The sequence below is a fragment of the Paraburkholderia fynbosensis genome (genome assembly GCF_902859935.1).
Taxonomy (GTDB): Bacteria; Pseudomonadota; Gammaproteobacteria; order Burkholderiales; family Burkholderiaceae; genus Paraburkholderia; species Paraburkholderia fynbosensis.
In genome coordinates, this window is sequence record NZ_CADIKI010000019.1 from 1 (window position 1) to 55,436 (window position 55,436).

General features: G+C 60.5%; 60 protein-coding genes and 4 tRNA genes (1 of these 64 running past the window's edge). 59 read left to right on the forward strand and 5 right to left on the reverse strand.

The annotated features are described in order from the left end of the window. Window positions 1-211: 211 nt before the first annotated feature. The 49 genes from HV770_RS26995 (at window position 212) to dsbD (ending at window position 38,126) form a co-directional block, all read left to right on the forward strand. Window positions 212-297 (forward strand) — tRNA-Tyr (locus HV770_RS26995). Between the two features lie 41 nt (window positions 298-338). Beyond that, a tRNA-Gly gene (locus HV770_RS27000) sits at window positions 339-412 on the forward strand. A 16-nt stretch (window positions 413-428) separates the two neighbouring features. Further along, window positions 429-503 (forward strand) — tRNA-Thr (locus HV770_RS27005). A 63-nt stretch (window positions 504-566) separates the two neighbouring features. Further along, a complete protein-coding gene (gene tuf / locus HV770_RS27010) occupies window positions 567-1,757 on the forward strand; it encodes an elongation factor Tu (protein ID WP_121315898.1) in 1,191 nt (396 codons plus the stop codon). Window positions 1,758-1,821: 64 nt separating this feature from the next. Then, window positions 1,822-1,897 (forward strand) — tRNA-Trp (locus HV770_RS27015). A gap of 36 nt (window positions 1,898-1,933) precedes the next feature. Further along, entirely contained in the window at window positions 1,934-2,314 is a 381-nt protein-coding gene (gene secE, locus HV770_RS27020) for a preprotein translocase subunit SecE (protein ID WP_175164666.1), read from the forward strand. 1 nt (window position 2,315) lies between these two features. Further along, the gene (gene nusG / locus HV770_RS27025) at window positions 2,316-2,873 is read left to right on the forward strand and encodes a transcription termination/antitermination protein NusG (RefSeq protein ID WP_007180147.1); all 558 of its coding nucleotides are present in this window, start codon (window positions 2,316-2,318) and stop codon (window positions 2,871-2,873) included. Between the two features lie 164 nt (window positions 2,874-3,037). Continuing rightward, complete coding sequence (gene rplK / locus HV770_RS27030) at window positions 3,038-3,469, forward strand: 50S ribosomal protein L11 (protein WP_042329781.1); 432 nt, start codon at window positions 3,038-3,040, stop codon at window positions 3,467-3,469. Further along, window positions 3,470-4,168, forward strand: coding sequence for a 50S ribosomal protein L1 (rplA, locus tag HV770_RS27035; protein WP_175164667.1), 699 nt, complete (start codon window positions 3,470-3,472; stop codon window positions 4,166-4,168). A 302-nt stretch (window positions 4,169-4,470) separates the two neighbouring features. Continuing rightward, a complete protein-coding gene (gene rplJ / locus HV770_RS27040; protein ID WP_042329779.1) occupies window positions 4,471-4,974 on the forward strand; it encodes a 50S ribosomal protein L10 in 504 nt (167 codons plus the stop codon). 63 nt (window positions 4,975-5,037) lie between these two features. Then, window positions 5,038-5,412, forward strand: a complete 375-nt coding sequence (rplL, locus tag HV770_RS27045) for a 50S ribosomal protein L7/L12 (protein WP_121315903.1) — start codon at window positions 5,038-5,040, stop codon at window positions 5,410-5,412. Between the two features lie 369 nt (window positions 5,413-5,781). Then, complete coding sequence (rpoB, locus tag HV770_RS27050) at window positions 5,782-9,888, forward strand: DNA-directed RNA polymerase subunit beta (protein ID WP_175164668.1); 4,107 nt, start codon at window positions 5,782-5,784, stop codon at window positions 9,886-9,888. A gap of 21 nt (window positions 9,889-9,909) precedes the next feature. Next, window positions 9,910-14,148 (forward strand): DNA-directed RNA polymerase subunit beta', encoded by a 4,239-nt coding sequence (gene rpoC / locus HV770_RS27055; protein WP_121315901.1) that lies wholly within the window; start codon window positions 9,910-9,912, stop codon window positions 14,146-14,148. Between the two features lie 201 nt (window positions 14,149-14,349). Then, complete coding sequence (recQ, locus tag HV770_RS27060; RefSeq protein WP_175164669.1) at window positions 14,350-16,197, forward strand: DNA helicase RecQ; 1,848 nt, start codon at window positions 14,350-14,352, stop codon at window positions 16,195-16,197. 221 nt (window positions 16,198-16,418) lie between these two features. Next, the gene (rpsL, locus tag HV770_RS27065) at window positions 16,419-16,799 is read left to right on the forward strand and encodes a 30S ribosomal protein S12 (RefSeq protein WP_006998493.1); all 381 of its coding nucleotides are present in this window, start codon (window positions 16,419-16,421) and stop codon (window positions 16,797-16,799) included. A gap of 178 nt (window positions 16,800-16,977) precedes the next feature. Next, window positions 16,978-17,448 carry a 30S ribosomal protein S7 gene (gene rpsG, locus HV770_RS27070; RefSeq protein WP_006053291.1) on the forward strand — a complete coding sequence of 157 codons (471 nt, stop codon included), beginning with the start codon at window positions 16,978-16,980 and terminating at the stop codon, window positions 17,446-17,448. Window positions 17,449-17,581: 133 nt separating this feature from the next. Next, window positions 17,582-19,684 carry an elongation factor G gene (gene fusA / locus HV770_RS27075; RefSeq protein WP_175164670.1) on the forward strand — a complete coding sequence of 701 codons (2,103 nt, stop codon included), beginning with the start codon at window positions 17,582-17,584 and terminating at the stop codon, window positions 19,682-19,684. Window positions 19,685-19,731: 47 nt separating this feature from the next. Beyond that, window positions 19,732-20,922 (forward strand): elongation factor Tu, encoded by a 1,191-nt coding sequence (gene tuf / locus HV770_RS27080; protein WP_121315898.1) that lies wholly within the window; start codon window positions 19,732-19,734, stop codon window positions 20,920-20,922. 138 nt (window positions 20,923-21,060) lie between these two features. Continuing rightward, the gene (gene rpsJ, locus HV770_RS27085) at window positions 21,061-21,372 is read left to right on the forward strand and encodes a 30S ribosomal protein S10 (RefSeq protein WP_006998489.1); all 312 of its coding nucleotides are present in this window, start codon (window positions 21,061-21,063) and stop codon (window positions 21,370-21,372) included. A 201-nt stretch (window positions 21,373-21,573) separates the two neighbouring features. Then, window positions 21,574-22,233, forward strand: a complete 660-nt coding sequence (gene rplC, locus HV770_RS27090; RefSeq protein ID WP_007180137.1) for a 50S ribosomal protein L3 — start codon at window positions 21,574-21,576, stop codon at window positions 22,231-22,233. Then, window positions 22,233-22,853, forward strand: coding sequence for a 50S ribosomal protein L4 (rplD, locus tag HV770_RS27095; protein ID WP_007180136.1), 621 nt, complete (start codon window positions 22,233-22,235; stop codon window positions 22,851-22,853). Before rplC ends, rplD begins: the two co-directional genes overlap by 1 nt. Beyond that, window positions 22,850-23,164, forward strand: coding sequence for a 50S ribosomal protein L23 (gene rplW / locus HV770_RS27100; protein WP_007180135.1), 315 nt, complete (start codon window positions 22,850-22,852; stop codon window positions 23,162-23,164). The genes rplD and rplW overlap by 4 nt, the downstream gene beginning before the upstream one ends. A 2-nt stretch (window positions 23,165-23,166) precedes the next feature. Next, window positions 23,167-23,994 carry a 50S ribosomal protein L2 gene (gene rplB / locus HV770_RS27105; protein WP_121315897.1) on the forward strand — a complete coding sequence of 276 codons (828 nt, stop codon included), beginning with the start codon at window positions 23,167-23,169 and terminating at the stop codon, window positions 23,992-23,994. Between the two features lie 10 nt (window positions 23,995-24,004). Next, complete coding sequence (gene rpsS / locus HV770_RS27110) at window positions 24,005-24,280, forward strand: 30S ribosomal protein S19 (RefSeq protein ID WP_004199273.1); 276 nt, start codon at window positions 24,005-24,007, stop codon at window positions 24,278-24,280. A gap of 7 nt (window positions 24,281-24,287) precedes the next feature. Further along, window positions 24,288-24,620, forward strand: a complete 333-nt coding sequence (rplV, locus tag HV770_RS27115) for a 50S ribosomal protein L22 (protein WP_007180133.1) — start codon at window positions 24,288-24,290, stop codon at window positions 24,618-24,620. 11 nt (window positions 24,621-24,631) lie between these two features. Beyond that, the gene (gene rpsC / locus HV770_RS27120) at window positions 24,632-25,438 is read left to right on the forward strand and encodes a 30S ribosomal protein S3 (protein WP_012434570.1); all 807 of its coding nucleotides are present in this window, start codon (window positions 24,632-24,634) and stop codon (window positions 25,436-25,438) included. Between the two features lie 2 nt (window positions 25,439-25,440). Beyond that, the gene (rplP, locus tag HV770_RS27125; RefSeq protein ID WP_042329259.1) at window positions 25,441-25,857 is read left to right on the forward strand and encodes a 50S ribosomal protein L16; all 417 of its coding nucleotides are present in this window, start codon (window positions 25,441-25,443) and stop codon (window positions 25,855-25,857) included. Between the two features lie 10 nt (window positions 25,858-25,867). After that, window positions 25,868-26,062, forward strand: a complete 195-nt coding sequence (gene rpmC / locus HV770_RS27130; protein ID WP_007180130.1) for a 50S ribosomal protein L29 — start codon at window positions 25,868-25,870, stop codon at window positions 26,060-26,062. Then, complete coding sequence (gene rpsQ / locus HV770_RS27135) at window positions 26,059-26,331, forward strand: 30S ribosomal protein S17 (protein WP_007180129.1); 273 nt, start codon at window positions 26,059-26,061, stop codon at window positions 26,329-26,331. Before rpmC ends, rpsQ begins: the two co-directional genes overlap by 4 nt. Window positions 26,332-26,621: 290 nt before the next feature. After that, on the forward strand, window positions 26,622-26,990 hold the full coding sequence (gene rplN, locus HV770_RS27140) for a 50S ribosomal protein L14 (RefSeq protein WP_006052212.1): 369 nt from the start codon (window positions 26,622-26,624) through the stop codon (window positions 26,988-26,990). A gap of 9 nt (window positions 26,991-26,999) precedes the next feature. After that, the gene (gene rplX, locus HV770_RS27145; protein ID WP_006052213.1) at window positions 27,000-27,308 is read left to right on the forward strand and encodes a 50S ribosomal protein L24; all 309 of its coding nucleotides are present in this window, start codon (window positions 27,000-27,002) and stop codon (window positions 27,306-27,308) included. A 17-nt stretch (window positions 27,309-27,325) separates the two neighbouring features. Then, complete coding sequence (gene rplE, locus HV770_RS27150; RefSeq protein WP_006052214.1) at window positions 27,326-27,865, forward strand: 50S ribosomal protein L5; 540 nt, start codon at window positions 27,326-27,328, stop codon at window positions 27,863-27,865. A 7-nt stretch (window positions 27,866-27,872) separates the two neighbouring features. Beyond that, window positions 27,873-28,178 carry a 30S ribosomal protein S14 gene (gene rpsN, locus HV770_RS27155; RefSeq protein ID WP_013340737.1) on the forward strand — a complete coding sequence of 102 codons (306 nt, stop codon included), beginning with the start codon at window positions 27,873-27,875 and terminating at the stop codon, window positions 28,176-28,178. 14 nt (window positions 28,179-28,192) lie between these two features. Further along, a complete protein-coding gene (gene rpsH, locus HV770_RS27160; protein WP_006052216.1) occupies window positions 28,193-28,588 on the forward strand; it encodes a 30S ribosomal protein S8 in 396 nt (131 codons plus the stop codon). A gap of 18 nt (window positions 28,589-28,606) precedes the next feature. After that, a complete protein-coding gene (rplF, locus tag HV770_RS27165; protein ID WP_121315895.1) occupies window positions 28,607-29,137 on the forward strand; it encodes a 50S ribosomal protein L6 in 531 nt (176 codons plus the stop codon). A gap of 12 nt (window positions 29,138-29,149) precedes the next feature. Further along, the gene (gene rplR / locus HV770_RS27170; RefSeq protein ID WP_006052218.1) at window positions 29,150-29,515 is read left to right on the forward strand and encodes a 50S ribosomal protein L18; all 366 of its coding nucleotides are present in this window, start codon (window positions 29,150-29,152) and stop codon (window positions 29,513-29,515) included. 14 nt (window positions 29,516-29,529) lie between these two features. After that, window positions 29,530-30,048 carry a 30S ribosomal protein S5 gene (rpsE, locus tag HV770_RS27175; protein ID WP_006052219.1) on the forward strand — a complete coding sequence of 173 codons (519 nt, stop codon included), beginning with the start codon at window positions 29,530-29,532 and terminating at the stop codon, window positions 30,046-30,048. 10 nt (window positions 30,049-30,058) lie between these two features. Further along, window positions 30,059-30,241, forward strand: a complete 183-nt coding sequence (gene rpmD, locus HV770_RS27180) for a 50S ribosomal protein L30 (protein WP_007180126.1) — start codon at window positions 30,059-30,061, stop codon at window positions 30,239-30,241. Window positions 30,242-30,270: 29 nt separating this feature from the next. Next, window positions 30,271-30,705, forward strand: coding sequence for a 50S ribosomal protein L15 (gene rplO / locus HV770_RS27185; protein WP_075303261.1), 435 nt, complete (start codon window positions 30,271-30,273; stop codon window positions 30,703-30,705). 46 nt (window positions 30,706-30,751) lie between these two features. Then, window positions 30,752-32,098, forward strand: a complete 1,347-nt coding sequence (gene secY / locus HV770_RS27190) for a preprotein translocase subunit SecY (protein ID WP_042329256.1) — start codon at window positions 30,752-30,754, stop codon at window positions 32,096-32,098. A gap of 8 nt (window positions 32,099-32,106) precedes the next feature. Continuing rightward, on the forward strand, window positions 32,107-32,325 hold the full coding sequence (gene infA, locus HV770_RS27195) for a translation initiation factor IF-1 (RefSeq protein ID WP_004521905.1): 219 nt from the start codon (window positions 32,107-32,109) through the stop codon (window positions 32,323-32,325). A 20-nt stretch (window positions 32,326-32,345) separates the two neighbouring features. Beyond that, window positions 32,346-32,462, forward strand: a complete 117-nt coding sequence (rpmJ, locus tag HV770_RS27200) for a 50S ribosomal protein L36 (RefSeq protein WP_004199844.1) — start codon at window positions 32,346-32,348, stop codon at window positions 32,460-32,462. Window positions 32,463-32,503: 41 nt separating this feature from the next. Next, window positions 32,504-32,869 carry a 30S ribosomal protein S13 gene (gene rpsM, locus HV770_RS27205; protein ID WP_006052223.1) on the forward strand — a complete coding sequence of 122 codons (366 nt, stop codon included), beginning with the start codon at window positions 32,504-32,506 and terminating at the stop codon, window positions 32,867-32,869. Between the two features lie 28 nt (window positions 32,870-32,897). Continuing rightward, window positions 32,898-33,302, forward strand: coding sequence for a 30S ribosomal protein S11 (gene rpsK / locus HV770_RS27210; protein WP_006052224.1), 405 nt, complete (start codon window positions 32,898-32,900; stop codon window positions 33,300-33,302). A gap of 147 nt (window positions 33,303-33,449) precedes the next feature. After that, window positions 33,450-34,073 (forward strand): 30S ribosomal protein S4, encoded by a 624-nt coding sequence (gene rpsD / locus HV770_RS27215; RefSeq protein ID WP_175164671.1) that lies wholly within the window; start codon window positions 33,450-33,452, stop codon window positions 34,071-34,073. A gap of 124 nt (window positions 34,074-34,197) precedes the next feature. Further along, window positions 34,198-35,175 carry a DNA-directed RNA polymerase subunit alpha gene (locus HV770_RS27220; protein ID WP_042329254.1) on the forward strand — a complete coding sequence of 326 codons (978 nt, stop codon included), beginning with the start codon at window positions 34,198-34,200 and terminating at the stop codon, window positions 35,173-35,175. Between the two features lie 172 nt (window positions 35,176-35,347). Then, window positions 35,348-35,740 (forward strand): 50S ribosomal protein L17, encoded by a 393-nt coding sequence (gene rplQ, locus HV770_RS27225; protein ID WP_006052227.1) that lies wholly within the window; start codon window positions 35,348-35,350, stop codon window positions 35,738-35,740. 186 nt (window positions 35,741-35,926) lie between these two features. Further along, complete coding sequence (gene cutA, locus HV770_RS27230) at window positions 35,927-36,259, forward strand: divalent-cation tolerance protein CutA (protein ID WP_425497484.1); 333 nt, start codon at window positions 35,927-35,929, stop codon at window positions 36,257-36,259. Further along, the gene (gene dsbD, locus HV770_RS27235) at window positions 36,252-38,126 is read left to right on the forward strand and encodes a protein-disulfide reductase DsbD (protein WP_175164672.1); all 1,875 of its coding nucleotides are present in this window, start codon (window positions 36,252-36,254) and stop codon (window positions 38,124-38,126) included. The genes cutA and dsbD overlap by 8 nt, the downstream gene beginning before the upstream one ends. A 167-nt stretch (window positions 38,127-38,293) precedes the next feature. On the opposite strand, the gene hemB is transcribed toward dsbD, so the two are convergent. Beyond that, window positions 38,294-39,292: a porphobilinogen synthase gene (gene hemB, locus HV770_RS27240; protein WP_175164673.1), complete on the reverse strand. Its 999-nt coding sequence runs from the start codon at window positions 39,290-39,292 to the stop codon at window positions 38,294-38,296. 249 nt (window positions 39,293-39,541) lie between these two features. Beyond that, window positions 39,542-40,195, reverse strand: a complete 654-nt coding sequence (yihA, locus tag HV770_RS27245) for a ribosome biogenesis GTP-binding protein YihA/YsxC (RefSeq protein WP_175164674.1) — start codon at window positions 40,193-40,195, stop codon at window positions 39,542-39,544. A 216-nt stretch (window positions 40,196-40,411) separates the two neighbouring features. Between yihA and HV770_RS27250 the strand changes: the two genes are divergently transcribed. The 5 genes from HV770_RS27250 (at window position 40,412) to msrQ (ending at window position 46,533) form a co-directional block, all read left to right on the forward strand. Further along, window positions 40,412-41,065: a c-type cytochrome gene (locus HV770_RS27250; RefSeq protein ID WP_175164675.1), complete on the forward strand. Its 654-nt coding sequence runs from the start codon at window positions 40,412-40,414 to the stop codon at window positions 41,063-41,065. 116 nt (window positions 41,066-41,181) lie between these two features. Continuing rightward, window positions 41,182-43,395, forward strand: a complete 2,214-nt coding sequence (locus HV770_RS27255; RefSeq protein WP_175164676.1) for a cytochrome c biogenesis protein ResB — start codon at window positions 41,182-41,184, stop codon at window positions 43,393-43,395. Between the two features lie 4 nt (window positions 43,396-43,399). After that, entirely contained in the window at window positions 43,400-44,611 is a 1,212-nt protein-coding gene (ccsB, locus tag HV770_RS27260) for a c-type cytochrome biogenesis protein CcsB (RefSeq protein ID WP_175164677.1), read from the forward strand. A gap of 194 nt (window positions 44,612-44,805) precedes the next feature. Then, window positions 44,806-45,801: a protein-methionine-sulfoxide reductase catalytic subunit MsrP gene (gene msrP, locus HV770_RS27265; protein WP_175164678.1), complete on the forward strand. Its 996-nt coding sequence runs from the start codon at window positions 44,806-44,808 to the stop codon at window positions 45,799-45,801. A gap of 9 nt (window positions 45,802-45,810) precedes the next feature. Beyond that, entirely contained in the window at window positions 45,811-46,533 is a 723-nt protein-coding gene (msrQ, locus tag HV770_RS27270) for a protein-methionine-sulfoxide reductase heme-binding subunit MsrQ (RefSeq protein ID WP_175164679.1), read from the forward strand. A gap of 95 nt (window positions 46,534-46,628) precedes the next feature. On the opposite strand, the gene lysA is transcribed toward msrQ, so the two are convergent. Beyond that, entirely contained in the window at window positions 46,629-47,891 is a 1,263-nt protein-coding gene (gene lysA / locus HV770_RS27275) for a diaminopimelate decarboxylase (protein ID WP_175164680.1), read from the reverse strand. Window positions 47,892-47,899: 8 nt separating this feature from the next. Then, window positions 47,900-48,256, reverse strand: a complete 357-nt coding sequence (locus HV770_RS38925) for a lipoprotein (protein WP_246291211.1) — start codon at window positions 48,254-48,256, stop codon at window positions 47,900-47,902. Window positions 48,257-48,291: 35 nt separating this feature from the next. On the opposite strand from HV770_RS38925, the gene cyaY reads away from it, so the two are divergent. Then, window positions 48,292-48,609 carry an iron donor protein CyaY gene (cyaY, locus tag HV770_RS27280; RefSeq protein WP_175164681.1) on the forward strand — a complete coding sequence of 106 codons (318 nt, stop codon included), beginning with the start codon at window positions 48,292-48,294 and terminating at the stop codon, window positions 48,607-48,609. A 166-nt stretch (window positions 48,610-48,775) separates the two neighbouring features. On the opposite strand, the gene HV770_RS27285 is transcribed toward cyaY, so the two are convergent. Further along, window positions 48,776-51,172 carry a penicillin-binding protein 1A gene (locus HV770_RS27285; RefSeq protein WP_175164682.1) on the reverse strand — a complete coding sequence of 799 codons (2,397 nt, stop codon included), beginning with the start codon at window positions 51,170-51,172 and terminating at the stop codon, window positions 48,776-48,778. Between the two features lie 254 nt (window positions 51,173-51,426). Between HV770_RS27285 and pilM the strand changes: the two genes are divergently transcribed. The 4 genes in view from pilM to HV770_RS27305 are tightly spaced (each overlapping or abutting the next) and all read left to right on the forward strand, a layout consistent with a single transcriptional unit that may run on beyond the window. Further along, window positions 51,427-52,419 (forward strand): pilus assembly protein PilM, encoded by a 993-nt coding sequence (pilM, locus tag HV770_RS27290; protein WP_175164683.1) that lies wholly within the window; start codon window positions 51,427-51,429, stop codon window positions 52,417-52,419. After that, a complete protein-coding gene (locus HV770_RS27295) occupies window positions 52,416-53,141 on the forward strand; it encodes a fimbrial assembly protein (protein WP_175164684.1) in 726 nt (241 codons plus the stop codon). Before pilM ends, HV770_RS27295 begins: the two co-directional genes overlap by 4 nt. Continuing rightward, window positions 53,138-54,058 (forward strand): hypothetical protein, encoded by a 921-nt coding sequence (locus HV770_RS27300; RefSeq protein ID WP_175164685.1) that lies wholly within the window; start codon window positions 53,138-53,140, stop codon window positions 54,056-54,058. Before HV770_RS27295 ends, HV770_RS27300 begins: the two co-directional genes overlap by 4 nt. Next, a protein-coding gene (locus HV770_RS27305) for a type IV pilus secretin PilQ (RefSeq protein ID WP_175164686.1) crosses the window boundary here: on the forward strand, window positions 54,055-55,436 show its 5' portion. The gene runs 355 nt beyond the window's last position; only the first 1,382 of its 1,737 coding nucleotides appear in the window; its start codon is at window positions 54,055-54,057; its stop codon lies beyond the right edge, outside the window. The genes HV770_RS27300 and HV770_RS27305 overlap by 4 nt, the downstream gene beginning before the upstream one ends.

The window sequence follows — 55,436 nt, forward strand, 5'->3', positions numbered from 1 at the left end:
ACTCCACGCCGATGATAGTGCGGATTGCCCGTGTGAAAGTAGGTAATCGTCAGGCTCCCCAGCAGCAACAGAAACCCCACCCCGAAAAAGGTGGGGTTTCTGCGTTTACGGAAGGACTGGGATCACTATATAAGTGAGAGCCTTGGGTTTGGAACAGTCAAGCAAGTCTTGACAGCAAGCGGTTGTTCCCCCATAATCATCAGTTCTCTGCGGAGGGGTGCCCGAGTGGCTAAAGGGGGCAGACTGTAAATCTGTTGGCTTACGCCTACGTTGGTTCGAATCCAACCTCCTCCACCAGAATGCAAGTTGTAGCAGTTGTTGGGAATCCATGCATCCTTGCGGGTGTAGCTCAATGGTAGAGCAGAAGCCTTCCAAGCTTACGACGAGGGTTCGATTCCCTTCACCCGCTCCAGCAATACAGAAGTAGCGCCCATGTGGCTCAGTGGTAGAGCACTCCCTTGGTAAGGGAGAGGTCGGCAGTTCGATCCTGCCCATGGGCACCAGAAGTACTCGGTGATTGTTTGCGCCCGGCGCAACGTACGGAAAAATCCTCTTAGGAGTCGAAAATGGCCAAGGGTAAGTTTGAGCGGACCAAGCCGCACGTGAACGTCGGCACGATCGGTCACGTTGACCACGGCAAGACCACGCTGACGGCAGCGATCACGACGGTTCTGACGCAGAAGTTTGGCGGCGAAGCGAAGGCATACGACCAGATCGACGCGGCGCCGGAAGAAAAGGCACGTGGTATCACCATCAACACGGCACACGTCGAGTACGAAACGGCTAACCGCCACTACGCCCACGTCGACTGCCCGGGCCACGCTGACTATGTGAAGAACATGATCACGGGCGCAGCGCAGATGGACGGCGCGATCCTGGTGTGCTCGGCTGCAGACGGCCCGATGCCGCAAACGCGTGAGCACATCCTGCTGGCGCGTCAGGTTGGCGTTCCGTACATCATCGTGTTCCTGAACAAGTGCGACATGGTGGACGACGCTGAGCTGCTGGAGCTGGTCGAGATGGAAGTTCGCGAACTTCTGTCGAAGTACGACTTCCCGGGCGACGACACGCCGATCATCAAGGGTTCGGCCAAGCTGGCGCTGGAAGGCGACAAGGGCGAGCTGGGCGAAGTGGCGATCATGAGCCTGGCCGACGCGCTGGACACGTACATCCCGACGCCGGAGCGCGCGGTTGACGGTTCGTTCCTGATGCCGGTGGAAGACGTGTTCTCGATCTCGGGTCGCGGCACGGTGGTGACGGGTCGCGTTGAGCGCGGCATCGTCAAGGTCGGCGAAGAAATCGAAATCGTCGGTATCAAGCCGACGGTGAAGACGACCTGCACGGGCGTGGAAATGTTCCGCAAGCTGCTCGACCAGGGTCAGGCAGGCGACAACGTGGGTATCCTGCTGCGTGGCACGAAGCGTGAAGACGTGGAGCGTGGCCAGGTTCTGGCGAAGCCGGGTTCGATCAACCCGCACACGCACTTCACGGCTGAAGTGTACGTGCTGAGCAAGGACGAAGGTGGCCGTCACACGCCGTTCTTCAACAACTATCGTCCGCAGTTCTACTTCCGTACGACGGACGTGACGGGCTCGATCGAGTTGCCGAAGGACAAGGAAATGGTCATGCCGGGCGACAACGTGTCGATCACGGTGAAGCTGATCAACCCGATCGCGATGGAAGAAGGTCTGCGTTTCGCCATTCGCGAAGGCGGCCGTACGGTCGGCGCGGGTGTGGTTGCCAAGATTCTCGAGTAACGCCAGATCGTTCTCGTTGATCGGTGGTTTCGGGGTTGGCGGTGTCGTCAACCCCAAATGGTTTAGGGGCATAGCTCAACTGGCAGAGCGTCGGTCTCCAAAACCGAAGGTTGGGGGTTCGATTCCCTCTGCCCCTGCCAACTCTTGCGTCGTGTATGGCGCTTCGTTAAGGTGTTATGGCGAATCCTTCCGTCGAAACTGTAAATACATCCGGCGACAAGTTGATGCTCGTTGCAGGCGTATTGTTGGTCTTGGCCGGGTTCGTGGGGTTCTTCTGGCTCAATGGTCAGGAATGGTACATCCGCGGAGCTGCCTTGGCTGTTGGTGCGATCGCGGGTGTTGTGGTCGGTCTTCTCTCCGCGCCTGGCAAGGGTTTTATCGCTTTCGCCAAAGATTCGTACAAGGAAGTCCGTAAGGTTGTTTGGCCTACTCGTAAAGAGGCTACCCAGACAACGCTCGTAGTTTTCGGCTTCGTGTTCGTCATGGCAATTTTTCTTTGGGTTAGTGATAAATCCATCGAATGGGCGATTTTCTCGGTGATTCTGGGTTGGAAATGATATGAGCGATACTCCGGCATCTCCGAGTGGCAAGCGTTGGTATGTGGTGCACGCCTACTCCGGTATGGAGAAGAGCGTGCAACGTGCGCTTCAAGAGCGCATCGAACGTGCTGGCATGCAAGATCAGTTTGGTCAAATCCTCGTTCCGACTGAAGAAGTGGTCGAGGTAAAGGGTGGTCACAAATCGGTGACCGAACGCCGTTTCTTCCCGGGCTACGTGCTTGTGGAAATGGAAATGACAGACGAAACGTGGCACCTAGTGAAGAACACGGCTAAGGTGACCGGTTTCGTTGGCGGTGCGCGAAATCGTCCGAGCCCGATTTCCCCGCGGGAAGTCGAGAAGATCATGTCGCAAATGCAGGAAGGCGTGGAAAAGCCGCGCCCGAAGACCCTGTTCGAAGTTGGCGAAATGGTCCGGGTGAAGGATGGTCCTTTCACGGATTTCAACGGCAGCGTCGAAGAAGTGAACTACGAAAAGTCCCGCGTCCGTGTTTCCGTCACAATCTTCGGCCGCGCAACGCCGGTCGAGCTGGAATTCGGCCAGGTCGAAAAGTTGTAATGCAGAATTCTACGGGGTGCGCCGATCGGTGCACCCCGTATTTCGCGCTTACGGCCCGCGCTAAGGTCGTTGAGGAGCGTCAGTAGTCGATTTTTGGCGAACGCGCGCTACTACTCACTGAACGTTCGCATGTATTCCTGCAACGTTCCAAAGAGGTTTTCAACATGGCAAAGAAGATCATCGGCTTTATCAAGCTGCAGATTCCTGCAGGTAAAGCCAACCCGTCGCCGCCGGTCGGTCCGGCACTGGGCCAACGCGGCCTGAACATCATGGAGTTCTGCAAGGCGTTCAACGCGCAGACTCAAGCCATGGAACCGGGCCTGCCGATTCCGGTCGTGATCACCGCGTTTGCTGACAAGAGCTTCACGTTTGTCCTGAAAACGCCGCCGGCTACGGTGCTGATCAAAAAGGCTGCGAAGATCGACAAGGGCTCGAGCAAGCCGCATACCGACAAGGTCGGCAAGATCACCCGTGCTCAAGCAGAAGACATCGCCAAGACCAAGATGCCCGATCTGACGGCAGCTGATCTGGACGCAGCGGTTCGTACGATCGCTGGTAGCGCCCGCTCGATGGGCATCACCGTGGAGGGCGTGTAAATGGCTAAGCTTTCGAAGCGTCTGCAAGCTTTTGCAGCCAAGGTAGATCGTCAGAAGCTGTACGCGATCGACGAAGCTCTGTCGATCGTCAAGGAATGCGCAAGCGCGAAATTCGACGAGTCGATCGACGTTGCAGTGCAACTTGGCATCGACGCGAAGAAGTCGGATCAAGTGGTTCGTGGTTCGGTCGTGCTGCCGGCTGGTACCGGTAAGTCGGTCCGCGTCGCGGTGTTCGCGCAAGGTGAAAAGGCCGAGCAAGCTCGTGCAGCTGGCGCAGAAGTCGTCGGTATGGAAGACCTGGCGGAACAGGTCAAGGCTGGCAAGCTGGACTTCGACATCGTGATCGCTTCGCCGGACACGATGCGTGTCGTCGGTACGCTGGGTCAGATTCTCGGCCCCCGCGGCCTGATGCCGAACCCGAAGGTCGGTACGGTTACGCCGGACGTCGCGACTGCAGTCAAGAACGCCAAGGCTGGCCAGGTGCAATTCCGTGTCGACAAGGCCGGTATCATCCACGCGACCATCGGCCGTGCTTCGTTTGAGCCGACGGCTCTGCGTAGCAACCTGAGCGCGCTGGTCGAAGCCCTGCAAAAGGCGAAGCCGGCAACGAGCAAGGGTGTCTACCTGCGTAAGGTCGCAGTGTCGAGCACGATGGGTGTTGGCGTTCGCGTCGACCAGACATCGCTCGCGGCACAATAATAAATTTCATCGCCTTGACGTAAGTCGGGGCGGTTTTATGGGCTTTGGGCGGTTGTGAGGTGGCAGTCTGCATCGCACAGCCGGTTGTCAAAGACCGTTGGCGGGCAAGCAGCAGGTAGGCGAGTCCTTAATGTCAAGCCAACGCAGATGGCGAACCCGAAAAGGTTTTGTAGTGATGAAGCCGGCTGATGTCCGCAGCAATGCGAGTGTCGGGCGGTCGAAATACTCCTGACTGGTCGGACGCCGTTATTGAACGCGGTACACAAAGCGCACGCTGTGTGTATCGAATCTGGAGGTTAACCGTGCCACTCAACAAAGAAAGCAAGCAGGCTGTGGTCGCTGAGGTTGCCGCGCAAGTCGCGAAAGCCCAGACCGTGGTTCTGGCTGAGTATCGTGGAATCGCGGTTGGCGATCTGACCAAGCTGCGCGCGAAAGCGCGTGAGCAACAGGTTTACCTTCGCGTGTTGAAAAACACGCTGGCGCGTCGCGCTGTCGAAGGTACCCCGTTTGCTCCGCTGGCAGAGCAGATGACTGGCCCCCTGATCTACGGCATCTCGGAAGATGCAATTGCTGCTGCTAAGGTCGTCAACGACTTCAGCAAGGGCAATGACAAGTTGGTCATCAAGGCTGGTTCCTACGAAGGCAAGGTGATGGACAAAGCTGGCGTGCAAGCGCTGGCAAACATCCCGAGCCGCGAAGAACTGCTCTCCAAGCTGTTGTACGTTATGCAAGCACCTGTTTCCGGCTTTGCGCGCGCTTTGGCCGCGCTGGCAGAAAAGAAACAAGGCGAAGAAACCGCTGCGTAACGGACTTCAGCCGAGCGTGATTGATCGCTGGCTGTATCCGAATTCAATTTAGGAGTATTTCAAATGGCAATCGCAAAAGAAGACATCCTCGAAGCCGTAGGCTCGATGTCGGTTCTGGAACTGAACGAGCTGGTTAAGGCGTTCGAAGAAAAGTTTGGCGTGTCGGCAGCTGCTGTTGCAGTGGCAGGCCCGGCAGGCGGCGGCGCTGCTGCTGCTGCTGAAGAGCAGACCGAATTCACGGTCAACCTGGTTGAAGTCGGCGCCAACAAGGTTTCCGTCATTAAAGCTGTCCGTGAACTGACGGGTCTCGGCCTGAAGGAAGCGAAGGACCTGGTCGACGGTGCTCCGAAGCCTGTTAAGGAATCGGTACCGAAGGCTGCTGCTGAAGAAGCCAAGAAGAAGTTGGAAGAAGCCGGCGCGAAGGCTGAAATCAAGTAAGTTTCAGCGCGCTGTGCGAAGGCTGGCGGTTTTCCACCGCCGGCCTTTTTGTGCTTTGTGGGAGCCGCGTTTTTAAAGACCGTTTCGGTAGAAACGAGACTCCCAGAAGCCAAAGAAAACCGCCCTTCGGTAATATTGACCGGCGTTTTTCTTTGTCTTCTGAAGCGACTGCAGAAGGCAAGTTTGGTCGGGTAGCGGGCAACATAGGCATCCGCTGCCGTCAGCCAGCGGTTGGTAGCGGCCAACCACCAAGCTTCTAGGCTCGTTCAAGCCATCGGACGGCCATCGGGTCTCAGTCGGTGAACACTCGGGTTGTCTCATCAAGGTATCCTGCCTCGACAACAATGCCCGCCGTGATTCGGAGATCGTATGCAATATTCCTTCACCGAGAAGAAGCGTATTCGCAAGAGTTTTGCGAAGCGCCCCATCGTTCACCAAGTACCTTTCCTGCTGGCTACCCAGCTTGAATCATTCAGCACGTTTCTGCAAGCAGACACGTCGTCTACGCAACGCAAGCCGGAAGGCCTGCAGGCTGCGTTTACCTCCGTTTTCCCGATCGTTTCGCATAACGGGTTCGCTCGTCTCGAGTTTGTCAGCTACATGCTGTCGCCGCCAGCATTCAATATCAAGGAATGTCAGCAGCGCGGTTTGACGTACTGCTCGGCCCTGCGCGCGAAAGTACGCCTGGTGCTGCTCGACAAGGAATCGCCGAGCAAGCCGGTCGTCAAGGAAGTGAAGGAACAGGAAGTGTACATGGGCGAAATTCCGCTCATGACGCCGACCGGTTCGTTCGTCATCAACGGCACGGAACGTGTGATTGTTTCGCAGCTGCACCGTTCGCCGGGCGTGTTCTTTGAACACGACAAGGGCAAGACGCACAGCTCGGGCAAGCTCCTGTTCTCCGCTCGTATCATTCCTTACCGCGGTTCGTGGCTCGACTTCGAGTTCGACCCGAAGGACGTGCTGTATTTCCGCGTCGACCGTCGCCGCAAGATGCCGGTCACGATCCTGTTGAAGGCAATCGGCCTCACGCCGGAGCAGATCCTCGCAAACTTCTTCGTGTTCGACAATTTCACGCTGATGCCGGAAGGCGCGCAGATGGAATTCGTGCCGGAGCGTCTGCGTGGCGAAGTCGCGCGCTTCGACATCTCGGACCGCGACGGCAACGTGATCGTTCAGAAGGACAAGCGGATCAACGCGAAGCACATTCGCGACCTCGACAACGCGAAGACCAAGTTCATCTCGGTCCCGGAAGACTATCTGCTCGGCCGCGTGCTGGCGAAGAACGTCGTCGATGGCGACACCGGTGAAGTCATCGCCAACGCGAACGACGAAATCACCGAAACCGTCCTCGAGAAGCTGCGCGAAGCGAAGATCAAAGACATCCAGACGCTCTACACGAACGATCTGGATCAAGGTCCGTACATCTCGTCGACCCTGCGTATCGACGAAACCGCGGACAAGATGGCCGCTCGCATCGCGATCTACCGCATGATGCGTCCGGGCGAACCGCCGACCGAAGAAGCGGTCGAGGCGCTGTTCAACCGTCTGTTCTACAGCGAAGACGCATACGACCTGTCCAAGGTGGGTCGTATGAAGTTCAATCGTCGCGTGGGTCGCGACGAAATCGTCGGTCCGATGACGTTGCAAGACGACGACATCCTCGCCACGATCAAGATCCTGGTCGAACTGCGTAACGGCAAGGGCGAAGTGGACGACATCGACCACTTGGGCAATCGCCGTGTGCGTTGCGTCGGCGAACTGGCGGAAAACCAGTTCCGTGCAGGTCTCGTGCGTGTCGAACGTGCGGTGAAGGAACGCCTCGGCCAGGCCGAAAGCGAAAACCTGATGCCGCACGATCTGATCAACTCGAAGCCGATTTCGTCGGCGATTCGCGAGTTCTTCGGTTCGTCGCAGCTGTCGCAGTTCATGGACCAAACGAATCCGCTGTCGGAAATCACCCACAAGCGCCGTGTTTCGGCACTTGGCCCGGGCGGTTTGACGCGTGAGCGCGCTGGCTTTGAAGTCCGCGACGTGCACCCGACTCACTACGGTCGTGTGTGCCCGATTGAAACACCGGAAGGTCCGAACATCGGCCTGATCAACTCGCTGGCTCTGTACGCGCACCTGAACGAATACGGCTTCCTCGAAACGCCGTACCGCAAGGTCGTGGGCAGCAAGGTCACCGATCAGATCGATTACCTGTCGGCGATCGAAGAAGGCCGTTACGTGATCGCTCAGGCGAACGCGGCGGTGGCTGCCGACGGCTCGCTGACCGACGAACTGGTGTCGTCGCGTGAAGCCGGCGAAACGCTGATGGTCACGCCGGATCGCATCCAGTACATGGACGTGGCGCCGTCGCAGATCGTGTCGGTTGCAGCATCGCTGATTCCGTTCCTCGAGCACGATGACGCGAACCGCGCATTGATGGGTTCGAACATGCAGCGTCAGGCTGTGCCGTGTCTGCGTCCTGAAAAGGCCGTGGTCGGTACGGGTATCGAACGCACCGTGGCTGTCGACTCGGGTACGACGGTTCAGGCATTCCGCGGCGGTGTGGTCGATTACGTCGACGCAGGCCGTATCGTGATTCGCGTGAACGACGACGAAGCGGTTGCGGGCGATGTCGGTGTGGACATCTACAACCTGATCAAGTACACGCGTTCGAACCAGAACACGAACATCAACCAGCGTCCGATCGTGAAGATGGGCGATAAGGTTGCGCGCGGCGACGTGCTAGCTGACGGCGCATCGACTGATCTGGGTGAGCTCGCGCTCGGCCAGAACATGCTGATCGCGTTCATGCCGTGGAACGGCTACAACTTCGAAGACTCGATTTTGATCTCGGAGAAGGTGGTTGCTGACGACCGCTACACGTCGATCCACATCGAAGAACTGAATGTCGTGGCTCGCGACACGAAGCTCGGACCGGAAGAAATCACGCGCGACATTTCGAACCTCGCGGAAGTGCAGCTTGGCCGTCTCGACGAGTCGGGCATCGTGTACATCGGCGCGGAAGTCGAAGCGGGCGACGTGCTGGTCGGTAAGGTCACGCCGAAGGGCGAAACCCAGCTGACGCCAGAAGAAAAGCTGCTGCGCGCGATCTTCGGCGAGAAGGCTTCGGACGTGAAGGACACGTCGCTGCGCGTGCCGTCGGGCATGAGCGGCACGGTGATCGACGTTCAAGTGTTCACGCGTGAAGGCATTCAGCGCGACAAGCGTGCGCAACAGATCATCGACGATGAACTGAAGCGCTATCGCCTCGACCTGAACGACCAGCTGCGCATCGTGGAAGGCGACGCGTTCCAGCGTCTCGCACGCATGCTCGACGGCAAGGTCGCGAACGGCGGTCCGAAGAAGCTCGCGAAGGGCACGAAGATCGAACAGGCTTACCTGGAAGATCTCGACCACTACCACTGGTTCGACATCCGCCTCGCGGACGAAGAAGCAGCGGCGCAGCTCGAAGCGATCAAGAACTCGATCGAAGAAAAGCGTCACCAGTTCGATCTGGCGTTCGAAGAAAAGCGCAAGAAGCTCACGCAGGGCGACGAACTGCCGCCGGGCGTGCTGAAGATGGTCAAGGTGTACCTGGCCGTCAAGCGTCGTCTGCAGCCTGGCGACAAGATGGCCGGCCGTCACGGTAACAAGGGTGTGGTGTCGAAGATCGTTCCGATCGAAGATATGCCGTATATGGCCGACGGCCGTCCGGCTGACGTCGTTCTGAACCCGCTCGGCGTGCCGTCGCGGATGAACGTGGGTCAGGTTCTCGAAGTACATCTGGGTTGGGCCGCGAAGGGTCTGGGCTGGCGTATCGGCGAAATGCTGCAGCGTCAGGCGAAGATTGCTGAACTGCGCGAATTCCTGACCAAGATCTACAACGAGTCGGGCCGTGCTGAAGAGCTGGACAGCTTCACCGACGACGAAATCGTCGAACTGGCAAAGAACCTGCGCGAAGGCGTGCCGTTTGCAACGCCGGTGTTCGACGGTGCGACGGAAGAAGAAATGTCGCGCGCGCTGGATCTGGCATTCCCGGACGACATCGCGAAGAACCTCGGCATGACGCCGTCGAAGAATCAGGTTCGTCTGTACGACGGCCGCACGGGCGAGATGTTCGAACGTACGGTGACGGTCGGCTACATGCACTACCTGAAGCTGCACCACTTGGTCGACGACAAGATGCACGCGCGTTCCACGGGCCCGTACTCGCTCGTGACGCAGCAGCCGTTGGGCGGTAAGGCGCAGTTCGGTGGCCAGCGTTTCGGTGAAATGGAAGTGTGGGCGCTCGAAGCGTACGGCGCATCGTACGTGCTGCAGGAAATGCTGACGGTGAAGTCGGACGACGTGACAGGCCGGACCAAGGTATACGAGAACCTGGTCAAGGGCGATCACGTGATCGATGCAGGCATGCCGGAATCCTTCAACGTGTTGGTGAAGGAAATCCGCTCGCTCGGTATCGACATCGACCTCGACCGCAACTAATCGGACTACTGGAGAGAAGCGATGAAAGCTTTGCTCGATCTATTCAAGCAAGTCCAACAACCTGAAGTTTTTGACGCGATCAAGATCGGTCTGGCCTCGCCGGACAAGATCCGTTCGTGGTCGTTCGGTGAAGTGAAGAAGCCGGAAACCATCAACTACCGGACGTTCAAGCCGGAGCGCGATGGTCTGTTCTGCGCGAAGATTTTTGGTCCGATCAAGGACTACGAATGCCTTTGCGGTAAGTACAAGCGCCTGAAGCACCGTGGCGTGATCTGCGAGAAGTGCGGCGTCGAAGTGACGCTGGCGAAGGTGCGTCGCGAACGGATGGGCCACATCGAACTGGCCTCGCCGGTCGCGCACATCTGGTTCCTGAAGTCGCTGCCGTCGCGTCTGGGCATGGTGCTCGACATGACGCTGCGCGACATTGAACGCGTGCTGTACTTCGAAGCATATGTGGTGATCGATCCGGGCATGACGCCGCTGAAAGCGCGGCAGATCATGACCGAAGAGGATTACTACAACAAGGTCGAAGAATACGGTGACGAATTCCGTGCCGAGATGGGCGCGGAAGGCGTTCGCGAGTTGCTGCGCGCGATCAACATCGACGAACAGGTCGAGATGCTCCGCACCGAACTCAAGAACACGGGTTCGGAAGCGAAGATCAAGAAGTACGCGAAGCGCCTGAAGGTGCTCGAGGCTTTCCAGCGTTCGGGCATCAAGCCTGACTGGATGGTGCTCGAAGTGCTGCCAGTGCTGCCGCCGGAACTTCGTCCGCTGGTGCCGCTGGATGGTGGCCGCTTCGCGACGTCGGACCTGAACGACCTGTATCGCCGCGTGATCAACCGTAACAACCGGTTGAAGCGTCTGCTCGAGCTGAAGGCGCCTGAAATCATCGTCCGCAACGAAAAGCGGATGCTGCAGGAAGCCGTCGATTCGCTGCTCGACAATGGCCGTCGCGGTAAGGCGATGACCGGCGCGAACAAGCGTCCGCTGAAGTCGCTCGCTGACATGATCAAGGGTAAGGGGGGTCGTTTCCGTCAGAACTTGCTCGGTAAGCGCGTGGACTACTCGGGCCGTTCGGTGATCGTGGTCGGCCCGACGCTCAAGCTGCATCAGTGCGGTCTGCCGAAGCTGATGGCGCTCGAACTGTTCAAGCCGTTCATCTTCAACAAGCTCGAAGTGATGGGTGTCGCTACCACCATCAAGGCTGCGAAGAAGGAAGTCGAGAACCAGACGCCGGTGGTGTGGGACATCCTGGAAGAGGTGATCCGCGAGCATCCGGTCATGCTGAACCGTGCGCCGACGCTGCACCGTCTTGGCATTCAGGCTTTCGAGCCGGTGCTGATCGAAGGGAAGGCAATCCAGCTGCACCCGCTCGTTTGCGCGGCGTTCAACGCCGACTTCGACGGTGACCAGATGGCTGTTCACGTGCCGTTGTCGCTGGAAGCGCAGATGGAAGCGCGCACGCTGATGCTGGCGTCGAACAACGTCCTGTTCCCGGCCAACGGCGATCCGTCGATCGTGCCGTCGCAGGATATCGTGCTCGGCCTGTACTACGCGACTCGCGAAGCCGTGAACGGCAAGGGCGAAGGCCTGACGTTCACGGGTGTCTCGGAAGCGCTGCGTGCATACGAGAACAAGGAAGTCGAGCTGGCCTCCCGCGTCAACGTGCGGATCACGGAAATGGTCCACAACGAAGACAAGTCGGAAGGCGCGCCGGCGTTCGTGCCGAAGATCTCGCTGTACGCGACGACCGTCGGCCGTGCAATCCTGTCGGAAATTTTGCCGCCGGGTCTGCCGTTCTCGGTGCTGAACAAGCCGCTGAAGAAGAAGGAAATCTCGCGTCTGATCAACACCGCATTCCGCAAGTGCGGTCTGCGCGAAACGGTGATTTTCGCCGACCAGTTGATGCAGTCGGGTTTCCGTCTGGCAACGCGCGCTGGTATCTCGATCTGCGTCGACGACATGCTTGTGCCGCCGCAGAAGGAAACCATCGTCGGCGACGCCGCGAAGAAGGTGAAGGAATACGACCGTCAGTACATGTCGGGTCTCGTCACGTCGCAAGAGCGCTACAACAACGTGGTCGACATCTGGTCGGCAACGTCGGAAGCGGTCGGCAAGGCGATGATGGAACAGCTGTCGACGGAACCGGTCACGGACCGAGACGGCAACGAAACGCGTCAGGAATCGTTCAACTCCATCTACATGATGGCGGACTCGGGTGCTCGTGGCTCGGCAGTTCAGATTCGTCAGCTGGCCGGTATGCGTGGCCTGATGGCGAAGCCGGACGGCTCGATCATCGAGACGCCGATTACGGCGAACTTCCGTGAAGGCCTGAACGTGTTGCAGTACTTCATCTCGACCCACGGTGCGCGTAAGGGTCTGGCTGATACGGCACTGAAGACGGCGAACTCGGGTTACCTGACGCGACGTCTGGTCGACGTGACGCAGGATCTCGTGGTGGTCGAGGACGATTGCGGTACGTCCAACGGCGTCGCGATGAAGGCGTTGGTCGAAGGCGGTGAAGTCGTCGAAGCGCTGCGTGACCGTATTCTCGGTCGCGTGACGGTGGCTGACGTCGTCAATCCGGAATCGCAGGAAACGCTGTACGAAACGGGCACGCTGCTCGACGAAGACGCGGTCGAAGAAATCGAACGCCTCGGCATCGACGAAGTGCGCGTGCGTACGCCGCTGACTTGCGAAACGCGTTACGGTCTGTGCGCAGCCTGCTACGGCCGCGACCTGGGCCGCGGCTCGTCGGTTAACGTCGGTGAAGCAGTCGGCGTGATCGCGGCGCAGTCGATCGGTGAACCGGGCACGCAGCTCACGATGCGTACGTTCCACATCGGTGGTGCGGCATCGCGTGCGGCAGTGGCTTCGTCGGTCGAAGCGAAGTCGAACGGTACGGTGCGTTTCACGGCGACGATGCGTTACGTTACCAACGCGAAGGGCGAGCAGATCGTCATCTCGCGTTCGGGCGAAGCGATGATCACCGACGACCACGGTCGCGAGCGCGAACGTCACAAGGTGCCGTACGGCGCGACGCTGTTGCAACTGGACGGCGCGCAGATCAAGGCCGGCACGCAACTGGCGACGTGGGATCCGATGACGCGTCCGATCATCACCGAGTACGGTGGCACGGTGAAGTTCGAAAACGTCGAAGAAGGCGTGACCGTTGCGAAGCAGATCGACGATGTGACGGGTCTGTCCACGCTGGTCGTGATCGACGTGAAGCGTCGCGGTTCGCAAGCCTCGAAGACGGTGCGTCCGCAGGTCAAACTGCTCGATGCGAGCGGCGAAGAAGTCAAGATCCCGAACACCGAGCACTCGGTGCAGATCGGCTTCCAGGTCGGCGCTCTGATCACCGTGAAGGATGGTCAGCAAGTGCAGGTGGGCGAAGTGCTCGCACGTATCCCGACCGAATCGCAGAAGACGCGTGACATTACCGGCGGTCTGCCGCGTGTGGCGGAACTGTTCGAAGCACGTTCGCCGAAGGACGCAGGTATCCTGGCGGAAGTCACGGGTACGACGTCGTTCGGTAAGGACACGAAGGGCAAGCAGCGTCTAGTGATCACGGACCTCGAGGGCAACCAGCACGAATTCCTGATCGCGAAGGAAAAGCAGGTTCTGGTGCACGATGGTCAAGTCGTCAACAAGGGCGAAATGATCGTCGACGGGCCGGCGGATCCGCACGACATCCTGCGTTTGCAGGGCGTCGAAGCGCTGTCGCGTTACATCGTGGACGAAGTGCAGGACGTGTACCGTCTGCAAGGCGTGAAGATCAACGACAAGCACATCGAAGTGATTGTTCGTCAGATGCTGCGCCGCGTGCAGATTACGGACAACGGTGATACGCGTTTCATCCCGGGCGAACAGGTCGAGCGGTCGGATATGCTCGACGAAAACGACCGTATGATCGCGGAAGACAAGCGTCCGGCAACGTACGAAAACGTGTTGCTCGGTATCACGAAGGCGTCGCTGTCGACCGATTCGTTCATCTCCGCGGCGTCGTTCCAGGAAACGACTCGCGTGCTGACCGAAGCGGCGATCATGGGCAAGCGCGACGATCTGCGTGGTCTGAAGGAAAACGTGATCGTCGGCCGCCTGATTCCGGCCGGTACGGGTCTCGCGTTCCACAAGGCGCGCAAGAGCAAGGAACTGTCCGACCGCGAGCGTTTCGATCAGATCGCAGCGGAAGAGTCGTTCGAATTCGGTACGCCGGAAACGCCGGCCGCCGAACAGCAGCACTCAGGCGAGTAAGTCCCGGCGGCGCAAGCCGCCCGGGGCCCTAGCCAGCGAAGCCGCTCAGTTTCGACTGAGCGGCTTTTTTTTATGCGCCTCTCTTTTACGCGCTTGTGTCGATTCGTAGGCCGAATGGCTAAGGTTGTCGCAAAGCGCGGGCGCAGCACGAATGCGTTGGTAAAATTCGTGTCACCGGCTTTTGCTGCTTCTCTCAAATTCATGTCCCGTCCGCTCGAAATCCTCAACGAAGTCTTCGGTTATCCCGCGTTCAGAGGGCAGCAGGGCGAAATTGTCGAGCACGTCGCCGGCGGCGGCGACTGCCTCGTGCTGATGCCGACGGGCGGCGGCAAGTCGCTGTGTTATCAGATTCCGTCGCTGGTACGGCGCGAAGGCGGCTTCGGCACGGGGATCGTCGTGTCGCCACTGATCGCGCTGATGCAGGATCAGGTGGCCGCGCTAACCGAAGTCGGTGTGCGCGCCGCGTATCTGAACTCGACGCTGTCGAGCGCCGAGGCGATGGCCACCGAGCGCGCGCTGCGCGACGGCGAGATCGACCTGCTTTACGTCGCGCCGGAACGCCTGATGACGCCGCGCTTTCAGGAGTTACTTGAGCGCACGCGTATCGGTCTGTTCGCAATCGACGAAGCGCATTGCGTATCGCAGTGGGGGCACGATTTCCGCCCCGAATATATTCAGTTGTCGGTGCTGCACGAGCGCTTCCCGAACGTGCCGCGGATCGCGCTCACTGCGACCGCGGACGCGATCACGCGCGACGAAATCATCCACCGTCTGGCGCTCGATGACGCGCGCATCTTCGTGTCGAGCTTCGACCGGCCGAACATCCGCTATCGCATCGTCGAAAAAGACAATGCGCGCACGCAATTGCTGGACTTCATCCGCGCCGAACATTCGAAGCCGGACGGCACCACTGACGCCGGTGTGGTCTATTGCCTGTCGCGCCGGAAGGTTGAAGAAACAGCGGAGTGGCTGAAAGAAAAAGGCATGCGCGCGCTGCCGTATCACGCCGGCATGGAGTTCGAGATTCGCCAGAAGCATCAGGAGATGTTCCAGCGCGAGGAGGGCATCGTGATGTGCGCGACGATCGCGTTCGGCATGGGCATCGACAAACCGGACGTCCGGTTCGTGGCGCACTTGGATTTGCCGAAGAGTGTCGAAGGTTATTACCAGGAAACCGGCCGGGCCGGTCGCGACGGCATGCCGGCGAACGCATGGATGGCCTACGGTCTCGGCGACGTCGTACAGCAACGCAAGATGATCGACGAATCCGATGCCGACGACGCCCACAAGCGCGTTCAAACCGGCAAGCTCGACGCGCTGCTCGGTTTGTGCGAGGCGGCGACCTGCCGGCGTGTCCGGCTGCTCGCTTACTTTGGCGAAACCAGCAAGCCGTGCGGGAACTGCGACAACTGTCTCGAACCGCCCGCAACCTGGGATGCGACGCGCGAGGCGCAGATGGCGCTGTCCTGTGTGTTCCGGGCGCAGCGCGCGAGCGGCTTTCATTTTGGCGCCGGGCATCTGATCGACATCCTGCGCGGCAATCGCAGCGAGAAGATCATGCAGCGCGGCCACGAAAAGCTCACCACGTTCGGCATCGGCGCGGTGCTTGGCGAGCCGGAGTGGCGCGCAGTGTTTCGCCAGCTGGTGGCGTTCGGCTATCTGACGGTCGATCACGAAGGTTTTGGTTCGCTGGTGCTGACCGAAGCAAGCAAGCCGGTGCTCAAGGGCGAGCAGAACGTGACGATGCGCCGCTATGTGAAACCGACCCGTACGCGCCAGTCGTCCGGACGCACCAGCGAGCGTGCCGATCCGACGATCGGCATGGGGCCGCGCGAACGCGCCCGCTGGGAGCGTTTGCGCACGTGGCGCACCGAAACGGCGAAAAGCGACGGCGTGCCGGCTTATGTGATCTTCCACGATGCGACGCTGGCGGAAATTGCCCGTAACGGCCCCGGTTCCATTGAGGATTTGCGCGGTATTCCGGGCATGGGCGCCCGTAAACTCGACCGTTTCGGCGACGAGTTGTTGGAAGTCGTTGCCGCCGATTGAGCGTTCCGTCAATGCGACGGAAGGTCGACAGGGGTGCGAAACATCGCAACCTGTTGACTCCCTTAGTATTTTCGGAATATTATGCTAGGTTCCGGTTCTTGGAGTGCCTGCGCGCGAAGCCAATTCACGCACTGACAGCCCATCCGGAAGTTCGATGCGCAATCGTTTCTGCTTTGCCCGGAAACAGATGCGTCGATTTTGTTCAATTTCAGGAATAAACAATGCCAACCATCAATCAACTGGTTCGCAAAGGCCGCGCGTCGGAAACGACGAAGAGCAAGAGCCCGGCTTTGCAGGACTGCCCCCAGCGTCGCGGTGTGTGCACCCGTGTGTACACCACGACGCCGAAGAAGCCTAACTCGGCACTGCGTAAGGTTGCCAAGGTTCGTCTGACGAACGGCTTCGAAGTTATTTCGTACATCGGTGGTGAAGGCCACAACCTGCAGGAACACTCGGTCGTGCTGATTCGCGGCGGCCGTGTGAAGGACTTGCCGGGTGTGCGTTACCACATGGTTCGCGGCTCGCTGGATACCCAGGGCGTCAAGGATCGTAAGCAGGCTCGCTCGAAGTACGGTGCGAAGCGTGCCAAGGCTGGCAAGTAATCTAGCCGGTTTAGTAGTTTCAGGTCGCCTGCAAAGGCGGTAATAGCGGTGGTGCCGGAATCGCCGGTGCTGTCGAGTAAGTGGTCACCCGACCGGGCTGGTAAGTCTTGAAGATGAATCGGGTTAGTTGGTGGCCGCGGGGCTGAGTAGCTCCAACTGAAAAGTTAAAGGAAGAAACATGCCGCGTCGTCGCGAAGTCCCCAAGCGGGAAGTGTTGCCGGATCCGAAGTTCGGTAACGTTGATGTAGCTAAGTTCATGAACGTGCTGATGTTGTCCGGCAAGAAGTCGGTTGCTGAACGCATCGTGTACGGCGCTTTCGAACAGATCCAGACCAAGGGTGGCAAGGACCCGCTGGAAGTGTTCACGGTAGCGCTCAACAACGTCAAGCCGGTGGTCGAAGTCAAGAGCCGCCGCGTTGGTGGTGCGAACTATCAGGTTCCGGTCGAAGTGCGCCCGTCGCGTCGTATGGCATTGGCGATGCGTTGGCTGCGTGAAGCCGCGAAGAAGCGCAGCGAGAAGTCGATGGCCCTGCGTCTGGCAGGTGAACTCTCCGAAGCGGCCGAAGGCCGTGGCGGCGCAATGAAGAAGCGCGACGAAGTTCACCGGATGGCAGAAGCCAACAAGGCGTTCTCGCACTTCCGTTTCTAAGCTTCCCGAACCCGGGTTTAGCGGAAAAACGGAAAGAAATTCCGGGCGGGTGCGCTTACAAAGCGCCTCGCCCGTTTGTGTTACAGCGCGATGGGTATTTTCTCGCATCGCGTCATCCCAATAGAGGATCAAAGTGGCTCGCAAGACACCTATCGAGCGCTACCGTAACATCGGTATTAGCGCTCACATCGACGCCGGCAAAACGACGACGACCGAGCGCATCCTGTTCTACACCGGCGTGAACCACAAGATTGGTGAAGTTCACGACGGCGCTGCCACCATGGACTGGATGGAGCAGGAGCAGGAACGCGGTATCACGATCACGTCCGCTGCTACCACGGCGTTCTGGAAAGGCATGGCCGGCGACCGCGCTGAGCACCGCATCAACATCATCGACACCCCGGGCCACGTCGACTTCACGATTGAAGTTGAGCGTTCGATGCGCGTGCTCGACGGCGCGTGCATGGTGTACTGCGCTGTGGGCGGCGTGCAGCCCCAATCGGAAACGGTGTGGCGTCAGGCTAACAAGTACAAGGTTCCCCGTCTCGCGTTCATCAACAAGATGGACCGTACCGGCGCGAACTTCTTCAAGGTCTACGACCAGCTCAAGCTGCGTCTGAAGGCGAACCCGGTTCCGGTCGTGGTGCCCATCGGCGCGGAAGAAAACTTCACGGGCGTCGTCGATCTGCTGAAGATGAAGGCGATCATTTGGGACGACGCGTCGCAAGGCACGAAGTTCTCGTACGAAGACATCCCGGCAGAGCTGGCTGACACGTGCAACGAGTGGCGCGAGAAGATGGTCGAAGCGGCTGCTGAGTCGAGTGAAGACCTGATGAACAAATACCTGGAAGAGGGCGAGCTCTCTGAAGCGGAAATCATCAAGGGTCTGCGCGACCGTACGATCGCTTGCGAAATCCAGCCGATGCTGTGCGGCACCGCGTTCAAGAACAAGGGCGTGCAACGCATGCTGGACGCCGTGCTCGACTTCCTGCCGTCGCCGATCGACATCCCGCCGGTTACCGGCGAGCTGGAAAACGGCGAGCAAGGTGAACGCCGCGCTGCTGACGACGAAAAGTTCTCGGCCCTGGCATTCAAGATCATGACCGACCCGTTCGTCGGCCAGTTGATCTTCTTCCGCGTGTACTCGGGCATTGTGAATTCTGGCGACACCGTGCTGAACGCGACCAAGGACAAGAAGGAACGTCTCGGTCGTATTCTGCAGATGCACGCGAACCAGCGCGAAGAAATCAAGGAAGTCCGCGCAGGCGACATCGCTGCTGCAGTCGGCCTGAAGGACGCGACGACCGGCGACACGCTGTGCGATCCGCAAAGCCCGATCGTGCTCGAGCGCATGATTTTCCCGGAGCCGGTGATTTCGCAGGCCGTTGAGCCGAAGACGAAGCCGGACCAGGAAAAGATGGGTCTCGCGCTGAACCGTCTGGCTCAGGAAGATCCGTCGTTCCGCGTTCAAACGGACGAAGAGTCGGGCCAAACCATTATTTCGGGCATGGGCGAGCTCCACCTGGAAATTCTGGTCGACCGTATGCGTCGTGAATTCGGCGTGGAAGCGACCGTCGGCAAGCCGCAGGTCGCTTACCGCGAAACGATTCGCGGCAAGGCGGAAGACGTTGACGGCAAGTTCGTCAAGCAGTCGGGTGGTCGCGGCCAGTACGGTCACGCGGTCATCACGCTCGAGCCGAACGAGCAGGGCAAGGGCTACGAGTTCCTGGATGAGATCAAGGGCGGTGTGATTCCGCGTGAATACATCCCGGCAGTTGACAAGGGTATCCAAGAAACGCTGAAGGCAGGCGTGCTGGCGGGCTTCCCGGTCGTTGACGTGAAGGTTCACCTGACGTTCGGTTCGTACCACGACGTTGACTCGAACGAAAACGCGTTCCGCATGGCCGGTTCGATGGCGTTCAAGGAAGCAATGCGCAAGGCTCAGCCGGTCATCCTCGAACCGATGATGGCCGTCGAAGTCGAAACGCCGGAAGACTACATGGGCAACGTGATGGGCGACCTGTCGGGCCGTCGCGGCATCGTGCAGGGCATGGACGATATGGTCGGCGGCGGCAAGATCGTTCGCGCAGAAGTCCCGCTGTCGGAAATGTTCGGCTACTCGACGTCGCTGCGTTCGCTGACCCAAGGTCGTGCAACGTACACGATGGAGTTCAAGCACTACTCCGAAGCACCGCGCAACGTGTCGGAAGCGATCATCAACGCGAAGTCGAAGTAAGCGCGCGGCAAGTCATTTAACGATTAACTTTTTGAAAGAAGAGAAACATGGCTAAAGGTAAATTCGAACGGACCAAGCCGCACGTGAACGTCGGCACGATCGGTCACGTTGACCACGGCAAGACCACGCTGACGGCAGCGATCACGACGGTTCTGACGCAGAAGTTTGGCGGCGAAGCGAAGGCATACGACCAGATCGACGCGGCGCCGGAAGAAAAGGCACGTGGTATCACCATCAACACGGCACACGTCGAGTACGAAACGGCTAACCGCCACTACGCCCACGTCGACTGCCCGGGCCACGCTGACTATGTGAAGAACATGATCACGGGCGCAGCGCAGATGGACGGCGCGATCCTGGTGTGCTCGGCTGCAGACGGCCCGATGCCGCAAACGCGTGAGCACATCCTGCTGGCGCGTCAGGTTGGCGTTCCGTACATCATCGTGTTCCTGAACAAGTGCGACATGGTGGACGACGCTGAGCTGCTGGAGCTGGTCGAGATGGAAGTTCGCGAACTTCTGTCGAAGTACGACTTCCCGGGCGACGACACGCCGATCATCAAGGGTTCGGCCAAGCTGGCGCTGGAAGGCGACAAGGGCGAGCTGGGCGAAGTGGCGATCATGAGCCTGGCCGACGCGCTGGACACGTACATCCCGACGCCGGAGCGCGCGGTTGACGGTTCGTTCCTGATGCCGGTGGAAGACGTGTTCTCGATCTCGGGTCGCGGCACGGTGGTGACGGGTCGCGTTGAGCGCGGCATCGTCAAGGTCGGCGAAGAAATCGAAATCGTCGGTATCAAGCCGACGGTGAAGACGACCTGCACGGGCGTGGAAATGTTCCGCAAGCTGCTCGACCAGGGTCAGGCAGGCGACAACGTGGGTATCCTGCTGCGTGGCACGAAGCGTGAAGACGTGGAGCGTGGCCAGGTTCTGGCGAAGCCGGGTTCGATCAACCCGCACACGCACTTCACGGCTGAAGTGTACGTGCTGAGCAAGGACGAAGGTGGCCGTCACACGCCGTTCTTCAACAACTATCGTCCGCAGTTCTACTTCCGTACGACGGACGTGACGGGCTCGATCGAGTTGCCGAAGGACAAGGAAATGGTCATGCCGGGCGACAACGTGTCGATCACGGTGAAGCTGATCAACCCGATCGCGATGGAAGAAGGTCTGCGTTTCGCCATTCGCGAAGGCGGCCGTACGGTCGGCGCGGGTGTGGTTGCCAAGATTCTCGAGTAAAATCGCGGATTGTGACCTTGCAGTACATGCAGTAAGTGGTGCCCGGAGCCGGGCGCCGGCCCCCAGCGGGCGCCCGGCTCTACGTTCTTTTACTATCTGGCGGCGCAATACCGCCTCGCTCTTTTCCAAGGAATTGTCATGCAGAACCAGAAAATCCGCATTCGCCTGAAGGCTTTCGACTATCGCCTGATCGATCAATCGGCAGCTGAAATCGTCGACACGGCTAAGCGGACTGGCGCAATCGTTCGTGGTCCGGTGCCCCTGCCGACCCGCATTCAACGCTTCGACATCCTGCGTTCGCCGCACGTCAACAAGACGTCGCGCGATCAGCTTGAAATCCGCACGCACCAACGGCTGATGGACATCGTCGATCCGACGGACAAGACCGTTGACGCATTGATGAAGCTCGATCTGCCGGCTGGCGTGGACGTTGAAATCAAGCTGCAATAAGGCTTCCGAAGCTTGTCCGGCCTGCCGGACAGCGCTAAGTCATTGATTGCTTGCGGAAAACGAAAAGCCTCGCTATAATGCAAGGCTTTTCGCGCATTTGCGCAAAAAAGTCGGTGTGCTGCAGCGTGAATTCACGCCCGAAACGGCACCGGCATTTTGTAAATTAGCCCCGACCAATCGCAGTCGGGAATGGAGAAAACGATGAGCCTTGGACTCGTAGGTCGCAAGGTTGGCATGACCCGTATCTTCACGGCAGAAGGGGATTCGATTCCCGTTACCGTGCTGGACGTGTCCGACAACCGCGTGACGCAGATCAAGACTGTTGAAACCGACGGCTACACGGCCGTGCAGGTTGCATTCGGTACGCGCCGTGCATCGCGCGTGACGAAGCCGTTGGCCGGTCATCTCGCCAAAGCCGGTGTTCAAGCCGGTGAAATCCTCAAAGAATTCCAGATTGATGCCGCCAAGGCTGCCGAGTTGTCGAACGGCACCGTGGTAGGCCCCGACCTGTTCGAAGTAGGCCAGAAGGTCGACGTGCAAGGCGTGTCGATCGGTAAGGGCTACGCCGGTACCATCAAGCGTTACAACTTCGCATCCGGCCGTGCATCGCACGGTAACTCGCGCTCGCACAACGTGCCGGGTTCGATCGGTATGGCGCAGGATCCGGGCCGTGTTTTTCCGGGTAAGCGCATGACCGGTCACATGGGTGACGACACGGTAACGGTGCAAAACCTCGAAATCGCTCGTATCGACGCCGACCGCAAGCTGTTGCTGGTCAAGGGCGCCGTTCCGGGTGCGAAGGGTGGCAAGGTATTCGTTACGCCGGCCGTGAAGACGCGTGCCGTGAAAGGAGCGAAATAATGGAACTTAAGCTCCTGAATGCCAATGGTCAGGAAGGTGCAGGCGTTAGCGCGTCGGACGTCGTGTTCGGCCGCGATTACAACGAAGCCCTGATTCACCAGGTAGTGGTGGCGTACCAAGCGAATGCCCGTAGCGGCAACCGCGCGCAGAAGGACCGTGAGCAAGTCAAGCACACGACCAAGAAGCCGTGGCGCCAGAAGGGTACGGGCCGCGCCCGTGCCGGTATGTCGTCGAGCCCGTTGTGGCGCGGCGGTGGCCGGATCTTCCCGAATTCGCCGGAAGAAAACTTTTCGCACAAGGTCAACAAGAAGATGCATCGCGCAGGTCTCTGCTCGATCTTCTCGCAGCTGGCCCGCGAAGGCCGCATCTCGGTGGTCGACGAGCTGACGCTCGAAGCGCCGAAGACTAAGCTGCTGGCCGAAAAATTCAAGGCGATGGGTCTCGACTCCGTGCTGGTGATTACCGACACGGTTGACGAAAACCTGTACCTCGCGTCGCGCAACCTCGCCCATGTGGCAGTTGTCGAGCCGCGTTACGCCGACCCGCTGTCGCTGATCTACTTCAAGAAGATCCTGATCACGAAGGCTGCGGTCGCCCAGATCGAGGAGTTGCTGTCATGAGCGAGATTCGCAAGAACGATCATCGTTTGATGCAGGTCCTGCTCGCGCCGGTGATCTCCGAAAAGGCGACGCTGGTGGCCGACAAGAACGAGCAAGTTGTGTTCGAAGTCGCGCCCGATGCCACGAAGCAGGAAGTGAAAGCTGCAGTCGAGCTGCTGTTTAAGGTGGAAGTCAATTCCGTCAACGTGCTGGTCTCGAAGGGCAAAGCCAAGCGCTTTGGCCGCTTCATGGGCAAGCGCAAGGACGTGAAGAAGGCGTACGTCTGCCTGAAGCCCGGCCAGGAAATCAACTTTGAAGCGGAGGCCAAGTAATCATGGCAATCGTTAAAGTTAAGCCGACTTCGCCGGGTCGCCGTGCGATGGTCAAGGTGGTCAACAAGGATCTGCATAAGGGCAAGCCGTACGCACCGCTGCTCGACTCGCAATCCTCGACCGCCGGCCGTAACAACAACGGTCACATCACCACGCGTCATAAGGGTGGTGGTCACAAGCATCACTATCGCGTCGTCGATTTCCGTCGCAACAAGGACGGTATCGCAGCGAAGGTGGAACGTCTCGAGTACGACCCGAACCGTAGCGCGAACATCGCGCTGGTTCTGTACGCAGACGGCGAACGCCGCTACATCATTGCTCCGAAGGGTGTCACCGTCGGTCAGCAACTGATGTCGGGTTCGGAAGCGCCGATCCGCGCAGGCAATACGCTGCCGATCCGCAACATTCCGGTCGGTACGACGATCCACTGCATCGAAATGCTGCCGGGCAAGGGCGCGCAAATGGCGCGTTCGGCTGGTACGTCGGCGATGCTGCTGGCTCGTGAAGGCATCTACGCTCAGGTCCGCCTGCGCTCGGGTGAAATCCGCCGCGTCCACGTTGAGTGCCGCGCGACGATTGGTGAAGTTGGCAACGAAGAGCATAGCCTCCGTCAAATCGGTAAGGCTGGCGCAAACCGCTGGCGCGGTATCCGCCCGACGGTGCGTGGCGTTGCAATGAACCCGGTCGATCACCCGCACGGCGGTGGTGAAGGCAAGACGGCTGCAGGTCGCGATCCGGTGAGCCCGTGGGGCACGCCTGCTAAGGGTTATCGCACCCGCAGCAACAAGCGCACGACGAGCATGATCGTCCAGCGCCGTCACAAGCGTTAAGGAGTAGGCAATGGCACGTTCTGTAAAAAAAGGTCCGTTCTGCGACGCCCATTTGCTGAAGAAAGTTGAGGCGGCAGCAGCTTCGCGGGATAAGAAGCCGATCAAAACCTGGTCGCGTCGCTCGACGATCCTCCCGGATTTCATCGGTCTGACGATCGCCGTTCACAACGGCCGTCAACACGTTCCGGTGTACATCTCGGAAAACATGGTCGGCCACAAGCTTGGCGAGTTTGCATTGACCCGTACGTTCAAGGGTCACGCAGCCGACAAGAAGGCTAAGAAATAAGGGGCTCATGATGGAAGTGAAAGCAATTCATCGCGGTGCCCGCATCTCGGCGCAGAAAACGCGCCTTGTGGCTGACCAGATCCGCGGTTTGCCGGTCGACAAGGCGCTGAACGTTCTGACGTTCTCGCCGAAGAAGGCTGCGGGAATCGTGAAAAAGGTCGTGCTGTCGGCGATCGCGAATGCGGAGCATAACGAAGGCGCCGATATCGATGAGCTCAAGATCACGAGCATCTACATCGACAAGGCTGCATCGCTCAAGCGTTTCACCGCGCGCGCTAAAGGCCGTGGTAACCGCATCGAGAAGCAATCCTGTCACATCACTGTGACGGTCGGGAATTAAGGGGTCATACGATGGGACAGAAAATTCATCCGACTGGCTTCCGTTTGGCCGTCAGCCGCAATTGGGCGTCGCGTTGGTACGCGAACAACAACAATTTCGCGGCGATGTTGCAGGAAGACATCGGTGTTCGTGAATACCTGAAGAAGAAGTTGAAGAACGCGTCCGTCGGCCGCGTTGTGATCGAGCGTCCTGCAAAGAACGCACGTATCACGATTTTCAGCTCGCGTCCGGGTGTCGTGATCGGCAAGAAGGGTGAAGACATTGAACTGCTGAAGTCCGAGCTGCAAAAGCGCATGGGCGTTCCGGTTCACGTCAACATCGAAGAAATCCGCAAGCCGGAAACCGATGCGCAACTGATCGCCGATTCAATTACGCAACAGCTCGAGCGCCGGATTATGTTCCGCCGCGCGATGAAGCGTGCGATGCAAAACGCAATGCGTCTGGGTGCTCAAGGCATCAAGATCATGAGCGCGGGCCGTCTGAACGGTATCGAAATCGCTCGTACGGAATGGTATCGCGAAGGTCGCGTACCGCTTCATACGCTGCGTGCTGATATCGACTACGCGACGTCGGAAGCGAAGACGACGTACGGCATCATCGGCGTGAAGGTGTGGGTCTACAAGGGCGACACGCTCGGCCGCAACGACGCTCCGGTGGTTGAGGAAGTCGCCGAAGAAAAGCGTCCGCGCCGCAACGCACGTCCGGGTGGCGATCGCCGTCCGCGTCGCGATGGTGAAGGTGGTGGCCCGGCAGGTGCACGCCGTGGCGCTCCTCGTCGTGCTGGCGGTGCCGGCGGCGACGGGAAGACTGGAGAATAACGATGCTGCAACCGAAACGCAGAAAGTATCGCAAAGAGCAGAAAGGTCGTAACACCGGTATTGCTACCCGCGGCAACGCGGTGTCGTTCGGTGAATTCGGCCTGAAGGCTGTCGGTCGTGGTCGCTTGACCGCGCGCCAGATTGAGGCGGCACGTCGTGCAATGACGCGTCACATCAAGCGTGGCGGCCGGATCTGGATCCGCATCTTCCCGGACAAGCCGATCTCGCACAAGCCGGCTGAAGTACGTATGGGTAACGGTAAAGGTAACCCTGAGTACTATGTCGCAGAGATTCAACCGGGCAAGATGCTGTACGAAATGGACGGCGTAACCGAAGAGCTGGCACGCGAAGCGTTCCGTCTGGCTGCAGCTAAGCTGCCGCTGAAGACGACGTTTATCGTGCGTCAGCTCGGCGCCTAAGGAGCAAATGATGAAGGCTTCCGAACTTCACCAGAAAGATCAGGCCGCGCTCAACAAGGAGCTGTCGGACCTGTTGAAGGCGCAATTCGGCCTGCGCATGCAACTCGCGACCCAGCAGCTCACGAATACGAGCCAGCTGAAGAAGGTCCGTCGCGACATCGCGCGTGTGCGGACCGTCCTGACTGAGAAGGCGAACCAGAAATGAACGATAGCGTAAAAACCTCGCTCAAGCGGACGCTGGTCGGCAAGGTCGTCAGCAACAAGATGGACAAGACGGTCACCGTGCTGGTTGAGCACCGCGTGAAGCACCCGATCTACGGCAAGTACGTTGTGCGTTCGAAGAAATACCACGCGCACGACGATGCGAACACGTACAACGAGGGCGACCTCGTTGAAATCCAGGAAACGCGTCCGATTTCGAAGACGAAAGCTTGGGTCGTGGCTCGCCTGGTCGAGGCTGCTCGCGTCATCTGACGCCGCAAAGTTTTAGAAGTAGTTGAAATCGCAGTAAGTTTCGCTTGCAAGACCGGGATTATTTGTTATAATCTCGGTCTTCCCTCTTTTATGGGAGCCCCGTCGCGGGCGAAGTTGGTGGGGGAAGCGGTTCGGGCGCCAGCCTGTACCGAAGGATTCACCGGATTGCGATGGCGGGTTTCGTTTGCCGTCGCTGCTGTTCATACCCAAGCAGCCGATTGGCTGACGGGACCAAGACTGACCGGGTACGCCATGGTGGTGTGACCGGATTAAGTTGGGAAAGATAAACCATGATCCAGACCGAAACTCGGCTTGAAGTGGCCGACAACACGGGTGCGCGTGAAGTCATGTGCATCAAGGTGCTCGGCGGCTCGAAGCGTCGTTATGCCAGCATTGGCGACATCATTAAGGTGACCGTCAAAGAAGCAACGCCGCGCGGGCGCGTGAAGAAAGGCGAAATTTATAACGCCGTGGTGGTTCGCACCGCCAAGGGCGTGCGCCGTCAGGACGGCTCGCTGATCAAGTTCGATGGCAACGCCGCTGTGTTGTTGAATGCCAAGCTCGAACCTATTGGCACCCGTATTTTCGGGCCTGTCACGCGCGAGTTGCGCAGCGAACGATTCATGAAGATCGTTTCGCTGGCACCTGAAGTGCTGTAAGGAGTCGCGATGAACAAGATTCGCAAGGGTGACGAAGTTATCGTCATCACCGGCAAAGATAAAGGCAAGCGCGGCGTCGTGCTGTCCGTTGGCGAAGGCAAAGTTATTGTCGAGGGTATCAACCTCGTCAAGAAGCATGTCAAGCCGAACCCGATGAAGGGTACGACGGGCGGTGTGGAAGCCAAGACGATGCCGCTGCAAATTTCGAACGTCGCATTGGTCGACGCGAATGGCAAGGCGTCGCGTGTAGGCATTAAGGTCGAAGGAGACAAGAAGGTCCGTTTCCTTAAGACGACCGGTGCCGAGCTGAGCGCCTGACGCTGCGGAGTAAAAAAATGGCTCGTTTGCAAGAGTTTTACAAAGAAAAGGTTGTACCCGGCCTCATCGAGAAGTTCGGTTACAAGTCCGTGATGGAAGTGCCGCGCATCACCAAGATCACCCTGAACATGGGCCTTGGCGAAGCGGTTGCTGACAAGAAGATCATCGAAAACGCCGTTGGCGACCTGACGAAGATCGCAGGCCAGAAGCCGGTGATCACGAAGGCGCGCAAGGCAATCGCTGGCTTCAAGATCCGTCAGGGCTATCCGATCGGTGCAATGGTCACGTTGCGTGGTCAGGCAATGTACGAATTTCTGGACCGTTTCGTGACGGTTGCGCTCCCGCGTGTGCGTGACTTCCGTGGCGTGTCGGGTCGTGCGTTCGATGGTCGCGGCAACTACAACATCGGTGTGAAAGAGCAGATCATTTTCCCCGAAATCGACTACGACAAGATCGACGCACTGCGTGGGCTGAACATCAGCATCACGACGACTGCGAAGACCGACGACGAAGCAAAGGCTCTGCTCGCCAGCTTCAAGTTCCCGTTCAGAAACTGAGGTTACCGTGGCTAAACTGGCACTGATCGAACGTGAAAAGAAGCGTGCTCGCCTCGCTGCTAAGTACGCTCCCAAGCGTGCAGAGTTGAAGGCGATCATTAGCGATATGAGCAAGTCGGACGAAGAGCATTACGCAGCACGTCTGGAACTGCAACAACTGCCGCGCAACTCTAACCCGACCCGTAAGCGCAATCGTTGCGCAATTACCGGTCGTCCGCGCGGTACGTTCCGTAAATTCGGGCTGGCGCGTAACAAGATTCGTGAAATCGCGTTCCGCGGCGAGATCCCTGGCCTGACCAAGGCGAGCTGGTAATAGGAGAAACGTAAATGAGCATGAGTGATCCTATCGCCGATATGCTGACTCGCATCCGCAATGCGCAGATGGTTGAGAAAGTGTCGGTGACTATGCCCTCGTCGAAAGTCAAGGTTGCGATTGCGCAGGTCCTGAAGGACGAAGGCTATATCGATGATTTCGCAGTGAAGTCCGAAGGTGCGAAGTCTGAATTGAACATCGTGTTGAAGTACTACGCTGGCCGTCCGGTGATCGAGCGCATTGAACGCGTCTCGAAGCCTGGTCTGCGTGTGTACCGCGGCCGTAACGACATCCCCGTGGTCATGAATGGCCTCGGCGTGGCAATCGTGTCGACGCCGAAGGGCGTGATGACGGACCGCAAGGCGCGTGCAACGGGCGTTGGCGGCGAAGTCATCTGCTACGTCGCTTAAGGCCGAAAGGAGAGAAACATGTCTCGAGTAGGTAAAAGCCCGATCGCGCTGCAAGGCGCAGAAGTGGCCCTTAGCGACGAACGCATTACCGTCAAGGGCCCGCTGGGTACGATTTCGCAGGCTGCCAACAGCCTCGTGAAAGTGGTGAACGACAACGGCACGTTGAAGATCGAGCCGGTGGGCGAGAGCCGCGAAGCGAATGCGATGTCGGGCACGATGCGCGCACTGGTTGCGAACATGGTGCACGGCGTGACGAAGGGTTTCGAGCGCAAGCTGACGCTGGTTGGCGTCGGTTACCGCGCACAGGCGCAAGGCGACAAGTTGAACCTGTCGCTGGGTTTCTCGCACCCTGTGGTGCACCAGATGCCGGAAGGCGTCAAGGCTGAAACCCCGTCGCAAACCGAAATCGTGATTAAGGGGATCAGCAAACAGCAAGTTGGCCAGGTCGCTGCAGAAGTGCGCGGCTATCGCCCGCCGGAGCCCTACAAGGGCAAGGGTGTGCGTTATGCCAATGAGGTTGTGATCCTCAAAGAAACGAAGAAGAAGTAAGGGTGCGCAATCATGGATAAGACTCAATCTCGCCTGCGCCGCGCTCGTCAGACGCGTATCAAGATCGCTGAGCTGCAGGTCGCGCGTCTCGCCGTGCATCGCACGAACACGCACATCTATGCGCAAGTGTTCTCGCCGTGCGGCACCAAGGTGCTCGCCAGCGCGTCGACGCTCGAAGCCGAAGTGCGTGCGCAATTGGCTGATCAGACGGGCAAGGGCGGCAACGTCGCTGCAGCGACCCTGATCGGTAAGCGCATCGCAGAAAAGGCTAAGGCTGCCGGCATCGAATCCGTCGCCTTCGACCGTTCGGGTTTCCGTTACCACGGCCGCGTGAAAGCGCTGGCTGATGCGGCGCGCGAAGCCGGACTCAAGTTCTAAGGGAAGAATTCGTCATGGCAAAGATGCAAGCGAAAGTTCAGGCTGACGAACGCGACGACGGCCTTCGTGAAAAAATGATTTCGGTCAACCGCGTGACCAAGGTCGTGAAGGGTGGCCGGATTCTCGGTTTCGCCGCACTGACCGTGGTCGGCGATGGTGATGGCCGCGTCGGTATGGGCAAGGGCAAGGCGAAGGAAGTGCCTGTCGCTGTTCAGAAGGCGATGGAACAGGCTCGCCGCAACATGTTCAAGGTGCCGCTGAAGAACGGTACCCTGCAACACGAAGTGCACGGTAAGCACGGCGCATCGATGGTCCTCCTCGCTCCGGCGAAGGACGGTACCGGCGTGATCGCTGGCGGTCCGATGCGCGCAGTGTTCGACGTGATGGGCGTGCAGAACGTTGTGGCCAAGAGCCACGGTTCGACGAACCCGTACAACCTCGTTCGTGCAACCCTCGACGGCCTGCGCAAGCAGTCGACGCCGGGTGACATCGCGGCGAAGCGCGGCAAGTCCGTCGAAGATATTCTGGGCTAAGGTGGACACCATGTCTGATAAAACTGTCAAGGTCCAGCTCGTCAAGAGCCTGATCGGCACCCGTGAAACGCATCGTGCAACGGTGCGTGGCTTGGGCCTGCGCCGACTCAACTCGGTTAGCGAGTTGCAGGATACGCCGGCTGTGCGCGGCATGATCAACAAGGTTTCGTACCTCGTTAAGGTCATCAGCTAAGCGGCTGACCAGGACTCAAGGAGTTGATAATGGAATTGAATAACCTGAAGCCGGCTGAAGGCGCGAAGCACGCAAAGCGTCGCGTTGGTCGCGGTATCGGCTCCGGCCTCGGCAAGACCGCTGGCCGTGGTCACAAGGGTCAGAAGTCGCGTTCGGGCGGCTTTCACAAGGTTGGCTTCGAAGGCGGTCAAATGCCGCTGCAACGTCGCCTGCCGAAGCGTGGCTTCACCTCGCTGACGAAGGAATTCGTCGGTGAAGTGCGTCTCTCGGATCTGGAAAAGCTGCCGGTCGACGAAATCGATCTGCTGGCTCTGAAGCAAGCTGGCCTCGTTGGCGAGCTGATCAGGAGCGCCAAGATCATTGCGACGGGCGAGCTCAAGCGCAAGGTCGTTGTGAAGGGTCTGGGTGCGACGAAGGGTGCGCGCGCTGCTATTGAAGCAGCCGGCGGCTCTTTTGCCGAGTAACGCGCAAGTTATTTGCCGTCACTAGCATTTGCATCGGAGAAGGTACTTGGCTAACAGCCCGAGTCTCGCAAAACCCGGTCGCAGCGCGGCGAAGTTTGGCGATCTGCGTCGGCGTGCAGTGTTCCTGCTGCTGGCGTTGATCGTCTACCGTATCGGCGCGCATATTCCGGTGCCGGGTATTGACCCGGACCAGCTGGCAAAGTTGTTCCAAAGCCAGTCGGGCGGCATCCTTGGCATGTTCAACATGTTTTCGGGTGGCGCACTTTCGCGGTTCACGATTTTTGCGCTGGGGATCATGCCGTACATTTCGGCGTCGATCATCATGCAGTTGCTGGCGATTGTCTCGCCGCAACTCGAAGCGCTGAAAAAGGAAGGGCAGGCGGGTCAACGGAAGATTACGCAGTACACGCGTATCTTTACGGTCCTGCTGGCGACGTTCCAGGCGTTTGGCATTGCCGTCGCACTGGAAAATCAGCCGGGCCTGGTAATCGATCCGGGGATGGTGTTTCGGTTGACGACGGTCGTGACGCTGGTGACCGGCACGATGTTCCTGATGTGGCTCGGTGAGCAGATCACGGAACGTGGGCTTGGCAACGGTATCTCGATCATCATTTTCGGCGGTATTGCGGCGGGTTTCCCGAACGCAATCGGTGGTCTTTTCGAATTGGTGCGAACCGGCTCGATGAGCATCATCTCGGCGATTATCGTGGTCGCGCTGATTGCCGCAGTGACGTATCTGGTGGTGTTCATCGAACGCGGCCAGCGCAAGATTCTTGTGAACTACGCCAAGCGGCAAGTCGGTAACAAGATTTACGGCGGACAGTCTTCGCATCTGCCGCTGAAGCTGAACATGTCGGGTGTGATTCCGCCGATCTTCGCATCGTCGATCATTCTCTTCCCGGCAACTATCCTGAACTGGTTTAGTTCGGGGTCGCGTACCAGCTGGTTCGCAGACACGTTGCACAATGTGGCCGAAGCCCTCAAGCCCGGTCAACCCGTGTACGTGTTGCTGTACGCGTTGGCGATCGTCTTCTTCTGCTTCTTCTACACCGCACTGGTGTTCAACAGCAGGGAAACGGCCGACAACCTGAAAAAGAGTGGCGCTTTCGTCCCAGGCATCCGCCCGGGCGATCAAACGGCGCGATATATCGACCGTATCCTCACGCGTTTGACGCTGGCTGGTGCGATCTACATCGTGTTTGTTTGTCTGCTGCCCGAATTTCTGGTGCTGCGCTGGAACGTGCCGTTTTATTTTGGTGGAACGTCGCTGCTGATCATTGTCGTCGTCACAATGGATTTCATGGCGCAGGTGCAGTCGTACGTTATGTCGCAACAGTATGAATCGCTGCTGAAGAAAGCTAATTTCAAAGGCGGCGGCGTCCCGATGCGTTGAAAGGACTTATGGCCAAAGACGATGTTATCCAGATGCAGGGTGAAGTCATCGAAAACCTGCCTAACGCTACCTTCAGGGTGAAGCTGGAAAACGGCCATGTCGTATTGGGACACATATCCGGGAAGATGCGGATGCACTACATCCGAATCTTGCCGGGCGACAAGGTGACGGTTGAATTGACGCCTTACGATCTGTCGCGTGCGCGGATCGTGTTCCGGGCGAAGTGATTTGAAAAAAGGGTAATATCATGAAAGTGATGGCATCGGTTAAGCGCATTTGCCGCAATTGCAAGATCATCAAGCGCAAAGGCGTTGTGCGCGTGATTTGCAGCTCTGATCCGCGCCACAAACAGCGTCAAGGCTGAACGCCGCGCTTTTGCTTGCGCTTTTTGTTTGAGGAAAAACAATGGCTCGTATCGCAGGGGTTAACATCCCGAATCACCAGCATACTGAAATCGGCCTGACGGCTATTTACGGTATCGGCCGCACGCGCTCGCGCGACATTTGCGTCGCTGCTGGTGTGGCATTTTCGAAGAAGGTCAAAGACCTGAACGACGCAGACCTCGAAAAGCTGCGTGAAGAAGTCGGCAAGTTCATCGTTGAAGGCGATCTGCGCCGTGAAACGACGATGAACATCAAGCGCCTGATGGATCTCGGCTGCTACCGTGGCGTGCGGCATCGTAAGGGCTTGCCCCTGCGCGGCCAACGTACGCGTACGAATGCCCGTACGCGCAAGGGTCCGCGTCGTGCAGCGCAATCGCTGAAGAAGTAAGCGGAACTGACAGTTACAGGAAAACGTAATGGCTAAGGCTTCGAACAACTCCGCGGCGCAACGCGTTCGCAAGAAGGTCAAGAAGAACGTCGCCGAGGGCGTGGTTCACGTTCACGCGTCGTTCAACAACACCATCATCACGATCACCGATCGTCAAGGCAATGCACTTGCTTGGGCAACCTCGGGTGGTCAGGGCTTCAAGGGTTCGCGTAAGTCGACCCCGTTTGCAGCTCAGGTGGCAGCCGAATCGGCAGGCCGCGTGGCGATGGAATACGGCGTCAAGAACCTCGAAGTGCGGATCAAGGGCCCCGGTCCTGGCCGTGAGTCGGCGGTGCGCGCGTTGCATGGTCTTGGCATCAAGATCACCGCGATCTCCGACGTAACTCCGGTGCCGCACAACGGCTGCCGTCCGCCGAAGCGTCGTCGTATCTAAGACGCGGGTTTTGCTTGCGCCTGTTGCCGCCCCGCGCGGCGGCAGGCTGCTTGCGTTATTGAATTGACTAAGCCCACCGTTCGACCCAAAGGGTTCGGACTAGCGCGAATGCATGCATTCGCGTGATTAATCATAGAAGGAATCAACGTGGCACGTTATATCGGCCCTAAGGCCAAGCTGTCCCGCCGTGAAGGCACTGACCTCTTCCTGAAGAGCGCCCGTCGTTCGCTCGCCGACAAGTGCAAGCTTGACAGCAAGCCTGGCCAACATGGCCGCACCTCGGGTGCACGTACGTCCGACTACGGCACGCAGTTGCGCGAAAAGCAAAAAGTTAAGCGTATCTACGGTGTTCTCGAGCGTCAATTCCGCCGCTACTTCGCTGAAGCCGACCGCCTGAAGGGCAACACGGGTGAAAACCTGCTCCAGTTGCTCGAATCGCGTCTGGACAACGTCGTGTATCGCATGGGCTTCGGCTCGACGCGCGCTGAAGCACGTCAGCTCGTTAGCCACAAAGCCATCATGGTGAATGGCGTTGTGTCGAACATCCCGTCGATGCAAGTTAAGGCAGGCGACGTTGTCGCAGTGCGCGAACAGAAGAAGAAGCAAGCGCGTATTCTCGAAGCGCTGTCGCTGGCTGAGCAAGGCGGTCTGCCGAGCTGGGTCGCAGTCGATTCGAAGAAGTTCGAAGGCACGTTCAAGTCGAAACCGGAACGCAGCGACATCGCTGGCGATGTCAACGAAAGCCTGATCGTCGAATTGTATTCGCGGTAATCGGATTAACGGCCGGGGCACCCCGATTGCGTTGCGCAAGGGGGCGTCTCGGCTGTTTATTTTCAGGTTGTTACCGGTCAGCCTTATCGGTGTAACGAGCCGAGGGTATTGAAAAGGAAAACCTATGCAAACCAGTTTGTTGAAGCCCAAGATCATCGCAGTTGAATCGCTTGGCGAGAGCCACGCGAAAGTGGTCATGGAACCGTTTGAACGCGGTTACGGCCACACCTTGGGTAACGCGCTCCGGCGCGTGCTGCTGTCGTCGATGGTGGGCTACGCGCCGACCGAAGTGACGATCGCAGGCGTCGTACATGAGTATTCGACGCTCGACGGTGTGCAAGAGGATGTGGTCAACCTGTTGTTGAACCTGAAGGGCGTCGTGTTCAAGCTGCATAACCGTGATGAAGTCACGGTTACGCTGCGCAAGGACGGCGAAGGCGTTGTCACCGCTGGCGACATCGAACTCGCGCACGATTGCGAAGTGATCAACCCGGATCACGTGATTGCGCATCTGTCGAAGGGCGGCAAGCTCGACGTGCAGATCAAGGTCGAAAAGGGCCGCGGCTATGTGCCGGGCAATGTGCGTCGTTATGGCGAAGAATCGGCCAAGATCATCGGCCGTATCGTGCTGGACGCGTCGTTCTCGCCGGTTCGCCGTGTGAGCTACGCCGTGGAAAGCGCTCGCGTGGAACAGCGTACCGATCTCGACAAGCTCGTGATGAACATCGAAACCAACGGTGTGATCTCGCCGGAAGAAGCTATCCGTCAATCGGCTCGCATTCTGGTCGATCAGCTGTCGGTGTTCGCTGCACTGGAAGGCACGGAAGCAACGGCTGAAGCGCCGTCGCGTGCGCCGCAGATCGATCCGATCCTGCTGCGTCCGGTCGATGATCTCGAACTGACGGTTCGTTCCGCGAACTGCCTGAAGGCCGAGAACATCTACTACATCGGCGACCTGATCCAGCGCACGGAAAACGAACTGCTCAAGACGCCGAATCTGGGCCGGAAGTCGCTGAACGAAATCAAGGAAGTATTGGCGTCGCGTGGTTTGACGCTCGGCATGAAGCTCGAAAACTGGCCGCCCGCAGGACTGGACAAGTAAGTCGAGTAGCAATTCCGGGACAGAAACCCGCCCGCTGCACTGGCAAAGACGCGGATTTTCCTTTAAAATCCGCGTCTTGTCTTTTTCACTACCGGCCCGTGCACTCGCTACTTTCGGGTAGATTGAGCGCGATAGAAGAGCTGGATCAAAACTTTGAATCGAAGGAATTAACATGCGTCACCGTCATGGTTTGCGGAAACTGAACCGCACGAGCAGCCACCGTCTGGCAATGCTCCGTAATATGTCCAACTCGCTGATCGAGCACGAAGTCATCAAGACCACGCTGCCGAAGGCGAAAGAACTCCGTAAAGTCGTCGAGCCGCTGATCACGCTCGGCAAGAAGCCTTCGCTGGCAAATCGTCGTCTGGCGTTCAACCGCCTGCGCGATCGTGACTCGGTCACGAAGCTGTTCGAAGTTCTCGGCCCGCGTTACGCTACCCGTCCGGGCGGCTACCTGCGCGTCCTGAAGTTCGGCTTCCGCGTCGGCGACAACGCGCCGATGGCACTGGTCGAACTGCTTGATCGTCCGGAAGTCGAAGAAGTTGAAGTGCAGGAAGCTGAGTAAGCTTTTTTGCTTCGAGGAAAAGCCAGGCGCGTAGCCTGGCTTTTTTGTTTTTGGCGGCTCATTTGCCATCGACGTGCGCGTTCACCTATGGCCAAACGCTGCGCGTCTGCTGCGAGGCGATCAGCGGCGCCATAAGGCTAGGTGATACGATATCGACACCTGAATCGTGTGGCGCCGGAGCCTTTTGTGAGTGTGAATGTGATCCTGATTCTGACCACGGTGCCGGATGTGGCCGTCGCTCAGAAGCTCGCCGCAGATGCGCTGGCCGCGCGTTTATGCGCGTGCGTCACGCAGGTAGGCAGCGTGCAGTCGAGCTATCACTGGCAGGGCAAAATCGAAACCGCGCAGGAGATCCAGTTGCTGTTCAAGACGAGCGCCTTACGTGCGCTTGAACTCGAGCAGTACATACAGGCTCACCATCCCTACGACACGCCGGAAATCCTCTCGTGGCAAGCGACGGCTACGGCCGCGTACGGCCAGTGGATCACTGCTGAAACCCAACGTCCTCTCCATGTTTAACGGTCTCGACCGGCGCGCGCGTCATGCGCTGCGCATCGTATTTTTCCTGCTCGGTTGCGTAATCCTCGCGCAATTCGCCACGCCCGCCCGCGCCGCTGACGACTTTCTGGATCCTGCCGTCGCGTTCCAATTCAGCGCGAGCGAGAAGGCCGGTGAAGTCGTCGTGACATACAAGATCGCCGACGGCTATTACATGTACCGCGAGCGTTTCGCTTTTGCGACCCGCAACGGCGCGGCCACGATTGGCGAGCCGCAGTTGCCGGCTGGCCACGTGAAGTTCGATCAGACGTTCAACAAGGACGTGGAGACTTACCGCAACGAGCTTACGATCCACATCCCCGTCACGCAAGCGAAGGGACCGTTCGATCTCGCGGTCACGTCGCAGGGCTGCGCTGATGCTGGCATTTGCTATCCGCCGATGGAGCGTGTGTACCGCGTGAGCGGCGAAGCCTTGCAGCCCGCCGGCAGCGCGGCGGCCGCCACGACGGCCTCGCAGCAATCCACGGCGGGCGACGAGCCTTGGTACGAGCGCGCCACCAGCGCCGACTACGCGCAGTCGCTGCTGCAGCGCGGTGGCCTGCTGGCGATCGTCGGGCTCTATTTCGTCGCGGGCGCCGTACTCAGCCTGCTGCCGTGCTCGTATCCGATGATCCCGATCCTGTCGGCGATCATCATCGGTGAAGGGGCGCGGGTGACGCGAGCCCGCGGTTTCGCATTATCGCTCGCCTACGTGATCGGCATGGCGCTCGTGTACACCGCACTGGGCGTGGCGGCGGCGCTGATCGGACAGAGCCTCGGAGCATGGCTTCAAAATCCGTGGGTACTCGGCGCATTCGGCGTCCTGCTGACGATTTTTGCGCTGACGCTGATCGCCGGTTTCGACATCGCGCTGCCGCAGCGCTGGCAGGAGGGGCTGTCGCGTGCATCGCGTGGGCGCTCGGGCGGGAAATTCGCCGCCGTCGCCATAATGGGCGCACTGTCTGCGCTGGTGGTCGGCGCGTGTATGACCGCGCCGCTTTTTGCCGTCCTGGCATTCATCGCGCATACCGGCGATGCGATGCTTGGGGGCGCCGCGCTGTTTTCGATGGGACTCGGTCTCGGTGTGCCGCTCCTGATCGTCGGACTTGGAGCCGGCACTCTGCTGCCGCGTGCGGGCGCATGGATGGATGGCGTCAAGGTCTTCTTCGGCGTCGTGCTGCTTGCGGCGGCGCTGTGGATCGTTTGGCCCGTGCTTGGCGCGGTTGCGAAGATGCTCTTGAGCGCGCTTTGGCTGCTCATCGCGGCGGCTTCGCTTGGGTTATTTTCCGGGCCGGTTGTCGGCGGGTCCGTATGGCAGCGGTTGGGCCGCGGAATCGGTACGGCGCTGGTAGTCTGGGCGGCGGTGCTGCTGGTGGGTCTGGCTGCGGGATCATCAGATCCCCTGCGGCCGCTCGCCGTGTTGGCTGCGCGCGACGCAGAGGTCGGCACCGCGAATGGCTCCAGCAAGGCGGGTTCGGCGGCGCAAGGTGCTCTGACGTTTGCCACGGTCCGTTCATCGAGTGAACTCGACCAGGCCGTCAAAACGGCTGCACAGCCCGCCATGCTCGATTTTTATGCGGACTGGTGCGTGAGTTGCAAGGAGATGGAGAAATTCACGTTCAGCGACCCGCGCGTTCAGGCGAAATTAAAGCAGATGAACCTGCTGCGTGCCGACGTCACCGCAAATAACGCCGACGATCAGGCGTTGCTCAAGCGCTTCAGCCTGTTCGGGCCGCCGGGTATCATCTTTTTCAATCAGCGCGGCAAGGAAGTGTTGCGCGTCGTGGGATATGAGTCGGCGGATAAATTCTTGCGCACGCTGGATCGCGCGGGCACACCGGGAGTGTAACGCGCCCTGACATCGGGAAATGGCGGCACCGACGCTGATCCCAGAACAGCCGAACTGACGCAATCGACATCCCGACATAGAAAACGGAGCCACGCCTGAAAGGGCATGGCTCCGTTTCGCATAGCGCCTGAACAATCCAGGCCGCCGCCAACAGGCGGCCCGTCAGCTTACTTCTGCGAACGCAGAATCCGCGCGGCATCCAGCGCGAAGTACGTCAGCACGCCGTCCGCGCCGGCCCGCTTGAACGCCAGCAGCGATTCCATCATGGCCTTGTCGTGATCGAGCCAGCCGTTCTGCGCGGCGGCCTTCAGCATCGCGTATTCGCCACTGACCTGGTACACGTAAGTCGGGAATTGGAACTCATCCTTGACGCGACGCACGATGTCCAGATACGGCATGCCCGGCTTGACCATCACCATGTCCGCGCCTTCGTTGATGTCCGCTTGCACTTCGCGCAGCGCTTCGTTCGAGTTGGCCGGGTCCATCTGGTACGTCATCTTGTTGCTCTTGCCGAGGTTCGTCGCGGAACCGACGGCGTCGCGGAACGGGCCGTAGAACGCCGACGCGAACTTGGCCGCGTAAGCCATGATGCGCGTATGGATGTGGTCCTCGCTCTCGAGCATTTCGCGGATCGCGCCGATGCGGCCGTCCATCATGTCCGACGGCGCGACGATATCGACGCCCGCTTCAGCCTGCGCACGTGCCTGCTCGACGAGAATCTCGACGGTCTCGTCGTTGATCACATAACCGGTTTCGTCGAGCACGCCGTCCTGGCCGTGGCTCGTGTACGGATCGAGTGCGACGTCGGTGAGCACACCGAGTTCCGGGAAATTCTTCTTCAGTTCACGAACCGCGCGCGGGATCAGGCCGGCCGGATTGGTCGCCTCGCGGCCATCAGGGGTCTTCAGCGACGGCTCGATCGCGGGGAACAGCGACAGCACGGGCACGCCCAGTTCGACGCATTGCTCGGCGACGCCCATCAACAGATCGACCGACACGCGCTCGACGCCCGGCATCGACGGTACGGCTTGCCGCACGTCGGTGCCTTCGACGATGAACACGGGGTAGATCAGATCGTTGGTGGTGAGGATGTTTTCGCGCATCATGCGACGCGAGAAGTCGTCACGGCGCATACGGCGCGGACGGTAATGCGGGTAGAAGCTCATATCGGATCGAAGGTCGTGGATGTGTGGAGTGGACAAGTAACGCCTGCCTCCGCTCCCGGAAACTTTTCGAGACAATGGTATATCATACCGATCGAGCAAGGCGCCTTGCGCTGACCTCCCCGCTTCTCCTCCCTGAGCGGGTGCCTGTCGTTTTTTCGATTAGGCTGTTTGACCCGCCGTTTAAGCGGCGGGTTTTTTTATGCGCAGCCGGATTTGGCACTTTTGCCGTATCCGAGCCGGTGACCGAACTTACTGCGCGCCGTCCGTTTCGCCCTTCTCATCGGGGATCAGCCAGCTTTCGATCAACGCGTGCGCTTCGTCGATCCCGACGCGCTTGAGCGCCGAGAACAGTTGCGCGGTCAGCTCGCCCTGGTAGCCGACGGTGCGATATTCCTCCAGCCCTTTCTGCGTGGCGCGCAAGGCGTTTACGCTTTCCTGTCGCGTCAATTTGTCGCATTTGGTGAGCAGCGTATGGATCGGCTTGCCGGTCGGCGCGAACCACTCGATCATGCGGCGGTCCAGTTCGGTCAGCGGGCGGCGCGAGTCCATCATCAGGATCATGCCGCGCAATTGCGAGCGCGATTGCAGATACGTGGACAGCAGAGCTTCCCAGTGAGCCTTGGCTGCGCCCGGCACTTCCGCATAACCGTAGCCCGGCAGGTCGACCAGATGCGCGGTCGGCTCGTCCGCCTTGCCCACCGAAAAGTAATTGATGTGCTGCGTGCGGCCCGGCGTTTTACTGGCGAAGGCGAGGCGCTTCTGATTGCACAGGATATTGATGGCCGTCGACTTGCCCGCGTTCGAGCGTCCCGCGAAGGCGATCTCGGGTTGCGAGGTAGCCGGCAGATCGCGCAGATGATTGACGGTCGTGAAAAAGCGGGATTGGTGGAGCAGGAAGGACATGATCAGGCCAGGATTCGAGACGCCGGGGAACCCGGAGTGGGGACGGGTCAAGCCCGACTGGCGTCTTAGCGATTAGCGAGTTATTGTACAATACGATGGTTTACTGAAAACCTGAGGGGGCCAGCCCGCGTGCCTTGGCGGCTCCTGGCGGTCACTCGGTCGCCGTCGTATTTTGCAAAACCTCTAAAATCCCACAAGACGAGACAGGGTGTGCGAATGAATCGACTGAGCAAGACTCTGATGGTGCTTCATGTAGCGGCAGGTCTTTCAGGTTTGGCAATTCAGGCACGAGCAGCAGATCCGGCGAAGCCGGACGTCAATCGGGGGCAGGCAATCGCAGTGCAGGTATGCGCGTCGTGTCACGGCGCGGACGGCAACAGTGCCGGCGGTGCCTATCCGAAGCTGGCGGGCCAGCATCCCGAGTATCTCGTCAAGCAACTGCAGGATTTCAAGATTCAGCCGGGCGCGAAGCAGCCCGCGCGCAACAATGCGATCATGTCGGGTATGGCCGCGGCGCTCTCCGGACAGGACATGGTCAACGTCGCCGCTTATTTCGCGTCGCAGACCCCGAAGCCCGGCTATGCGCATAACAAGGACACTGTCGCGCTCGGTCAAAGAATTTATCGAGGCGGGATCGCCGACAAGGGCGTGCCGGCATGCGCAAGCTGCCATGGGCCGACCGGTCAGGGGATCCCATCGCAATTCCCGCGTATGTCGGGACAATGGGCGGAATACTCAGTGGCGCAGTTGGCCGCGTTCACGCAAGGGCCTGGCGCACGCAACAACAACGAGGCGATGCATACCATTGCATCGCGTCTGTCGGACAGCGAGATCAAGGCTGTAGCCGATTACATCGCGGGCTTGCGTTAAGAAGTCCGCTCGCAAGCGCAACCGGTCCGGCGAGGCCGGTACAAACAAGAAAAGGGTGAGGGCGTCGCGCGTACGACAGCCCTTCACCCTTTTTTTGCTGTTCAGTCGGAGTTTGAATGAGCGTCACCACGTCGGGTTTGGAGTCGAAGTCGGGCAATCGCGTCTTGCGCAGCGTCGTCGAAGTCTTGAGTTCGATGCGTTTCGCCATTGCGCTGCTCGTGATTCTGTCGATCGCCAGCATCATCGGCACCGTCCTTACACAGGACGATCCGTATCCCAACTACGTCAATCAGTTCGGCCCGTTCTGGGCGGACATCTTCCGCTCGCTGAGCCTGTACACGGTGTATAGCTCGTGGTGGTTCATGCTGATCCTCGGCTTCCTGATGGTGTCCGTGTCGCTGTGCGTGATCCGCAATGCGCCGAAGATGCTCGCCGACGCGAGGAGCTGGAAAGATAAAGTCCGCGAAGGCAGCCTGCGCGCGTTCCACCACAAGGGCGAGTTCGCGGTGCATGGCATGCGCGCGCAGACCTCGGCGCTGCTCGCCAAACTGTCGGCGCGACTCGGCTACAAATTCGTCACGCGTGAGTCCGACGGCGCGACGCTGATCGCGGCCAAGCGCGGCGCGTTGACCAGGTTCGGCTATATCTCCGCTCACATCGCGATCGTCGTGATCTGCCTCGGCGGCCTGCTCGACAGCAATCTGCCGATCAAGCTGCAAATGTGGCTGTTCGACAAATCGCCGATCCGCGCCAACACGGTGATCAACGACATTCCGCCGGAGCATCGCCTGTCGCAGTCGAACCCGACGTTCCGTGGCTACGCGTGGGTGCCGGAAGGGCAGCACGTGTCGACCGCAATCCTGAACCAGCCGGACGGCTCGTTGATCCAGGACCTGCCGTTCTCGATCGAGCTGAATAAATTCATCGTCGATTACTACTCGACCGGCATGCCGAAGCTGTTCGCGAGCGACATCGTCGTGGTCGATCACAAATCGGGCGCGCGAGTGCCGGCGCGCGTCGAGGTGAACAAGCCGTTCACCTATGACGGCGTGTCGATCTACCAGTCGAGCTTTCAGGACGGCGGCTCGCAGATGCAGATGACCGCCTATCCGATGTCCGGCACGAGCGCGAAGACCGCGCCGTTCGGCGGCACGATCGGCGGCAATGCGCCGCTCAGCACGGCCACGCCGCTCGCCGACGGCCAGACGGTCGAATTCACCGATTTCCGAGCGATCAACGTCGAAAACGTCTCGAACGGCAGTGGCCAGAACGATGCCCGCGGCGTCGCCGCGCACCGTTCGCTGAAAGAGGCGTTCGACGAGCGCCTCGGCTCCGGCGCGAAGAGTTCGAAGCCCCTCGACCTGCATAACGTCGGCCCGTCGGTGCAGTACAAGGTGCGCGACAAGGATGGCCAGGCGCGCGAGTACAACAACTACATGCTGCCGGTGGATGTCGCGGGCGAGAAGATGTTCCTCGCCGGCATGCGCCTGAATCCGGACGATCCGTTCCGCTACCTGCGCATTCCCGCCGATACCGGCGGCACGGTCAAGGAATGGATGAACCTGCGCGCGACGCTCGCGGATCCGGCCATGCGCGCCAAGGCCGCGCATCGCTTCGCGCTGCGCTCGGTGCCGGGTTCGAACGCCGAACTGCAGCAGCATCTCGAAGAAAGCGCCTCACGTGTGCTGACCCTTTTTGCCGGCGCGGACAGCGCCATCAAGCTGCCGAACGGCGAGCCGGTCGGCGGCTTCCAGGCGATTGCCGGTTTTATTGACCATTCGGTGCCCAAGGGCGACCAGGAAAAGGCCGCTGGACTGCTGCTGCGCATGCTGGAAGGCGCGACATGGGACTTGTGGCAACTGTCGCGCGAGCGGCTCGGCGAGCCCGAGGCGCAGGCCAGTGCGGAGTCGAGCCGCTTCGTCCAGAGTTCGATCAACGCAATATCCGACAGCTTTCTGTATGGATCGCCGGTCTATTTGCAGCTTGACTCCTTCAAGCAGGTGCAAGCTTCGGTATTTCAGTTGACGCGCGCGCCGGGCAAAAAAGTCGTGTATCTTGGCAGCCTGCTCCTCGTGTTGGGCATCTTTTCAATGTTCTACGTCCGCGAACGGCGCCTCTGGTTCTGGCTCAAAGATACCGATCACGGCACGAATGTCGTGATGGCGATGTCGAGCGCGCGTAAAACGCTCGACTTCGAAAGAGAGTTCGTACAGACGCGCGACGCCGTAGGCGCGGCGCTGGGCGCAAAGCTCAGCGAAACATCCGACGCCGCCGGCAAGCCACGCGACGCCGACCCGCCGTCCGCCAGCTCACAAGATTCGACCCGGTAAGATCATGGACTTGACTCAGGTTTCCTCCTCCTCTTCTTCAGCGTCGCGGCCCGACAAGGTGTTCGCGGGCGAAACGCTCAACGTCGCGCAGTATGACGAGCGTCCGTTTCTGAAGCGACTCGGTATCGTCGACTGGCTGTTCGCCATCGCGATGGTCGCGGGCGCCGGGTTCGCGCTGTCGCGCTATTACCCGTTCATGAATTACTACGACAAACTGGTGCTGGTGTGCGCGGTGCCCGTCTTCGTCGTGCTCGGCTGGCGCTGGAAGCCGGTGCGTCCGTTGATGGTCGGGATCGCGGCGCTGTCGCTATTGGCGATCCAGATCTACCAGGGCGATCTGAGCCGTGCGGACAATGAGTTCTTCCTCAAGTATTTTCTGTCGAGCCAGTCCGCCATTCTGTGGATGAGCGCGCTCTTCGTGTTCGCCACCGTGTTCTACTGGATCGGCCTGCTGTCGCGCTCGGCGACCGGCGCGGCGATCGGCTCGAAGATGACTTGGGCTGCCGTGGTGATGGGCTTCGTCGGCCTGATGGTGCGCTGGTACGAGTCGTATCTGATCGGTGCGGACGTCGGCCATATTCCCATCTCGAATCTGTATGAAGTATTCGTGCTGTTCAGCCTGATCACCGCGTTGTTCTATCTGTACTACGAGCAGCACTACAACACCCGTGCGCTCGGCGCGTTCGTGCTGCTGGTAATCAGCGCCGCTGTCGGCTTCCTGATGTGGTACTCGGTCGCGCGCGACGCGCAGCAGATCCAGCCGCTGGTCCCCGCGCTCCAAAGCTGGTGGATGAAGATTCACGTGCCCGCCAACTTCATCGGCTATGGCAGTTTTGCGCTGTCGGCGATGGTCGCCGTCGCATATCTGGTGAAAGAGCGCGGCGTGCTGGCCGACCGCCTGCCGGCGCTCGACGTGCTTGACGACGTGATGTACAAGTCGATCGCCGTCGGCTTCGCGTTCTTCACGATTGCAACGATTCTCGGCGCGCTGTGGGCTGCGGAAGCGTGGGGCGGCTACTGGAGCTGGGATCCGAAGGAAACGTGGGCGCTGATCGTCTGGCTGAACTATGCCGCCTGGCTGCACATGCGCCTGATGAAGGGGCTGCGCGGCGCGGTCGCGGCCTGGTGGGCGCTGACCGGCCTGCTGGTGACGACGTTCGCATTTCTCGGCGTCAACATGTTCCTGTCGGGGCTGCATAGCTACGGCAAGCTGTAAGATCCGCCGCTTTGGATGGACAGAAACCGCCGCGTGCTTTCGCACCGGCGGCTTTTTTACGACTGGCGGAATATTGCTGCATCCAATGTGTTCGTCCTCACAGTACCTAGGGGTGAGCGGACGCAGGTCCGGACGAGCGATCATCAATATGGCCCCGTAAGATGCATAGACCGAAGGCGCGAAGGAGCGGCACGATGTGGATCAAACGAAGCGACAGAAGGCAACTCGTCGGTGACGACATTGCGCGCAGCGAGATAACACCGCAGCGTGTCTTCGAGAACCGGCGGCGCGTGTTGCAGGCGGCCGGCGCGGCGGCGCTCGGCGGTCTGATCGGCGGGAGCGGCGAGGCGCAGGCCGCCTACACGTCGCCGGACCCGAAGGCGCAGAAACTGGCGGCGAAGACCGATACCCGATTCGTCGCGCTCGACCGCATCACGCCGTACAAGGACATCACCACATACAACAACTTCTACGAGTTCGGCACCGACAAAGGCGATCCCGCGCACAACGCCGGGACGCTGCGGCCGCATCCGTGGAAGGTGAGCGTCGAGGGTGAGATCAGGAACCCGAAGGTGTACGACATCGACGAACTGCTCAAGCTCGCGCCGCTCGAAGAGCGCGTGTACCGGCTGCGTTGCGTCGAAGGCTGGTCGATGGTGATTCCGTGGATCGGCGTGCCGTTAGCGGAGCTGATCAAACGCGTGCAGCCGACCGGCAATGCCAAATACGTGCAGTTCATCACGCTGGCCGATCCGTCGCAAATGGCGGGGCTCTCGACGCCCGTGCTCGACTGGCCGTATTCCGAAGGCCTGCGCATGGACGAAGCGATGAACCCGCTCACGTTGCTGACGATGGGTCTCTACGGCCAGGTTCTGCCGAATCAGAACGGCGCGCCGGTGCGCATCGTGGTGCCGTGGAAGTATGGGTTCAAGAGCGCGAAGTCGCTGGTGAAGATCCGCTTTCTCGACAAACAGCCGCCGACCAGCTGGAACACGTACGCATCGAGCGAATACGGTTTTTATTCGAACGTGAATCCGAATGTCGATCATCCGCGCTGGAGTCAGGCGACCGAACGGCGCATCGGTGAAGACGGTTTCTTCACGCCGAAGCGCAAGACGCTGATGTTCAACGGCTACGGGGATCAGGTCGCGTCGCTTTATCAAGGCATGGACCTGAAGAAGAATTTCTGAGGCGCGACGATGGCTTCCGATACACAACCCGTTGTCCCGACCGCACGCAACGCATCGCGTGCGCCCGCTGCCACGCCCGCCGCAGCGGCAAAGACGGCAGCGACGGCGAAGCAGCGGCCCGCCGGCGGCGCCCGCTGGATCGTGCCGGCCAAAATCGCGGTATTTATCGCGGCGTGGTATCCGCTTGCGCGCATCGTGCTGTTCGGCATGACCGACCGGCTCGGCGCGAATCCCATCGAATTCATCACGCGTTCGACGGGTCTCTGGACGCTCGTCTTTCTCTGCATCACGCTGGCCGTGACGCCGTTGCGCCGCGTCACGGGCGTCGCAGCGTTCGTGCGTTTTCGGCGCATGCTCGGCCTCTACACGTTCTTTTACGCGACGCTGCATTTCACCACTTACCTCTGGTTCGACAAGTGGTTCGACGTGGCAGCCATTCTCAAGGACATCGGCAAGCGGCCGTTCATCACGGTGGGCTTTGCCGCCTTCGTGTTGCTGATCGCGTTGGCCGTGACGTCGCCACGCGCGATGGTGCGCAAACTCGGGCGCCGCTGGCAGACACTACATCGCGCGATCTATGCGATCGGCGCGCTCGCGATTCTGCATTTCTGGTGGATGAAGGCGGGCAAGCACGATCTGCTGCTGCCGAAGATCTACGGCGCGATCATGGTCGTGCTGCTGGGATGGCGGTTGATTGTCTGGCTGCGTGAGCGAAGGGCGACGGCGCCCTGACGACTACGCGGCGTGCGCGGCTACGGCGCGTAAACGGAAAAGGCGATGCCGCGCCGGCATCGCCTTTTCTCATCTTGTGGCGCAGCCGCTACCGTTTACGCCGGCAGGATGGCTTCGCCCGCAAACAGCTGCTTGACCTCTTCACGTGCGCGAGCCACATGGACCTGTGTACCATCGACCATCACCTCGGCTGCACGCGGACGCGTGTTGTAGTTCGAGCTCATCACGAAGCCGTAAGCGCCGGCCGAGCGGATCGCGAGCAGATCGCCCGGTTCGATCGCCAGCAGCCGTTCGCGGCCGAGCCAGTCGCCGCTTTCACAAACCGGGCCGACCACGTCGTAGATATGAGCCGGCACGTCGCGCTTCACGACGGAGTCGATGGCGTGATACGCCTCGTACATCGCGGGGCGCGCGAGATCGGTCATCGCCGCGTCGACGATGGCGAAGTTCTTTTCAGCGCCCGGCTTCAGAAACTCGAGACGCGTAAGCAGCACCCCCGCATTGCCGACCAGCGAACGGCCCGGCTCAAAATACACTTCACGATGGCCGTGACCGCGCGCTTCGATGCGATCGAGCACGGTGCGCACGAACTCGCCGATTTCCGGCGGCGTTTCGTCGTCGTACGTGATGCCGAGACCGCCGCCTACGTCGATGTGGCGAATCTTCACACCGTCCTGCTCAATCTGCTCGACCAATTCCAGCACCTTGTCGACCGCGTCGAGATAAGGCGCGACTTCGGTGATCTGCGAACCGATATGGCAGTCGATACCGACCACGTCCAGATTTGCCATTGCCGCAGCGGCGCGATACGTGGCGCGCGCGTCTTCGAAGGCGACGCCGAACTTGTTCGACTTCAGCCCGGTGGAGATGTACGGATGCGTTTTCGCATCGACGTCCGGATTCACGCGCAACGACACCGGCGCCTTCTTGCCCATTTCCGCCGCGACCGCGTTCAGGCGATCGAGCTCGGGAATCGATTCGACGTTGAAGCATTTGACGCCCACCGCGAGCGCGTCGCGCATCTCTTGCGCATTCTTGCCCACGCCGGAAAACACGGTGTTCTCCGCTTTGCCGCCGGCCGCGAGCACGCGCGCCAGTTCGCCGCCCGACACGATGTCGAAGCCGGCGCCCAGACGTGCGAACACGTTCAGCACCGCGAGATTGCTGTTGGCCTTGACGGCCACGTGCACGCTCGCGCGACGGCCGGCGCAAGCGCCCGCATACGCGTTCCACGCTTCGGTGAGCGCGGCGCGCGAATAGACGTACAGCGGCGTGCCGAACTGTTCGGCGAGAGAGACGGCGGACACGCCTTCGGCGTGCAATACGCCGTCGACGTAGTCAAATGCGGATCGAGTCATGCGAAAGTCTATTGAACGGGGGTGACGGCGGAGGCAGGCAGTGGAGCGGCGGTACCGGATGCAGCGGAAGCGGGCGGCGTGGCGAGTTCGGTTTCCGGTGCGAGCGAGAGCGGTGTGCCCGAGGTATCCGGCACGGTGCTCAGGTCAGTGGCGCTTTCCGAAGCGGGTTGCGCGCTCTCCGGTGGCGGAGTTTGCGTGCGGGAAGCCGGCGGAGCAGGAAGCGGCGGTACGGTCGGCAAATAGAGCGAACCGCGTTGCCCGCAACCGGCGAGTGAACCACCGAGTGCACAACCTGCGAGAATGGCTAAACCCGCTACAATCGCGCGGCCGGGCGCCGCCGCGCGCATCCGAGATACGACTCGCATGACTGTCCCTGAATAAATAATCGATGGAGTTTAGCATGTCCGATAGTGATTACCTGACCCGTGCGGAAGCCGCGCTAGCCGCCATCGAACGCGCGCTGGACGACACCGACGCCGACATCGAACTCGAGCGCAGCGGCAACGTGCTGACGCTCGAATTCGAGAATCGCTCGAAGATTATCGTCAACCTGCAACCGCCGATGAGCGAGATCTGGATCGCCGCGAAAGCGGGTGGTTTTCATTTCCGTTTCGTCGATGGCGAATGGCGCGATACGCGCAGCGGCACCGAGTTTTTCGCCGCGCTGTCGGAGTACGCGACGCAGCAGGCTGGCGAACCGGTTCGCTTCGCGGCGTAAGCAGCACATGGCGTCGAGTTTGGTGTTGGCGCTGGCGCTGACGCGCTCCAATGCCCGGCAACGCCGGGCAAGCGCTGCGTAGCGCAAGTCAGACGCCCAAAACAAAACCGCCGCGCATCTTTCGAGCGCGGCGGTTTTGTTTTTTCCAGCGGCACCTGAGAACGCGTCAGTGTCCGCGGAACAGATTCATGATGTCCTGCTTTTCCTGTTCGCCGACCTGTTGCGGTGCGGCCGCCGCCGCGCTCGCCTCGGCGTCCAGCGTCGCCTGACTGACGCCGACTGTCGCGACGAAACCGTGCCCCGGCGTGAAGTCGTCGAAGTAAAGCTCCGAGCCGACTTCGGTTACATCGTCGGGGCGCGGCATCTTGTACTCCGGCACGCCTTTGAGCGCGCGCCCCATGTACTCGATCCACACCGGCAACGCGAGGCCGCCGCCGGTTTCCTTGTCGCCGAGACTGCGCGGATTGTCATAGCCGATCCACGCGATCGCCGTGAGTGTGTGCTGATAACCAGCGAACCACGCGTCGCGCGAATCGTTGGTCGTGCCCGTCTTGCCGGCCAGATCGGTACGCTTGAGCACGTTGGTTTTCGCGCCCGTGCCGCGTTGCGCGACGCTCTGCAGCAGGCTGTTCATCACGTACGCGTTGCGCGGCTCGATCGCGTGCGGCGCGCTTTGCGCGGCCACCAGCGGCTGCGCGTGCGCTACCACGATGCCGCGCTGATCGGTGACTTCGGCGATCAGATACGGATTGACGCGGTAGCCGCCGTTCGCGAACACCGAGAACGCGCCCGCCATCTGCAACGGTGTGACGAGACCTGCGCCGAGCGCCATCGGCAGATAGGCGGGATGACGCTCCGCATCAAAGCCGAAGCGCGTGATGTACTGCTGCGCGTACTTTGGCCCGATCTGGTTCAGGATGCGGATCGACACCAGGTTCTTCGACTTCTGCAGCGCGGTGCGCATGGTCATCGGACCATCGAAGCCGCCGCCGTAGTTCTTCGGCTCCCACGCCTGGCCGCCGGTTTCGGCGGCGCTGAAAAAGAGCGGTGCGTCGTTGATGATGGTGGCCGGCCCGAGTCCCTTTTCGAGCGACGCCGAGTAGATGAACGGCTTGAAGCTCGAACCCGGCTGACGCCAGGCCTGGGTCACGTGATTGAATTTGTTCTTGTTGAAATCGAAGCCGCCGACCAGCGCGCGAATCGCACCGTCCTGCGGGATCACCGAAACGAACGCGCCTTCCACTTGCGGTAGTTGCGTGATCGACCAGTCGCCGTCGTCGTTCTTCGCGAGGCGGATGATCGCGCCGGGCCGCACGCGCTGATTTGGCTGCGCGCGTGGCCCGAGCGCGAACTGCGCGAAGCGCAGGCCGTCCCCCTGAATGGTCGCGACATTGCCGTCGATGAACGCGGCCTGCACCTGCTTCGGGCTCGCCGCGGTAACGACCGCCGCGACGATCTCGCCGTTGTCCGGATGGTCGAGCAGCGCGTCGTCGATCGCCTGTTCGCGGTCCCCGGCATCGGCCGGCAAATTGATGAACGCCTCCGGACCCCGGTAGCCGTGGCGGCGTTCGTAGTCCATCAACCCTTTGCGCAGCGCGCGGTAGGCCACGTCCTGATCGGCCGAGTCGATCGTGGTCACGACGTTCAGGCCGCGCGTGTACGCTTCTTCGCGATACTGTGCGTACATCATTTGCCGCACCATTTCCGCGACGTACTCCGCGTGCACGCTGAATTCCTTGCCAGCGCCCTTGACGACGAGCGCCTGTTTGCTGGCGTCGTCGTATTGTTCCTGCGTGATGTAGTGCAGCTCATACATGCGCTGAAGGATGTATTCCTGACGAACCTTCGCGCGCTTCGGATTGACCACCGGGTTATACGCGGACGGCGCCTTCGGCAGACCGGCGAGCATCGCCGACTCCGCCAGCGTCAGATCCTTCAGATCCTTGCCGAAGTACACGCGCGCCGCGCTGGCGAAACCATACGCGCGCTGGCCGAGATAGATCTGATTCATGTACACCTCGAGAATCTGATCTTTCGTCAGCTTCGACTCGATCTTGTACGCGAGCAGCATCTCGTAGATCTTGCGCGTATAGGTCTTCTCGCTCGACAGGAAGAAGTTGCGCGCCACCTGCATCGTGATCGTACTGGCGCCCTGGGTGGCGTGGCCGTTGGTCAGCGCGACGAAGCCGGCACGCGCGATGCCGGTGAGGTCGACGCCGCCGTGATCGTAGAAGCGCGCGTCTTCGATCGCGAGGATCGCCTTCTTCAGACTATCGGGCACGTCCTGGATGTGCACGATGTCGCGCCGCTCTTCGCCGAATTCGCCGATCAGCACGTGGTCGGCCGTGTAAATGCGCAGCGGCACTTTCGGGCGATAGTCGGTCAGCGCATCGAGCGAGGGCAGATTCGGCGTGGCGACGACGAGCGCATAACCGAGTACCAGCAGCACGCACAGAATGCCCGCGACGATCAGGCCGAAAAAGCCGAGGATGAGCTTGAGCCATAGCGGGCGTTTGCGCTTCTGAGGCGCGGGCGGCGGGGACGTAGGAGACGTGGATTGCATAGGTGCACCAAAAAACAGTCCCGCGATTATAGCCGCCTCGCTTTTTAGCTTTCGGCTCACTTACGATGCGTGCTGTCAGGTCTGCGCATACGGCGCGGGAATGACTTCACTGTAGACGCTTTGATCGCGCGCAGGGCGTGTGCTGCGCAACGTTAGCCATTCGGCTGAGTGTCGCGCAGCGGCGCGACTACGCACAATTCTCCCTCGTCACTCGCGTTCGAATGGTTCGTCGCGAGAGTCAGAGGGAGGGCGTGATGGGGTTCAGAAATTCGTGGCTTCAGGCAGTGCGATCAGGGCGGCAGCGTTTCGGCGCCGGGATCGATGTCGGTTCGCAAAACGTGCGTCTCGTCGTGGTAAGTCAGCGTTCGCGCGCACACGGCGCGCTGCATCTCGAATATGTCAGCACCGTCGCGCTTGCCGCCGGTGCGATGGCCGGCACGGAGATCGCCGACCGCCAGGCGGTGGCGCGTGCGTTGCGCGACGCATTCGCCGGTTTGCCGCGTGCGTGTGCGGCGCAGGCGTTGCGATGCGCGATGGCAGTGCCCGCGTCGGCCACGTCGACCACCACGGTGCCGCTCGCGCGGCTCGCTGCGCAAAGCCATTGCGCGGACGACGGCGGCCATGCATTAACCGCACTGGAGCCGGCGGTGATGGGCGAGGCGGAGCGCATCGCGGGAATCGAGCGGCATGCATTGGCGGTCGACTGGTCGGTCGATGAAACGCCGTCGCCGATCCGCTCGGTGAAGATCGCCGCCACCGCGCGCCAGCATCTCGAAGCGCGCATGGAGTGCGCGGCGACGGCCGGCATCTCGCTCACCGCCGTCGATGGCGAGCCGCATGCGGCGCTGCGCGCAATGCGCTACGCGGCGAGCCGCGAACTCGATCCGCTCGAGCCGTATGTGGCGCTGTGGATCGGCACGGACGGCGTATACGGCTGGCGCATCGTGGACGACTCCATCGCAGGCGAAATGCGTTATCCGGCGCCCGAGCATGCCGATCTCGCCGATGCGTTGCGCGATCTCGTGCATGGCCCCGTGCTCGACTGCGCATTGGTGAGCGGCGAAGTCGATCTGCTCGACGGTGTGGGTTTCACGCTGGCCGATATCGCGGACGTGTTGGGCTGCACGGTGTTGCCGTTCGAGTGCTCGGTGCTCGGTGGGCTCGTGCGGCCGCTGAGCGACGAGCTGCTGCATGAGCCGGCCGGCGCGGTCGCGTTCGGGCTTGCGTTGCGCGGGGTGATCGAATGATGGGCGGCCTTTCGTTTTCAGGGTCGGCTGGTTCGCGCGCGGCGGTTTCGTCGCGTGCCGCGCGTCTCACGCGGCCGTGGCTCGGCGGTTTCAATCTGCTGCCGTACCGGCAACGCAACGTGCGGCTCGCGCGGCGGCGTCGTGCGTGCGAATGGGGCGCTGCCGTGCTCGCGGGTTGTGCCGCCGTCCTCGTATTGGCCGGCTGGCAGGCATTCGGGAAGACGCGTCTCGACGCACAGCGCGCGTCGATCGAACGCGCCCTGGCAGGACTCACTGTGCCGCTCGCGGAACACGCGACCTTGCTGCGCGAACAAGACGAGTTGCGCAAGCATGCCGCACGCGCGACAAGTTTGTCCGGGCCGCTCGCGCATCTGCTCGATCTGCTCGAAGCACTGAGTTTCGAACCTGGCGATGGCGTGGTGTTGCGGCAACTACGGCAGCGCGAGCACGAAACCGAGTTGCTGGCGACGTCGCGCGGACATTTGGCGTCGGCCGAGTGGCTCAAGCGCCTGAGTGCGATCCGCGGCGTGAAGAGCGCTGAGATGAGCGACCTGCATCGCCCGACGATGCGCGGCAACTCGCCCGCGGATGAAAGCGTGAGCGGCCCGGTCGAATTCGGCGCACGTCTGCGCTGGGACGAGCCGGCGCCGAAAGCTGCCCACGTTGCGGTATCTGCGGCGGCGCGTCCTGTGAAGTCCGAACGGTCGGGAGGTGCGAAATGAGTACGATCTTTGCCGGGGCGGGCGGCGTAGCCAACACCCAATTCTCTGTTGGCCGTTGGACCCGGCGGTTGCGGTTACCGCTCGCTGCGTGGAGCCTGCGCCGGCGCTGGCTGGTCGCATTGTTGATTGCCGTACTGGTGTTCGGGCTGGGCGCGCACGGCTGGATCGTCGCCGATCTTGGCGGCGTCGAGGCGAGCCGTGCGGCGTTGGCCGCGAGCGCTCAGCGTCTTGCGCACGCGCGCCGCTCGCTTGCGCAGTTGCCCTCGTTGCGGCGCAACGCCACGGCGAGCCCCGCGGTGTCGCCGGCTGCCTCGTGGACCTCCGCAGACGATGTGCGCATCGTTTCCGAATTGGCTGCCGCGAATAACGTCGCCTTGTATGCGCTCGAGCCGGGTGCGGCCAGTGGCGAAGGCATGGAACGCATGCGCCCTTTGCAGATCACCGCACGCACGGACTTTGTCCACCTGATGGCGTTTCTGCACGGACTGTCAGACTTGCCGGTGCTGATCGTTCCCGTCGATGTGTCCGTCAAGCAGGACGCCGCGTCGTTGTCGGTGAGTGCGACGCTGCGGGTGTTCAGCGCGCTGCGGCCCGCTTCTTCGAATGACGCCGCGCACGCGTTCGACGACGCGAGCCTCGACGCGGACGACGACGAGGACATCGTGTTCTTCGACCCGTTCGCGCAACCGCAGATACGAGCAGCTGGCGGAATGCCCGATATCTCGCAACTGCGTCTGGCCGGCGTGCTGCGCGATCGCACGCACGGCCTCGCCTTGCTCGATACGCCGGACGGCGCGACGACCGTCGCATCCGGGCAGCGCTTGGGCGCCGAACGCGTGACGCGGCTCGACGCGCTCGGCATTACGCTCGCGAGAGGCGATACGACACGCACGCTCGCACTCTCGGAGGCTTCATGACGAAAAGACTGATGCAGTCGTCGCTTGCGACCTGTGCGCGCATCGGTGTTCACGCATCTCCGGGTGTTCGCACGCGTCTTTGGGTTCGAACGTACATCGGCCTTTACGTCAGTGCGGCGCTCGGCGCGGGCATCGCGCAGGCTTCGACGCCACCGCAGCCGCTGCTGCCGCCGTTGCCGAGTTTCATGCCGCTCGACGACGCAGTGGCGTCTGCCGATCCCGCGTACGGCGCAGCCCCGTTGCCGCGCGCCCTTTTCGGGGAAGTGCCGAATCCGTTTCGCGACGATCCAGCGGAGGATCCCGCGGCCGCGCGAACGGCCGCGCCGTCGGCCAACGACGCCAACGCGGACGATTTCGCCGCCGCCGCCGAAGGCTCCGTGCCGCTGGGCGCAAAACAGTCGCCCGCTGCGGCTCGCGACGATAGCGCCGACGCCAGCGTGCTCGAAGGTCCGCCGGTGCCGTTGCCGCCGCGCGTGCGTCTGAGTAATGGACCCAGAAGCGCCTCCGACGCGAGCCTCGCCGCCGACGACAAACCGATCTCGCTGAATTTCCAGCGCGCTGAACTCGGCGCCGTGCTCAAAGCGTTTGCCGAGTTCACGGGGCTGAACATCGTCGCGAGCGAACGAGTGCGTGGCGCCGTGTCATTGCGGCTCGACAAGGTGCCGTGGCGCACCGCGTTCGATACCTTGCTCGACGTCAACAACCTTGCGATGGAGCGGCACGGCAACGTGATCTGGGTCGCACCGGTCGCGGATCTGGCCGCGCGCGAGCGGCAGCGTTTCGAAGCGCACGCGCGGGCCGCTGATCTCGAACCGCTCGCGAGCCGCACTTTCGAGCTGCACTACGCGCACGCCGAGGACGTGCGGCGCCTGCTGACCGGCTCGGGTACGCAGCGCGTGCTGTCCAAACGCGGCGCCGTGACTGCCGATCCGCGCACCAATCTGCTGTTCGTGACCGATATCGCGGGGCGCCTCGAACAGATCGCGGCGCTACTCGCTGCCGTCGATCGGCCGACTCGCCAGGTGTTGATCGAAGCCCGTATCGTCGAGGGCGATCATGGCTTCTCGCGCAATCTCGGCGTGCGGCTCTCGCTGGCTGCCACGAGTACCGACGGGACGGCGAAAGGTCTGAGCGGCGGCACCGACGGCACCGTCTACGATCTGTCGGCCCGGCCGATCTCCGGTTTCGACGCGGCCACGGCCGGGCTCACGTTGTTCGCCGCCGGCGCGACGCGGCTGCTGAATATCCAGTTGAGCGCGCTTGAAGCGGAGGGACGCGGCAAAATCATCTCGAGCCCGCGGGTCGTCACCGCCGACCGCATGAAGGCGGTGGTCGAGCAGGGCACCGAGCTACCGTATCAGGCCAAGGTGGCACAGGG

What these genes read in the sequence shown, in the direction of transcription:
- tuf (WP_121315898.1), top strand. Translation starts at nt 567, where the DNA reads ATGGCCAAGGGTAAGTTTGAGCGGACCAAGCCGCACGTGAACGTCGGC.
- secE (WP_175164666.1), top strand. Translation starts at nt 1,934, where the DNA reads ATGGCGAATCCTTCCGTCGAAACTGTAAATACATCCGGCGACAAGTTG.
- nusG (WP_007180147.1), top strand. Translation starts at nt 2,316, where the DNA reads ATGAGCGATACTCCGGCATCTCCGAGTGGCAAGCGTTGGTATGTGGTG.
- rplK (WP_042329781.1), top strand. Translation starts at nt 3,038, where the DNA reads ATGGCAAAGAAGATCATCGGCTTTATCAAGCTGCAGATTCCTGCAGGT.
- rplA (WP_175164667.1), top strand. Translation starts at nt 3,470, where the DNA reads ATGGCTAAGCTTTCGAAGCGTCTGCAAGCTTTTGCAGCCAAGGTAGAT.
- rplL (WP_121315903.1), top strand. Translation starts at nt 5,038, where the DNA reads ATGGCAATCGCAAAAGAAGACATCCTCGAAGCCGTAGGCTCGATGTCG.
- rpoB (WP_175164668.1), top strand. Translation starts at nt 5,782, where the DNA reads ATGCAATATTCCTTCACCGAGAAGAAGCGTATTCGCAAGAGTTTTGCG.
- rpoC (WP_121315901.1), top strand. Translation starts at nt 9,910, where the DNA reads ATGAAAGCTTTGCTCGATCTATTCAAGCAAGTCCAACAACCTGAAGTT.
- recQ (WP_175164669.1), top strand. Translation starts at nt 14,350, where the DNA reads ATGTCCCGTCCGCTCGAAATCCTCAACGAAGTCTTCGGTTATCCCGCG.
- rpsL (WP_006998493.1), top strand. Translation starts at nt 16,419, where the DNA reads ATGCCAACCATCAATCAACTGGTTCGCAAAGGCCGCGCGTCGGAAACG.
- rpsG (WP_006053291.1), top strand. Translation starts at nt 16,978, where the DNA reads ATGCCGCGTCGTCGCGAAGTCCCCAAGCGGGAAGTGTTGCCGGATCCG.
- tuf (WP_121315898.1), top strand. Translation starts at nt 19,732, where the DNA reads ATGGCTAAAGGTAAATTCGAACGGACCAAGCCGCACGTGAACGTCGGC.
- rpsJ (WP_006998489.1), top strand. Translation starts at nt 21,061, where the DNA reads ATGCAGAACCAGAAAATCCGCATTCGCCTGAAGGCTTTCGACTATCGC.
- rplC (WP_007180137.1), top strand. Translation starts at nt 21,574, where the DNA reads ATGAGCCTTGGACTCGTAGGTCGCAAGGTTGGCATGACCCGTATCTTC.
- rplD (WP_007180136.1), top strand. Translation starts at nt 22,233, where the DNA reads ATGGAACTTAAGCTCCTGAATGCCAATGGTCAGGAAGGTGCAGGCGTT.
- rplW (WP_007180135.1), top strand. Translation starts at nt 22,850, where the DNA reads ATGAGCGAGATTCGCAAGAACGATCATCGTTTGATGCAGGTCCTGCTC.
- rplB (WP_121315897.1), top strand. Translation starts at nt 23,167, where the DNA reads ATGGCAATCGTTAAAGTTAAGCCGACTTCGCCGGGTCGCCGTGCGATG.
- rpsS (WP_004199273.1), top strand. Translation starts at nt 24,005, where the DNA reads ATGGCACGTTCTGTAAAAAAAGGTCCGTTCTGCGACGCCCATTTGCTG.
- rplV (WP_007180133.1), top strand. Translation starts at nt 24,288, where the DNA reads ATGATGGAAGTGAAAGCAATTCATCGCGGTGCCCGCATCTCGGCGCAG.
- rpsC (WP_012434570.1), top strand. Translation starts at nt 24,632, where the DNA reads ATGGGACAGAAAATTCATCCGACTGGCTTCCGTTTGGCCGTCAGCCGC.
- rplP (WP_042329259.1), top strand. Translation starts at nt 25,441, where the DNA reads ATGCTGCAACCGAAACGCAGAAAGTATCGCAAAGAGCAGAAAGGTCGT.
- rpmC (WP_007180130.1), top strand. Translation starts at nt 25,868, where the DNA reads ATGAAGGCTTCCGAACTTCACCAGAAAGATCAGGCCGCGCTCAACAAG.
- rpsQ (WP_007180129.1), top strand. Translation starts at nt 26,059, where the DNA reads ATGAACGATAGCGTAAAAACCTCGCTCAAGCGGACGCTGGTCGGCAAG.
- rplN (WP_006052212.1), top strand. Translation starts at nt 26,622, where the DNA reads ATGATCCAGACCGAAACTCGGCTTGAAGTGGCCGACAACACGGGTGCG.
- rplX (WP_006052213.1), top strand. Translation starts at nt 27,000, where the DNA reads ATGAACAAGATTCGCAAGGGTGACGAAGTTATCGTCATCACCGGCAAA.
- rplE (WP_006052214.1), top strand. Translation starts at nt 27,326, where the DNA reads ATGGCTCGTTTGCAAGAGTTTTACAAAGAAAAGGTTGTACCCGGCCTC.
- rpsH (WP_006052216.1), top strand. Translation starts at nt 28,193, where the DNA reads ATGAGCATGAGTGATCCTATCGCCGATATGCTGACTCGCATCCGCAAT.
- rplF (WP_121315895.1), top strand. Translation starts at nt 28,607, where the DNA reads ATGTCTCGAGTAGGTAAAAGCCCGATCGCGCTGCAAGGCGCAGAAGTG.
- rplR (WP_006052218.1), top strand. Translation starts at nt 29,150, where the DNA reads ATGGATAAGACTCAATCTCGCCTGCGCCGCGCTCGTCAGACGCGTATC.
- rpsE (WP_006052219.1), top strand. Translation starts at nt 29,530, where the DNA reads ATGGCAAAGATGCAAGCGAAAGTTCAGGCTGACGAACGCGACGACGGC.
- rpmD (WP_007180126.1), top strand. Translation starts at nt 30,059, where the DNA reads ATGTCTGATAAAACTGTCAAGGTCCAGCTCGTCAAGAGCCTGATCGGC.
- rplO (WP_075303261.1), top strand. Translation starts at nt 30,271, where the DNA reads ATGGAATTGAATAACCTGAAGCCGGCTGAAGGCGCGAAGCACGCAAAG.
- infA (WP_004521905.1), top strand. Translation starts at nt 32,107, where the DNA reads ATGGCCAAAGACGATGTTATCCAGATGCAGGGTGAAGTCATCGAAAAC.
- rpmJ (WP_004199844.1), top strand. Translation starts at nt 32,346, where the DNA reads ATGAAAGTGATGGCATCGGTTAAGCGCATTTGCCGCAATTGCAAGATC.
- rpsM (WP_006052223.1), top strand. Translation starts at nt 32,504, where the DNA reads ATGGCTCGTATCGCAGGGGTTAACATCCCGAATCACCAGCATACTGAA.
- rpsK (WP_006052224.1), top strand. Translation starts at nt 32,898, where the DNA reads ATGGCTAAGGCTTCGAACAACTCCGCGGCGCAACGCGTTCGCAAGAAG.
- HV770_RS27220 (WP_042329254.1), top strand. Translation starts at nt 34,198, where the DNA reads ATGCAAACCAGTTTGTTGAAGCCCAAGATCATCGCAGTTGAATCGCTT.
- rplQ (WP_006052227.1), top strand. Translation starts at nt 35,348, where the DNA reads ATGCGTCACCGTCATGGTTTGCGGAAACTGAACCGCACGAGCAGCCAC.
- dsbD (WP_175164672.1), top strand. Translation starts at nt 36,252, where the DNA reads ATGTTTAACGGTCTCGACCGGCGCGCGCGTCATGCGCTGCGCATCGTA.
- hemB (WP_175164673.1), bottom strand. Translation starts at nt 39,292, where the DNA reads ATGAGCTTCTACCCGCATTACCGTCCGCGCCGTATGCGCCGTGACGAC.
- yihA (WP_175164674.1), bottom strand. Translation starts at nt 40,195, where the DNA reads ATGTCCTTCCTGCTCCACCAATCCCGCTTTTTCACGACCGTCAATCAT.
- HV770_RS27250 (WP_175164675.1), top strand. Translation starts at nt 40,412, where the DNA reads ATGAATCGACTGAGCAAGACTCTGATGGTGCTTCATGTAGCGGCAGGT.
- HV770_RS27255 (WP_175164676.1), top strand. Translation starts at nt 41,182, where the DNA reads ATGAGCGTCACCACGTCGGGTTTGGAGTCGAAGTCGGGCAATCGCGTC.
- ccsB (WP_175164677.1), top strand. Translation starts at nt 43,400, where the DNA reads ATGGACTTGACTCAGGTTTCCTCCTCCTCTTCTTCAGCGTCGCGGCCC.
- msrP (WP_175164678.1), top strand. Translation starts at nt 44,806, where the DNA reads ATGTGGATCAAACGAAGCGACAGAAGGCAACTCGTCGGTGACGACATT.
- msrQ (WP_175164679.1), top strand. Translation starts at nt 45,811, where the DNA reads ATGGCTTCCGATACACAACCCGTTGTCCCGACCGCACGCAACGCATCG.
- lysA (WP_175164680.1), bottom strand. Translation starts at nt 47,891, where the DNA reads ATGACTCGATCCGCATTTGACTACGTCGACGGCGTATTGCACGCCGAA.
- HV770_RS38925 (WP_246291211.1), bottom strand. Translation starts at nt 48,256, where the DNA reads ATGCGAGTCGTATCTCGGATGCGCGCGGCGGCGCCCGGCCGCGCGATT.
- cyaY (WP_175164681.1), top strand. Translation starts at nt 48,292, where the DNA reads ATGTCCGATAGTGATTACCTGACCCGTGCGGAAGCCGCGCTAGCCGCC.
- HV770_RS27285 (WP_175164682.1), bottom strand. Translation starts at nt 51,172, where the DNA reads ATGCAATCCACGTCTCCTACGTCCCCGCCGCCCGCGCCTCAGAAGCGC.
- pilM (WP_175164683.1), top strand. Translation starts at nt 51,427, where the DNA reads ATGGGGTTCAGAAATTCGTGGCTTCAGGCAGTGCGATCAGGGCGGCAG.
- HV770_RS27295 (WP_175164684.1), top strand. Translation starts at nt 52,416, where the DNA reads ATGATGGGCGGCCTTTCGTTTTCAGGGTCGGCTGGTTCGCGCGCGGCG.
- HV770_RS27300 (WP_175164685.1), top strand. Translation starts at nt 53,138, where the DNA reads ATGAGTACGATCTTTGCCGGGGCGGGCGGCGTAGCCAACACCCAATTC.